Annotated in this window: 40 protein-coding genes and 1 pseudogene; 34 read left to right on the top strand and 7 right to left on the bottom strand. The window is 30.0% G+C overall.

Going from position 1 to position 45,565, the window contains the following annotated elements; translation table 11 throughout:
• From ACTG3V_RS09335 to ACTG3V_RS09305, 7 genes are all read left to right on the top strand, one after another.
• Positions 1-290 (top strand): hypothetical protein (locus ACTG3V_RS09335; RefSeq protein ID WP_439131896.1); only part of this gene is annotated, 290 nt, incomplete at its 5' end.
• Positions 291-377: 87 nt separating this feature from the next.
• A complete protein-coding gene (locus tag ACTG3V_RS09330) occupies positions 378-998 on the top strand; it encodes a hypothetical protein (protein ID WP_439131895.1) in 621 nt (206 codons plus the stop codon).
• A gap of 87 nt (positions 999-1,085) precedes the next feature.
• On the top strand, positions 1,086-3,881 hold the full coding sequence (locus tag ACTG3V_RS09325; RefSeq protein ID WP_439131894.1) for an esterase/lipase family protein: 2,796 nt from the start codon (positions 1,086-1,088) through the stop codon (positions 3,879-3,881).
• A 104-nt stretch (positions 3,882-3,985) separates the two neighbouring features.
• The gene (locus ACTG3V_RS09320; RefSeq protein WP_439131893.1) at positions 3,986-4,627 is read left to right on the top strand and encodes a DUF4159 domain-containing protein; all 642 of its coding nucleotides are present in this window, start codon (positions 3,986-3,988) and stop codon (positions 4,625-4,627) included.
• A 135-nt stretch (positions 4,628-4,762) separates the two neighbouring features.
• Complete coding sequence (locus ACTG3V_RS09315) at positions 4,763-5,668, top strand: bile acid:sodium symporter family protein (RefSeq protein WP_439131892.1); 906 nt, start codon at positions 4,763-4,765, stop codon at positions 5,666-5,668.
• 169 nt (positions 5,669-5,837) lie between these two features.
• Positions 5,838-6,899: a 1-acyl-sn-glycerol-3-phosphate acyltransferase gene (locus ACTG3V_RS09310; RefSeq protein ID WP_439131891.1), complete on the top strand. Its 1,062-nt coding sequence runs from the start codon at positions 5,838-5,840 to the stop codon at positions 6,897-6,899.
• 208 nt (positions 6,900-7,107) lie between these two features.
• Positions 7,108-7,791 (top strand): DUF6090 family protein, encoded by a 684-nt coding sequence (locus ACTG3V_RS09305; RefSeq protein WP_439131897.1) that lies wholly within the window; start codon positions 7,108-7,110, stop codon positions 7,789-7,791.
• Between the two features lie 403 nt (positions 7,792-8,194).
• Here ACTG3V_RS09305 and ACTG3V_RS09300 read toward each other — a convergent pair whose 3' ends face one another.
• The 4 genes from ACTG3V_RS09300 to ACTG3V_RS09285 all read right to left on the bottom strand — a co-directional run bounded on the left by ACTG3V_RS09300 (position 8,195) and on the right by ACTG3V_RS09285 (position 13,742).
• Positions 8,195-11,113, bottom strand: coding sequence for a glycoside hydrolase family 3 N-terminal domain-containing protein (locus tag ACTG3V_RS09300; protein WP_439131890.1), 2,919 nt, complete (start codon positions 11,111-11,113; stop codon positions 8,195-8,197).
• A gap of 192 nt (positions 11,114-11,305) precedes the next feature.
• The gene (locus tag ACTG3V_RS09295) at positions 11,306-11,791 is read right to left on the bottom strand and encodes an ABC transporter ATPase (protein WP_439131889.1); all 486 of its coding nucleotides are present in this window, start codon (positions 11,789-11,791) and stop codon (positions 11,306-11,308) included.
• 171 nt (positions 11,792-11,962) lie between these two features.
• Positions 11,963-12,793, bottom strand: a complete 831-nt coding sequence (locus ACTG3V_RS09290; protein ID WP_439131888.1) for an exonuclease domain-containing protein — start codon at positions 12,791-12,793, stop codon at positions 11,963-11,965.
• A gap of 94 nt (positions 12,794-12,887) precedes the next feature.
• Positions 12,888-13,742 (bottom strand): PPK2 family polyphosphate kinase, encoded by an 855-nt coding sequence (locus ACTG3V_RS09285; protein WP_439131887.1) that lies wholly within the window; start codon positions 13,740-13,742, stop codon positions 12,888-12,890.
• A gap of 166 nt (positions 13,743-13,908) precedes the next feature.
• On the opposite strand from ACTG3V_RS09285, the gene ACTG3V_RS09280 reads away from it, so the two are divergent.
• The 20 genes from ACTG3V_RS09280 to ACTG3V_RS09185 all read left to right on the top strand — a co-directional run bounded on the left by ACTG3V_RS09280 (position 13,909) and on the right by ACTG3V_RS09185 (position 34,477).
• The gene (locus ACTG3V_RS09280; RefSeq protein WP_439131886.1) at positions 13,909-14,715 is read left to right on the top strand and encodes a hypothetical protein; all 807 of its coding nucleotides are present in this window, start codon (positions 13,909-13,911) and stop codon (positions 14,713-14,715) included.
• Between the two features lie 14 nt (positions 14,716-14,729).
• A complete protein-coding gene (locus ACTG3V_RS09275; RefSeq protein ID WP_439131885.1) occupies positions 14,730-14,891 on the top strand; it encodes a hypothetical protein in 162 nt (53 codons plus the stop codon).
• Entirely contained in the window at positions 14,888-15,661 is a 774-nt protein-coding gene (locus tag ACTG3V_RS09270; RefSeq protein ID WP_439131884.1) for an SGNH/GDSL hydrolase family protein, read from the top strand. The genes ACTG3V_RS09275 and ACTG3V_RS09270 overlap by 4 nt, the downstream gene beginning before the upstream one ends.
• Complete coding sequence (locus ACTG3V_RS09265; protein ID WP_439131883.1) at positions 15,658-16,158, top strand: cupin domain-containing protein; 501 nt, start codon at positions 15,658-15,660, stop codon at positions 16,156-16,158. Before ACTG3V_RS09270 ends, ACTG3V_RS09265 begins: the two co-directional genes overlap by 4 nt.
• Before the next feature lie 173 nt (positions 16,159-16,331).
• Positions 16,332-18,164 (top strand): WS/DGAT/MGAT family O-acyltransferase, encoded by a 1,833-nt coding sequence (locus tag ACTG3V_RS09260; RefSeq protein ID WP_439131882.1) that lies wholly within the window; start codon positions 16,332-16,334, stop codon positions 18,162-18,164.
• The gene (locus tag ACTG3V_RS09255) at positions 18,164-19,105 is read left to right on the top strand and encodes an alpha/beta hydrolase (protein WP_439131881.1); all 942 of its coding nucleotides are present in this window, start codon (positions 18,164-18,166) and stop codon (positions 19,103-19,105) included. The genes ACTG3V_RS09260 and ACTG3V_RS09255 overlap by 1 nt, the downstream gene beginning before the upstream one ends.
• 3 nt (positions 19,106-19,108) lie before the next feature.
• Positions 19,109-20,269: an alpha/beta hydrolase gene (locus tag ACTG3V_RS09250; protein ID WP_439131880.1), complete on the top strand. Its 1,161-nt coding sequence runs from the start codon at positions 19,109-19,111 to the stop codon at positions 20,267-20,269.
• Positions 20,270-20,272: 3 nt separating this feature from the next.
• Positions 20,273-23,512 carry an HAD-IB family hydrolase gene (locus ACTG3V_RS09245; RefSeq protein WP_439131879.1) on the top strand — a complete coding sequence of 1,080 codons (3,240 nt, stop codon included), beginning with the start codon at positions 20,273-20,275 and terminating at the stop codon, positions 23,510-23,512.
• 83 nt (positions 23,513-23,595) lie between these two features.
• Positions 23,596-24,597 (top strand): NAD(P)H-dependent glycerol-3-phosphate dehydrogenase, encoded by a 1,002-nt coding sequence (locus ACTG3V_RS09240; protein WP_439131878.1) that lies wholly within the window; start codon positions 23,596-23,598, stop codon positions 24,595-24,597.
• Between the two features lie 11 nt (positions 24,598-24,608).
• Positions 24,609-25,121 carry a hypothetical protein gene (locus ACTG3V_RS09235; RefSeq protein WP_439131877.1) on the top strand — a complete coding sequence of 171 codons (513 nt, stop codon included), beginning with the start codon at positions 24,609-24,611 and terminating at the stop codon, positions 25,119-25,121.
• 74 nt (positions 25,122-25,195) lie between these two features.
• A complete protein-coding gene (locus ACTG3V_RS09230) occupies positions 25,196-25,999 on the top strand; it encodes a bacterial transcriptional activator domain-containing protein (RefSeq protein WP_439131876.1) in 804 nt (267 codons plus the stop codon).
• 275 nt (positions 26,000-26,274) lie between these two features.
• Entirely contained in the window at positions 26,275-27,114 is an 840-nt protein-coding gene (locus ACTG3V_RS09225) for a hypothetical protein (RefSeq protein ID WP_439131875.1), read from the top strand.
• A gap of 71 nt (positions 27,115-27,185) precedes the next feature.
• Entirely contained in the window at positions 27,186-27,476 is a 291-nt protein-coding gene (locus tag ACTG3V_RS09220) for a hypothetical protein (protein WP_439131874.1), read from the top strand.
• A 118-nt stretch (positions 27,477-27,594) separates the two neighbouring features.
• Positions 27,595-28,257, top strand: a complete 663-nt coding sequence (locus ACTG3V_RS09215) for a TetR family transcriptional regulator C-terminal domain-containing protein (RefSeq protein WP_439131873.1) — start codon at positions 27,595-27,597, stop codon at positions 28,255-28,257.
• 4 nt (positions 28,258-28,261) lie between these two features.
• Entirely contained in the window at positions 28,262-29,572 is a 1,311-nt protein-coding gene (locus ACTG3V_RS09210) for an ABC1 kinase family protein (protein WP_439131872.1), read from the top strand.
• Positions 29,573-29,621: 49 nt separating this feature from the next.
• Positions 29,622-30,227: a uridine kinase gene (gene udk, locus ACTG3V_RS09205; RefSeq protein WP_439131871.1), complete on the top strand. Its 606-nt coding sequence runs from the start codon at positions 29,622-29,624 to the stop codon at positions 30,225-30,227.
• Positions 30,228-30,238: 11 nt separating this feature from the next.
• Positions 30,239-30,556, top strand: a complete 318-nt coding sequence (locus ACTG3V_RS09200; protein ID WP_439131870.1) for an FtsB family cell division protein — start codon at positions 30,239-30,241, stop codon at positions 30,554-30,556.
• The gene (locus ACTG3V_RS09195; protein ID WP_439131869.1) at positions 30,556-31,902 is read left to right on the top strand and encodes a methylmalonyl-CoA mutase subunit beta; all 1,347 of its coding nucleotides are present in this window, start codon (positions 30,556-30,558) and stop codon (positions 31,900-31,902) included. The genes ACTG3V_RS09200 and ACTG3V_RS09195 overlap by 1 nt, the downstream gene beginning before the upstream one ends.
• Positions 31,895-33,958: a methylmalonyl-CoA mutase gene (scpA, locus tag ACTG3V_RS09190; RefSeq protein WP_439131868.1), complete on the top strand. Its 2,064-nt coding sequence runs from the start codon at positions 31,895-31,897 to the stop codon at positions 33,956-33,958. Before ACTG3V_RS09195 ends, scpA begins: the two co-directional genes overlap by 8 nt.
• A gap of 345 nt (positions 33,959-34,303) precedes the next feature.
• Positions 34,304-34,477 carry a hypothetical protein gene (locus ACTG3V_RS09185; RefSeq protein ID WP_439131867.1) on the top strand — a complete coding sequence of 58 codons (174 nt, stop codon included), beginning with the start codon at positions 34,304-34,306 and terminating at the stop codon, positions 34,475-34,477.
• Between the two features lie 65 nt (positions 34,478-34,542).
• Here ACTG3V_RS09185 and ACTG3V_RS09180 read toward each other — a convergent pair whose 3' ends face one another.
• On the bottom strand, positions 34,543-34,872 hold the full coding sequence (locus tag ACTG3V_RS09180) for a hypothetical protein (protein ID WP_439131866.1): 330 nt from the start codon (positions 34,870-34,872) through the stop codon (positions 34,543-34,545).
• A 168-nt stretch (positions 34,873-35,040) separates the two neighbouring features.
• Between ACTG3V_RS09180 and ACTG3V_RS09175 the strand changes: the two genes are divergently transcribed.
• The 4 genes from ACTG3V_RS09175 to ACTG3V_RS09160 all read left to right on the top strand — a co-directional run bounded on the left by ACTG3V_RS09175 (position 35,041) and on the right by ACTG3V_RS09160 (position 39,418).
• Complete coding sequence (locus tag ACTG3V_RS09175) at positions 35,041-36,558, top strand: GH3 family domain-containing protein (protein ID WP_439131865.1); 1,518 nt, start codon at positions 35,041-35,043, stop codon at positions 36,556-36,558.
• 119 nt (positions 36,559-36,677) lie between these two features.
• Positions 36,678-37,163, top strand: coding sequence for a DUF892 family protein (locus tag ACTG3V_RS09170; protein ID WP_439131864.1), 486 nt, complete (start codon positions 36,678-36,680; stop codon positions 37,161-37,163).
• Positions 37,164-37,322: 159 nt separating this feature from the next.
• Positions 37,323-38,585, top strand: a complete 1,263-nt coding sequence (locus tag ACTG3V_RS09165; RefSeq protein WP_439131863.1) for a putative DNA modification/repair radical SAM protein — start codon at positions 37,323-37,325, stop codon at positions 38,583-38,585.
• Positions 38,586-38,641: 56 nt separating this feature from the next.
• Complete coding sequence (locus ACTG3V_RS09160; RefSeq protein ID WP_439131862.1) at positions 38,642-39,418, top strand: TIGR03915 family putative DNA repair protein; 777 nt, start codon at positions 38,642-38,644, stop codon at positions 39,416-39,418.
• Here the strand turns inward: ACTG3V_RS09160 and ACTG3V_RS09155 are convergent.
• Positions 39,413-39,979, bottom strand: a complete 567-nt coding sequence (locus ACTG3V_RS09155) for a hypothetical protein (RefSeq protein WP_439131861.1) — start codon at positions 39,977-39,979, stop codon at positions 39,413-39,415. The genes ACTG3V_RS09160 and ACTG3V_RS09155 overlap by 6 nt on opposite strands.
• A gap of 110 nt (positions 39,980-40,089) precedes the next feature.
• On the opposite strand from ACTG3V_RS09155, the gene ccsA reads away from it, so the two are divergent.
• The 3 genes from ccsA to ACTG3V_RS09140 all read left to right on the top strand — a co-directional run bounded on the left by ccsA (position 40,090) and on the right by ACTG3V_RS09140 (position 44,454).
• A complete protein-coding gene (ccsA, locus tag ACTG3V_RS09150; RefSeq protein ID WP_439131860.1) occupies positions 40,090-43,293 on the top strand; it encodes a cytochrome c biogenesis protein CcsA in 3,204 nt (1,067 codons plus the stop codon).
• An 84-nt stretch (positions 43,294-43,377) separates the two neighbouring features.
• Positions 43,378-43,893, top strand: coding sequence for a DUF2892 domain-containing protein (locus ACTG3V_RS09145; RefSeq protein ID WP_439131859.1), 516 nt, complete (start codon positions 43,378-43,380; stop codon positions 43,891-43,893).
• Between the two features lie 108 nt (positions 43,894-44,001).
• On the top strand, positions 44,002-44,454 hold the full coding sequence (locus ACTG3V_RS09140) for a hypothetical protein (protein WP_439131858.1): 453 nt from the start codon (positions 44,002-44,004) through the stop codon (positions 44,452-44,454).
• A 44-nt stretch (positions 44,455-44,498) separates the two neighbouring features.
• Here ACTG3V_RS09140 and ACTG3V_RS09135 read toward each other — a convergent pair.
• Positions 44,499-45,565 (bottom strand): annotated as a pseudogene (locus ACTG3V_RS09135) (LysM peptidoglycan-binding domain-containing protein); the annotation flags it as partial.

Raw genomic sequence — 45,565 nt, 5'->3', positions numbered from 1 at the left:
AGTTTAAAAAACTTGAATCTTTTAAGATTAATGTTAATAAATTTAAATTAGATAATCCGAAAGTTTATAATGATTTTAATTCAATATTAAAATTAGAGAAAATAAGACGTAATCATAAAACATTAGGTATAGTTTTAACTTCGTTTTCTATGGTATCTACAACTTTAGGAATTATAGCATTTTCTCAAGGGAAAGGAGCAATTACCAACTCAATTGATGGAGCCTTTTTAGGAGCTGGAATTGTTTCAGGTGGTATTTCTATTCCTATATTTAGTTCATCTAAAAAATAAAAGAAAACATAGAGACCTATTAATTAGAAAGTATCAAATAAACTAAAAATATCTATAACAAAATTTAACCTTAAATTATTTATAAATATGAAAACATCAATTTTTAAAACAGTATTCTTTTTTTCACTAATAAATACTTTATTAAGTTGTAGTGAAAATGACAACGAAAAACAAACGTTTACACCAACATTACCAGCCATAACAAAAACAGGAGCAAATACCTTTGGTTGTTTTATGGATGGTAAACTCTTAACACCTCGTGATGGAAATGGTGGGATAAAAAGCACTAAAAAAGGGATAACATATTCGGTTTCACCAGATGATATTTCATATAATGAAATTTATATTGATGACTGGAAAAGTGAAAATGGTAGTTTGCTTAGATTTCACATAGCAGATTTAAAACAAAAAATGGAAAGTTCTTACATTATAAATAAAAGTAATTGTCAAAACGGATTCGACGCTAATGATAACGTCAACATTAATTGCAGAGTCTATGATGATATTGAGAAAATATATAAATGGTACTGCTCAACTGATAATGGAGGGAAATTAATTATAACTCGATATGATATTAATAATAGAATTGTTTCAGGTACATTTAATTGTAAAATGAAAAATAAAGACAATCCAAAAGATATTATTGAAATTACTGAAGGACGTTTTGATATAAAATGGGACACTTTAGATGAAACAATATTTCCATAAACAAAAAAAGGTGTTGCTGTAACAACACCCTAATAGTACTAATACATAAAACTCAAAAATTTTAATTAATTAACACATTTCAAAATTATGAAAAAATTATTACTTATTGTATGCTTTCTAATCGTAAGCATATCACTAAAAGCACAAGTTACAACAACTTTAGACACTATTAACAATGTAGATAAACTTATAAAACCTCTAAATAAAAGTACGTTTACAACAAATATTTTATATGACAGGGTTGTACCAATTGCCAACTTAACAGACTTTAACAGTACAGCAAACAATATTTCAGACCTAAAACATTTTGAGCAAGCGTTAAGTGAATTGTACAGAGCTTCTAAAAAATCAAAATTTAATACTATAGAAGTTGTAAGACAACAATATGCTTCTTTAGCATTAAAAAACAAGGTAGATATTGGTGTTATAAACTCACTATTTAATCAAGTAAATTATAATGACAATGATAATAGCAAAGGGGCATTGCAAATTACAAACAATGTATTGGTTCCAATTAATAATAAACCTATTTTTTTACAAAATGAAGTTTTAATTATTGCGCCACTTAAAGAATATGCTGTAGGACAAACCGTTTTTTATAATTTTAAAAATGCCTTAATTTTTGAAGAAACCACTAAAAAAATAGTAAAATTAACCGCTAATTTTGATTCTCAAAACACGCATACTATTATTAACAATGGGCAATTGGTAAAACAAAACGTTGGGGTTAATTATACTACAAGTGGTTATAAAACACTTACATTTACGGTAACTTATAATGATGGATCAAGCAAAACAACAAAAGGGAAATTGTATGTAACTGCAACCAATAACAATCTACAACATAAAGCCAATGATGGTATTGAAGAAGGTGGTATAAAAGCAACTATTCCTTTTACGGGTTATGAACCTGATGACGTACCCATTTTAGGGCAATTAGAATACCGTATATTTTATCATGGTACACCAGGTAATTATGAAAAAGTCTTAAAAAAACCAATTGTTATTATTGATGGTTTTGATCCTTTTGACACTCGAAAAATACAGGAATCTGATTACCCAAATGATGGAGAAGAATATCCTGATGCTATTGAAACTTTAATGAGTTATGAAAATGATAACAATGAAACTAAATATTTGATTCCAAAACTACGAGAATTAGGGTATGATGTAGTTATAGTAAACCACCCTGTTTATGAAGATATACCTTCTGGTAAAACCATAGATGGTGGTGCAGATTATATAGAGCGTAATGCAATGGCACATATTGCATTGTATCAATATTTAAATAATACTGCTTTTACTAATGGTAGCAGTGAGAAATTAACGATTATGGGGCCAAGTATGGGAGGTCAAATAAGTAGATATGCACTTGCTTATATGGAAGAACATAATTTAAACCACAATACAAAATTATGGGTAAGTATAGATAGCCCACACTTAGGTGCAAATATACCAATGGCAACACAGGCAAATTTATATTTTTTGGGTTATGTACATGGTAATCAAGAAGCAAAAGATAAATTTGATTTTCTATTAAATTCACCAACAGGTAAACAACAACTTATATTACAATTTTTAAATGACACAAGTTCTCCACAGTCCTTTTTTCAACGTTATCACACCAATCTAGAGAGTAATTTACCAAGTTTTAAAGGTTTTCCACAATTACCAAGAAATATTGCTATAGCTAATGGTTCTGCAAATAATTTTGTAAATACTCCAGGGAAAAAAGTACTAGATATTAGAGGTTTTGCTGATTTTCTTTGGTTTTCAGTAAAAGGATTTCAAAACGAACAATGGCTAATAAAAAACACTGGACAAACAAACAAAATATTTTTCGGAGAAGTTGATAAAGTTTTTAGCGGTTACTCTATGTCTTCAACATTTACAAATGCATTAATATATGGATCATTAGATGCTTTACAAGGTGGTACAGAAAATAGTCAAGGAGAAATTAAAGTAGAAGTTGAAAAAGAATTAAATGAGTTAGTAGATGATGGCACATTGGACAGAGTTCATATATACGAATTTATTCCTAATCATACGTTTATACCTACTGTAAGTTCTTTGGCTTTTAAAAATTCAAATTTCAACTGGGGCAATAATATAAATAGAGATCTAGTTTGTACAAACGAAATTCCTTTTGACACATATTATACTCCTGAAAATAATGAAAAACACGTCTCATTTACACAAAAAAGTATAGATTGGCTATTAGACGAACTTAACGGCGTTCAACAAAGCCCTAGAATAAATAAAAATCTAAATCAAGATAGTTTATTGGGTGATTTAGCAGTATGTAACAATAAAACAAATACCTATACTTTAGATATTCCAAATTCGTGTAGTGGGTTAACTGTAACTTGGAGTACATCTTCAAATATACAAATTCAGTCCTCCAACAATAATAGCATAACAGTTACTGCTATTGATGGTACAAATAGTGCATCAGGTTATATAAAAGCATATATACAAGAAAAAGATGTATACATAGATAAATTTGTTTGGGTTGGTATTCCTGGACCAAATTTTTTAAGTATTAGCATTTTAGGTAGCTATAATTTTTACGCAAATAATTGGACAAAATTAAAGGTAATACATCCAATACCTCCTTTAAGTTTAGTAGATAACGACCCTACTTATGGTTTAACCTACCAATGGTCTGTACCAAATAGTTTTACAAGAAATTTTAATGACACAAGTATAATAGATGTAAAACCTTTTAGTACAGGACAATTAAATATTGGTGTAAAAATGCAAAACCAATGTGGTTGCACAGATTATAAATATCAATTATTTAATGTTACCAATCAATATTCTGGCGGTTTTGGTGGCGGTTTTGGTGGTGGACCAGTTCTTACAATAGACCCAGGTAATTAAATTACCATAAATATTAACACAAAAACGTCATTAAATTTTAATGGCGTTTTTTTATACACAAAAGTTAAATTACTATCTTGCTATAAATTATTTTTCAGTAATTTATGAAGCAATTTACAATACTACTTTTATTCTTTCTTTTTTATCAAACAAACGCACAAGATGTAGCCATTTTAAAATACAATGGTGGTGGAGATTGGTATGCCAACCCAACTGCAATTCCTAATTTGGTTGATTTTACCAATAAAAATATTAAAACCAATATTTCTAAAAATCCGCAAACTGTAGCTATAAACAGTGAAGATATTTACAACTTTCCTATACTTTTTATGACAGGTCATGGTAATGTGTATTTTTCTGATGAAGAAGCTCAAAACCTTAGTAATTATTTAATTTCTGGCGGATTTCTTCATGTTTCTGATAATTATGGATTGGATAAATTTATCAGAAGAGAACTCAAAAAAGTATTTCCAAAATTAGAGTTTCAAGAAATTCCAAGCAATCATCCTATTTATAATCAAAGTTTTAAGTTTCCAAACGGAATACCAAAAATTCACGAACACGATAAAAAATCAGCCCAAGGTTTTGGATTGTTTTATCAAGGTAGATTAGTTGTGTTTTACGATTATGAAACCGATTTAAGTGATGGTTGGGAAGATCAAATCATACATAATAATCCAAGAGAAGTAAGAGAAAAAGCTTTAAAAATGGGTGCAAATATTATTGAATATGCGTTTACGAATTAATTTATAAAATTGATGCAAGACTTTTTTGATACAAGAATCAAGAAATTAGAAACCTTAATTTAAAATGCGAAACTTTGAACATTAAGCCATGAACCACCAACCAAAAACTAAAAACTAGCAACCAAAAACCACCATATGCAAAACGAAATAAATATTGACGCCATAAAAATAAACTTCGACTCAAGTGGTTTATGGGTGTTAAATATTGCCATTGCCATTATTATGTTTGGCGTGGCTTTAGCTATTACTGTAGATGATTTTAAACGTCTTTTTAAAAATCCTAAAATAGTTTTTGTTGGAGTTTTATCACAGTTTATTTTATTACCAGCACTTACTTTTTTGGCAATTCTATTTATAAAACCTCACCCAAGTTTTGCTTTAGGAATGATGATGATTGCAGCTTGTCCTGGAGGAAATGTATCGAACTTTTTTAGCAAAATGGCTGGTGGAAACGCAGCACTTTCTGTAAGTTTAACAGCTTTTGCAACCTTAATTTGCATTTTTATGACACCTTTTAATTTGCAATTTTGGGGCAGTTTATACGAACCAACCAACGAAATTTTAAAAACGGTAGAACTTAATTGGGTAGATTTATTAAAATTGGTTTCATTAATATTAGGTATTCCATTAATATGCGGAATGCTCATTAAACATTATCATTCAGAAATGGCAGGTAAGATTGAAAAGGTGTTAAAACCACTTTCTATGCTGGTTTTTATAGCTTTGATTTTTATAGCTTTTTCACAAAATTTAGATGTTTTTGTAAATCACATTCATCATGTATTGGCGCTAGTTGTTTTCCATAATATTTTTGCTTTTATTTTAGGTTTTTATACCGCGAAAAGTTTTAAGTTAAACAAAAAAGACTGCAAAACTATTGCTATGGAAACTGGTATACAAAATGGCGGTTTAGGTTTGTTGCTAATTTTTGGTTTTTTTGATGGCCTTGGAGGAATGGCTTTATTAGCTGCTTTTTGGGGAGTATGGGATGTATTTTCAGGGATGGCTTTGGCTACTTTTTGGGGTAGAAAAAAAAGTTGATTTCTATCATTTTAATAGGGATTACAAAATGATAGAAATCAACTTTTAAGAATAAATTAATATTGGGGGGACATATTAGATTTTTATACTTTCTTTGTTGCTATACATCAAAGGTAAATGATTAAATATCTATAGATTATGACTTTTGTCAGTTTTATAATTTAAGTTAATGTTTTTAGTTTTAAAAAAAATTTGGTATCAAAGTGTAAAGATTTTTATTAAAATTAGTTTGCACTTTTATGCAAACCAAATATTAATTTCTGGTAGAGAAAACATACCCAAAAAAGGGGCTGTTTTATTTGCTATAAATCATCCAAATGCATTGATGGACCCTTTATTTGTGACCGCTTTTAACCCAAGGGAAAATCATTTTTTGGTAAGGGCAGATGTATTTAAAAAACCTTTCATAAAAAAAGCACTAGCCTCTTTAAATTTAATGCCAATTTACAGAATTAGAGATGGTAGAAGTCAACTCGCTAACAACGAAGAAATTTTTGAAAAGTGTTTTAGCATTTTAAAACGTAAAGAAACTTTAATTATTTTTCCACAAGGTGGGCATTCTAGAGACAGAAATATAAAACCATTAAGCAAAGGTTTTACACGAATTGTTTTTGGGGCTTTAGAGCAAAATCCTGATGTAAACATTGCTGTGATCCCTGTAGGGATAACTTATCAAAATTCTTCGAATTACCCAAGTAAAGTTAACGTTCAATTTGGAAAAGTTATTGATTCTAGAAAAATATTTTCAGAAAACTCAAAACCTAAAGCCATAACTATTTTAAAAAATAAAGTTAGTAGTCAGTTAAAAAAACTAACTGTTCATATACCTGATGATGAAAACTACAAAACCATTTTAGATACTTTAAATAAAGCAAATGTAGATTTTACCAACATTGATCTCGTAAATAAAATGATAGCCGAAAACAACTATCCAAAACCCACTAAAAAACAAACCAACTTTTTAAAACCGCTGTTTTACATTATTTTACTCAATAGTTTTTTCCCTTATCTCATTTGGAAAAAAATGTCTAAAAACATTAATGAAATTGAATTTGTTGATACTATGAGATATGCAGTAAACGTAATTGCTTTTCCTGTTTTTTACTTGTTACAAGCCTTAATTCTCTATTTTTTCTTTGGTTGGAAAACAGCTTTAATGTATTGGTTTGTATCTTATTTTTTAGTTTTAATCTATACGAAATGTACTCCAACTAATTCCGAGGAGATTTAATTAAAAAAGAGATTTCCCTGTTGATTTTCTAAATAAAAAAGCGAACTTCGCTAACAATGGATAAAGAATTAAAACTTGGCATATCCAAAAAAAGTTGTGCTTCATTTTCAAAAACCACTAACCAATGATAAAATTCTTTAGAAAAATTCGCCAAAACTTACTAATAGAAAACAAAACCGGAAAGTATGTTAAATATGCAATTTGAGAAATTATACTTGTTGTAATTGGAATTTTAATTGCACTTTCAATCAATAATTGGAACGAAAAAAGAAAGATAAGAGATAGCGAAATAATTTATCTCAATAATATAAAAAGAGATTTACAACTTTCAATTACAGAAATGAATCAATTTATTGATACACATTATTCTCTAATTAATTCGGCTAATACAATATTAGAACATATTAATGGTAAATCTGTGGATGATTGGAATTCTATTAATAAACACCTTGTTGATATCTATACTTGGAAAAGTTTCTATTTAATTGACAACACATACCAAGAGCTAAAAAATTCAGGGAATTTTGCTATTATCTCAAATGACTCAATCAAAAATGATTTATTGAATTTAGATTTGCTTTATAAAAAGTTAAAACACACTGAAAACCACTGGAACAAAGTTGCTGAACAAACACTTTATCCAGGGAGTTATGAAAATCAAGATATAAGTTCTATGACAAGTAACTACCTATATCAGATGTCGAACGGAAAAATGGGAGTATTTGGGAATTTATCGAAAGAAACGTTTGGAGAGATATTTAAAGACCAAAAACAAAAGAATGGTTTCGCTTTAGCAATACTTGATTTTGGAGGGATGAATGGAACTTTGTTGAAAATGATTAAAAAATGTAAAAAACTTATATCATTAATTGACAATGAATTAACCAAATGAGAACTTAATTAAAAATAACGAACGCCCTACAATGGCTATAAATAATTACTTGTTCTCGTCTACTTCTGAAAATCCTGGAAGATTTTCAGTTTGGTGTGTACATGCAAAGTTAAGTGCTAAACCACTCAACTAAGCTTGTACAAAACCGTTAGCGAAGCAACACAAAAAAATTAATTTACTACAAAAAGCCAGCAAACAAGTCTAGCCCAGATTGAACGACCTGTTTGAGCTCTTTTTTTATGCTGAACTCTATTCAATGTCTGTTTTTGATAATGAAATTACTTTCTTTTAACGGTAAGATGCTGAAAATAAATTCAGCCAAAAAAAAGCGAGTAGTGAAAGCTGGAAAAAGCTTCAAAAAAAAAACAAGAATGAGGTACTGAAACAAATTCAACTTTAGCAACTAGTTTAAAACTGCATCTTGAATAATTTGCTGAATTTTAGTCCGAATATTCTCTTTTACCAAACCTCTATTTTCCATGGTAGGATATGTTCTGTTAGACAAAAACACATAAACAATTTCACTTTCAGGATCTGCCCAAGCATAAGTACCTGTAAATCCAGAATGTCCAAAACTTTCATCAGAAACACAACCACAAGTGGCTTCAACCTCTGGATCTAGTTGTGGTTTATCGAATCCCAAACCTCGTCTTACTTTTTTATCTTGGTAATAACGTTTGTTAAATTTATCTATGGTGTCTGAATTTAAATAACGTCTACCTCCATAAAAACCTTTTTGCAAATACATTTGCATTACCTTGGCTACATCATTAGCATTGGCAAACAAACCTGCATGACCTGCAACACCACCTAACATGGCTGCTCCCATATCGTGCACATACCCTTGTACAATTTGATGTCTAAAATAATTGTCTTTTTCTGAAGGTACAATCACAGATTTATCAAATTTTTGAAGGGGCAAATACGTCATTCTATTTGCGCCTAAAGAACTGTAAAATTTTTGATGCGTTAATATATCTAAACTACTACCGTATTTTTGCTCTAAAACTTCTTTAAACAAATAATAGCCTAAATCACTGTATTTATAGCCTTCTGTTTCTCGCTGAGCTACTTCTCGAATATATTTATAAATACTGTCTTTATAAGATTTTCTGATATATAAATCTTCAGCAACTTTTACATTAAACTTTCCTTTTCTTTTTGTGCTGTAATAATCTGGTAAATTTTTATGTGTAACACTATCTTGTGTTTTTAAATAAAACGGAATCCAAGCTGGTAATCTGCCATAATGAGATAAAATTGATTGCACAGAAAGCACTGCTTTATTCGTGTTTTCAAAACTTGGTAAAATATCTTTTAAAGTTGATGTTAGGCTTAGTTTTTTTTCTTCTTCAGCTTTCATGATTAAAGGTAGTGAAGCTAAAATCTTGGTAAGTGAAGCTAGATCGTAAATATCAGAGTTTTGAACAGGTCTTATTTTTTCTAAGGTGTGATATCCAAAACTTCTTTGATACACTACTTTACCACTTCTCGCTACTAAAACTTGAAAACCAGGTGCCATTTCTTCCTCTAAAATAGTTTTAGCAATGGTATCAATTATCGCTAGTTTTGTTGAAGACATTTTGGCTTCTTCTGGTATGGTATATTCTAACCTGCTTAAGCTATAGGTATCTATTCCAAAACCTTCTTTAAAATCGTCACCAATAGAAACTGGTAATTTTCCTTTTAATTTAAACGCTCCAAAAATTGCTTGTGCTGAAAGTTCTTGCGCTAATTTACTATTTTGATAAGACACCAAAATGGTTTCGATATTAGTAAAACTTTTAATTTGTAACAAACTATATGGGCTTGTAAACACATCTAAAACAACAGTATGGTTTCTAGCAATTTCTTGCAACCAAACCAACTCTTTTTGACTAAATTTATAAGGTTTCCAAGGGTGATTGTTTGATTTATGAAAACCAATAATTACATTATTGTAAGGCTTTAGTTTTTTAAGTAATCCAGCTAAATTATCATCAGCAATCTCATCTACTTTTGTATAATTTTTAAGCATTTTTAAAAAATGACTACCTGAATCATCACCCAATTTTACATAGGCTATTTTCTGGTAATCTAAATTGGCAATGGGTAGATTCTGTTTTGAATCTTTAATTAATGTTATGGAATTTTTTACCAATTTTCTATGCAACAATTCGTCATCTGTAGTATTTAAATCCTCTTGTAAATTTTCTAAAACAACTGGTTTGTAATTGTGTAAACCCATCCAATATTTTGCTTTTAAAATTTTACGAACCGAAAAATCTAAACGCTCTTCAGATAATGTTTTTAGCAATAAAGCTTGTTTTATAACACGCACACTTGCTGGTATATCTTGAGGAATTAACAATACATCATTACCTGCTTTAATTGCAGCCAAATTAATTTCTGCAGACGTAGCATAATTTGTTGCACCTTTCATATTTAACCCGTCAGTAATAATTAAACCCTGAAAACCCAATTCTTTTTGCAATAAATCTGTCACCACATTTTTAGACAATGAGGTTGGTAAATTGTTATTAGATTCTAAACTTGGTATGTTTAAATGTGCAGTCATAACACTACCAATACTGGCATCAAAAACTTTTCTGTATGGGTATAATTCAATAGAATCTAATCGTGCTTTATCAAAATCTAATAATGGAAGAGTATAATGTGAATCTGATGCTGTATCTCCATGTCCTGGAAAATGTTTTGCATTTGCCATTACTCCATATTTTTGCATTCCTTGGGTAAATGCAATGGCTTTTTGAGTTACATTTTCTTTACTTTCCCCAAAAGAACGATTTCCAATTATGGGATTTTCTGGGTTTACATTTACATCAACCACAGGTGCAAAATTAATATGAATCCCCAAACGTTTGCAGTGTTTCCCTAAATGCTCGCCAAATTGTTTTACCAGAGAATCGTTTTGTATGGCACCTAAAGTCATATTCCATGGAAATTTGTAGGTGTTTTGCAAACGCATATCTAAACCCCATTCACCATCAAAACCAATCATTAAAGGCAGTTTAGAAAGTGCTTGGTATTTGTTATTTAAAACAGCCTGTTTTTCTGGAGTTCCTTGCATAAAAATTAAGTTCCCAACATGATATTTGGTAATCATTTCAGTAATAAAATCTTCGTGTTTATCATCTAAATTAGAATAAGCTTGCACCATAAACAACTGCCCAATTTTTTCATCAACAGACATATGGGTTAAAACACTATCTACCCAAATTTCTTGCGCTTCAAAATCTCTAGTTTGTAAGGGGTCTATGGTTTGTGCATTTGTTGTTATGGTGAATACAACCAACATCAATAACAATAACTCTTTTTTCATTGTAAATTTTAAGTATTTTTTGGGCGTTTTAAAAGGCTTTCGCTACTCGCTTTTTTTAGGTTTATTCTCAATACAATTTTTCTTCCTTTGTCATAAAAATTACTCGAACAAACTCTTAAAAAAGAGCTCAAACAAATCGCTCAATCCTTAACGCAGCTAATTAAGTAGCGCTATGTATTTTTAAATCAATTGTTATACCAAAAAGCGTTTGTGCCAACTTTGTTTTGCGGGTACTTCCCAATTGTTTTCAAATTCTTCTTTGGTATTTACCATATTATTAAAAACAATGGTTTCTGCAGTAATTTTTTGTTCTTTAGCAAATCTTTGAAAATCGGCAAATTTAACAAGATTAATATGATTTTCATCTTTAAAAGTAACGTTCATTTTATTCATTAAATCAATATTTAATTCTTTTTCTAATTCTTGCACAAAACGTACAGAACTATCAATAGAACATCCAGAAACGTTATTAAAACTTTCATCTACAGCCAATACTAAAAATTGATTGTATTTAATGGTAAAAGATCCTTTTAAATTATCTCCATGCCTTGTCCATGAATTGATAAATTCAATTGCTTTTTCTGAAATAAATTGAACTTCTTTCTCTGTAAATTCTCTATCTGCTTGATAAATCCAAACTCTAGAATTATCGGGTAAATTATTATATTCTGTAAACATATTTTTGTTTTTGCAAGGTAGCATGCTCCCTTGTATTAAGGTTGTTGTATTTTTTTTATCAAATAGATTTCCTTTTAAGTTAATTCTTTACAAAAATTCGGTTGTTAAAATCAGTAAAAAAAAGTAGTTCTTTCATAATTTTAGCAAAAGAATACACTGCTATGTTATTTTTTACCTCAAATTAAACTTATGTTGCAAAGCTTGCAATTTTTCGGCATCTGTCATTCTAGGTTTCTTTGGCGCAGTCATTCTATCTTTTATCTCTTTCAACACTTTTTTAGTATATAAAGGAAAATCTGCATTCTGAATCCAATTGTGGTAACCAGGGTTTTCTTTTAAAACCTCTTCAACGGTTCTTCCTTTATATTTTCCGAAAGAAAAGATTTCTTGATCTTCATCATTCATTAAAATAAAACCTGCGAAATCTGCTCTTTTTCCATGTGTGGAAAATTCACTTAATTCGTCAACCGAATTTCCAATATCATCATATTTCTCAACTTGAGCCAACAAAATTTCGTAAGTTGCATTGGTATCTGCCTCTGCTCCATGCGCTCCTTCTAACTCTTTTCCACAATAAAACTGATAACCAGCTCCTAACGTACGTTGCTCTTTTTTATGAAAAATAACTTGTACATCAATTGCTTTTCTGTTTTTCATATCAAAGTCAATTCCTGCTCGCATTAATTCTTCAGCTAATAACGGAATGTCAAACCTGTTAGAATTAAATCCTGCCAAATCGCAACCCGCAATCATTTCGTTTACTTTTGGTGCTAGTTCTTTAAATGTTGGTTCAGTTACCACTTTTTCATTGGTAATTCCGTGAACATCTGTTGCTCCTTGTGGAATTTCGATTTCTGGATTTACCAGCCAAGTTTTACTTTCTTTATTTCCATTAGGAAAAACTTTTAGAATTGAAATTTCTACAATTCTGTCGTTTCCAATATTTACACCAGTAGTTTCTAAATCGAAAAATACAATCGGCTTTTTTAGTTCTAAATTCATTTTATTTTAGTTGTAAAATTGGCAGTTTTAAAAATTTAAAAGTTCAACATTAACTACTTTCAAACTTTGTACTTTGCAACTATTATACGTTTATTTATTCGTTATTCAATTGCGCCTTAAAATCGTCTAATTGTGCTAATAATTTAGAGGATAGTGTTGGTGCTTCAAAATGATACTTTTCTAATTCTTGTAACAAAATTTTGGCAAAGATAAGCCTTGCAGTTGGTTTATCATCAGCAGGAACCACAAACCATGGCGCATTTTCTTTAGATGTTTTATTCAACACCTCTTCATAACAAAACATATACTTATCCCAAAGTTTGCGCTCTTTTAAATCGCCAGCTGAAAATTTCCAGTTTTTCTCTGGCAAACGTAATCTTCTTAATAATCTATTTTTTTGTTCGTTTTTAGATAAGTTTAAGAAAAACTTCAAGACGATTGTTCCATTCGTTGCCAAATGATTTTCGAACTGATTGATTCTTTCCATTCGATCATGATAAAAAGCATCATCAATACCTTTCAAACTTTTTACAGCAGGAATATTTTCGCCAAAAATATAGTTAGGATGCACTCTTGTAACCAATACATTTTCGTAATGTGTTCTGTTAAAAATTCCTATTTTTCCTTTTGGTGGCAAAGCAATATAATGCCTCCACATAAAATCGTGCTTTAACTCTAATGCAGTTGGTACTTTAAAACTATGCACTTCTACTCCACTTGCATTTACATCTTTAAACACCTCTCTTATTAGGCTATCTTTGCCTGAAGTATCCATACCTTGCAAACAAATTAACAAGCCATATTTGCCTTCTGCATACATTGCACTTTGCAAATCACTAATTTTTTTTCTGATTTTTTTTAATGCTTTTTTGGCATCCTCTTCTACTTCTTTGGTCGCAAAATCGCTTAATTTTATAGTAGATGTTACTTTATATTTTTCTAAATTCATGAATTTACCAATTATTGTTTAAAGATAGAAAAAACGTTGATGATACTAAAAATTTTAGAGTAGCGATTTAGAAAGAATTCTAAAAAATCTTATTCCTAAAAATAATTTATTTATCCGTTTAAAATCGATAAATTAGCTGAGTGTGGACAGCTATAAAAGAGTAAAAATGAATTTTCGTTACTATATTGCATTTTTAGTGTTCGTTTTCTCTGCTTGTGATAAAGAAAAACAAAACCAAAAGAAATCATCAAATTTACAAGTTGATCATTTTAATATTTGGACAGAATCACCAAAATTAGCCAAGGAAAAATTAATTAACCTCGGGTTTATTGCGTTGCCAGATTCATTATCTAAAGTACATCATGGACAAGGTACTACAGGGCGCTATTTTTATTTTTTAAATAATTATTTGGAATTGATTTATGTAAATGATCAAAAAGAATTTGAGGAAAATAACGCCAAAAATAAAAATTTAGATTTTTCTGAAAGAGCTAACTTTAAAAATAATGGTGCATCTCCTTTTGGTATTGCTTTAAAAGTAAAAGATTACAACACTAATAAAATACCTTTTAAAAAAATAGCTTATCACCAAGATTGGATGACAAAAAACGCCAATATTTATGCTGCTAAGAGTTCTAAAAACAATCTTAAAGAACCTTCAGTTTTTGTGGTTTACCCAGAAATTGAATCAGATCAATTTGAAAGTTTAGCTGATTTACAAAAAATTCCAGAAGAATATTCTTTTTACAGAACATTATTTAAACATCCAAATGGTGCTAAAAAAGTAAGTCAAATTACAATTACATCACCTCAACTAGATACCTCAACACCAACCATAAAAGCATTAAATGGAATTGAAAATGTATTGATTAAAAAAGGATCAGAACATGTAATGGAGTTGTATTTTGATAAGAACTTTCAAAAAAAAATATTTGATTTACGTCCAGAGTTGCCATTGATAATTTATTTATGATAAATTTAAAACCTATGCCAAAAAAAGGAAAAGCAAAAAACACGGTTAATAAAGCTAAACACACCAAGTTAATGAATCGAAAAATCAATAAAGTTAAGCTAGAAAAACAACAAAATAAAGAACGACTAAAGGCCATCATAAAAAAAGCAAACGAATTTAAAAACAACGTATCTTGAGTTTAAAATATTACTTAGGTGCAATTCTTGCTGTGCCGCTTTTGCCTATTTTGTATTTTCAAGGAAAAAAAATACGCGAAGAAGTTCCCAAACTTCCAGAAGCAAAAAACCCTAGTGGATATATAAAAAAAGCTTCAGATAAAACTTTAAAAATATTAGCTATTGGCGAAAGTACTGTTGCTGGTGTTGGTGTAGATTTTCATGAAAATGGTTTTATTGGTGCACTTGCTCAAGAAATTTCATCACAAAAAAATATCTCTATTCTTTGGAGGGTGTATGCCAAAAGTGGTTACACAGCTAAATTAGTTCGTAAGAGAATTGTTCCAAAAATAGCAGAATCTAATGCAGATATTATTGTAATTGGTTTGGGTGGCAATGATGCTTTTGCTTTAAATTCTCCTGATTTGTGGATGCACCAAATTAACTTATTGGTTAAAACTTTGAAAAGAAAATTTCCAAAAACGCCTATTTACTTCACAAATATGCCTCCAATAAAAGAATTCCCAACATTTACGCGCATCATAAAATTTATAGTTGGTAATTTAGTAGAAATTTTTGGCACAAGGTTACAGAAAGGAATTGACAAAAAAAGAAATGTTTTCTACAATAGCGAACTAATTACTTTACAATCTTGGCAAGAAAAATATAATTTAAAGGGAGATGTTACTATTTTTTTTAGTGATGGCGTCCATCCTTCTAAAATAGCCTATCAAACTTGGGGAAAAGATATGGCAAATTTTATTATAAATACTGAAATTTTTAACGAATGAATGCACAAGAACTCATTGGCTTTTTCGATTTAAAGGCGCATCCTGAAGGTGGTTTTTTTAAAGAAACGTATAGAAGTAAAGGTGAAATTTTAGAGCAAAATTTACCAGAATATTTTGAAGGAAATAGAAACTATTGTACCAGTATATATTTTTTACTAACTTCGGATAAATTCTCTGCTTTTCATAAAATCAGTCAAGATGAAATATGGCATTTTTATAAGGGTACTGCATTAAGATTACATGTAATTTCTCCTTTAGGAGAGTATTCTAATGTTTTAATTGGCAATAATTTTACAAACGGAGAAATTCCTCAATTTACAGTACCTGCACATCACTATTTTGCAGCAGAAGTTTTACAAAAAGATTCCTTTTCATTTGTAGGTTGTACAGTGGCTCCAGGTTTCGATTTTAGAGATTTTGTGTTGCCAACGCGTGAAAATTTAACAACAGAGTTTCCAAAACATAGGGATGTTATTGCACGTTTTACCCATCAGTAAAACCCTCTAAAAACCTTGCAAAAAAGGCCTTATTTATTTTAATTGTAAACAAAAAAAATCAAATTTAGGAGCTAGAAAATGTAGTTAAAATTAATTATCTTGCAGAGTTGCAAAAATTTAGCATTAATTTTTGACAAATTCACAATTATAATTCAAAATAGTACTACAAATAAATGCCAAAAAAAATAATTCAAGATTTTTTAGAAAATGCTTTAGATGATTCGATACAACAAATCTCAGGTTCTGATGCCGGTTTTTTATATGCAGAATCACCATCAAGTCCTATGCATATTGCCACACTTACTGTTGTTGAGGGTTCTTTAGAATTTGAGGATTTTAAGGCAATTGTGGCTTCTAAACTTCATTTAATCCCAAAGTTTAGAAAACGCTTGTTAAATGTGCCCATGAATTTAGATTATCCATATTGGGTAGATGATCCAAATTTCGATATCGACTTGCACATTACAAGACAACGTTTACCAGAACCTAGCAACTGGAAAACCTTAAGAGAAACTACTTCTACTATTTTTAGTGGCCCTTTAGATTTACGAAGACCTTTATGGTCTATGACCTTTATTGAAGGTTTAGACGAGGTTTCTCAGGTACCAAAAGGTTCTGTCGCTATTGTTGCTAAAGTGCATCATGTTATGATTGATGGAAGCTCGGGTGTAGGAATTATGGGCTTGTTATTTGACAAAAATTTAGAAGATAAGGATAAACCAATTCCAAAACCGAAACCTTTTGAGGCAGATGAACTCCCTGATGAATTCAGTTTATTGGTTAAAAGTTCTCAAACCTTTTTTAAAGATCCTTTACGAATTCCAAAATTGTTTGGAGAAAGTGCGTTTTCCTTTATTAAAGGAAACATTAAAACACAGATTAGTGCAAAGAAATCAGTAAAAAATAAATTTTCAACACCAAATACCATTTTTAACAATTCTGTATCCCCTAAAAGAACTTGGGGTACAGCCATTTTATCTTTTGATAGAATTAACACACTTCGCAAACTTATGAATGTAAGTGTTAATGATATGATCTTGGCAATTTGTGCTGGTGGAATTCGTAAATATTTACAAGAAAAAGAAAAATTACCTATACAACCTCTAGTGGCTAATGTTCCTATTTCGATTCGTGTTAAAGGCGAAAAGCAAGAAATGAATAACCAAATTTCCAATATGTTAGTTCGTATTGCCACACACATAAAAGACCCTATTGAACGTTTAGAATACATTCAAGAACAAACCAATATGGGTAAAACTCGGCATAAAGCTGTAGGCGCAAAAGCCCTCGCTAAAATGGCAGATGCTGTACCTTTTGGTTTGGCTAATCTAGCTTCTGGTTTGTATAGCAAATACAATATTAAAGAGTTTCACAGACCCCCTTTTAACGTTACAATCACCAATGTTCCAGGGCCACAAATGCCTTTATATTTAAGAGGTCATAAAATTTTATCTATATTCGGATTAACACCCGTTTTAGATGGTTTTGGGTTGATAATAGCTGCATTTAGCTACAATGGTTTGGTTTCTTTAACAACAACTTCGGATGCGAAAACAATGCCAGATGCTGATAAATTTTCAAGATATATTCGTGAATCTGCCAATGAATTGGAAGAGATTATTTTATCCAAAGGAAAACAAAAAGAAACTACTAAAGTTAAAAAATCTAAAAGCACTCCGTTTTTCACGGCATTTAAAAAGTTTTTAAATGCTGATGACAATTTGAAAGCAGCACATATTGGGATTTATGATTTTGAATTGTTTTTAGGTGATGACTTCGTAAATTATCAAGTAACCATCTCTGAAAAAACAGTTTCTGTTAGAAAGAAAAAAGCTTCAAAACCACTCGTTTCAATTGCTATCGATGACGAAAATTTAATCAATCTTTATAAAAAGAAATTATTGTTAAAAGAGGTAATGATTCAAAGTAGGTTAAAATTAACAGGGACAAAAAAGAATACTGATAAATTTTACAAATTATTGGCCACCTTTTTAGCGCAAAAGTAATGAGTTGTTATAAGAACACATATACTTCTTTTGACGGAGAACAAATTTTCTATTACAATTGGAAGATTGAAGAAGAGAATGACATAAAAGGTGTTGTTCAGATTTCACACGGAGTTGGTGAACATGCAGGTAGGTACAAATGGTTTGCTAAAAAATTGATAAAACAAGGTTATGAAGTCTATGCTAACGATCATAGAATTCATGGAAAATCGGCAAAAAGTAGCGACTATTTGGGTTTTTATGATGGCGAAGATTATTTTGCTGATGCAGTTTTAGACATGCACAAACTCACAGAAATCATCAAAAAAGAGCATCCAAATAAAAAAATAATTTTGTTCGGACATAGTATGGGTTCTTTATTAAGTAGGCAATATATCACTGAATTTGATGATGATGTAAACATCTTGATTTTATCAGGAACTGCAAGTTTTATGAAAGGTTTAGGCTCATTTGGAATGATGAGTGCAAAATTTTTAAGCAAACTAAATGGCAAACATAGAAGTAATGAATTGTTAAAAAACCTTTTTTTCAATCAATTCAATAAGAAATTTAAACCCAATAGAACTAAAGTAGATTGGATTAGTAGTGATGAAAAACAAGTTGATAAATTTGAAGCAGACCCTTTACGAATTGAAGATTTTTCATTAAGTGTTTTTTTAGACATTTTAAAAGGAAGCAAAAAAATAAGCAAATTTGAAACCTTTGAAAATACTCCAAAAGAAATTCCTATATATCTATTTTCTGGAGGCAAGGATCCTGTTGGAGAAATGGGAAAAGGTGTAAAAAAAGTAGCTAAAAATTATAAAAAAGCAGGCGTTCAAAACGTTACATTAAAATTGTATAAAGGAGGAAGACACGAAATGTTAAATGAAGTGAACAGAAAAGAGGTTTTACAAGATTTATTAAACTGGTTAAACAACCAAATTGAAGCCAAAAATTAAAATATGGAGAGTAATAAAATAGTATATACATCATTTTCTAAATTGGCAGTTGCTATTGCAGTTTCGCAAGGTGCTTCCTTGCCAAAAGCAAAAAAGTTAATTATCAAGAGTTTTGAAAGACATCCTTTTCATAAAGAAGTTTCTAAAATCATAAAAAAAGTAAAACTTAATAAAGAAAACCTGAACATTTTAAGCAATAACTGTATTTCAATTTGTGAAGATTTTGGGCCAGACAGAGATTACATCACATTAGTGTTATTACTAGAAAAAATCTATAAAATTGAAGAATTCGAAGCTGTAGAAAAAGATACTATTTTAAATATTATCCATAAGTTTAAAGCTGCAATCGAAAGAATTAATGCCAATATTCCTGCTCCTCCTCTATACAATGTAATTTTAGAAACGCGTGCTATTGCAGAATGGACCTCTATGTTTTGGCTATATCCTTTTATCCCAAAACACAAAAGTAATCGTGAAAAACCTGTGTTGTTAATGCCTCCTTATTTAGGAAATGACAATTCAACTACATTTGTAAGAAAATATTTAAAATCTTTAGGGTTTAAAACCTATAAATGGGAATTGGGCGTGAATATGATCAATTCAAAATCACTCCCAAAACTAATTGAAAAATTAGACGAAATCTTCGAGAAACATCAGGAAAAAGTAAGTCTTGTTGGCTGGAGTGGTGGTGGAATTTTCGCCAAAATAATCGCAAATCGATTTCCTGATAAAGTAGCACAACTCATTACAATAGGTTCTCCTGTTTGGGGTGTGAAAAATATGAAAACGCCAATTATCCAAACTTTAGAGTTTATAAGAGGTGCAAAATTAAGAGAGCGTAATGAAAAATTTATCAAAGAATTAGAAGAAATTCCGAACCTACCTATAACTTGTGTATACACCAAAACCGATGGCTTAATTCCCTGGAAAAACTGTATGGAAGCCGAAACCTATAGAGATGATATAAAAAATGTTGAAGTTTTTGGAAGCCATTGTGGATTGGGCGCAAATGCAACAGTACTTTTAACTGTGGCAAATGCATTAAACGCAAATATTGAACTAAACACCAAAAAATCCATTATTCAAAAAGTAGAAACACTATTCTTTCCAAGTTTTTGGCAAAAAAAAGGGGTATCAAAATTTACAAATCTTATTTTTAGTTAGATGATGAAATATACTTTAAAAAATATCGTAAATCATCCTAAATTTAAAGAAAAACTCGTTGCTATTGCTAAAGAAGAAGCCATAGAGCTTGATGAAGTAAAACAAAAAGGAGAAGAATATATTAACGAGTTGTATTCGCAACAGCATCCCATAGCCAACATGTTATCTGTAAAAGGGTTTCAGTTTATGATGTCTAAAGCATATAATAATAAGATTGATATTGATCGTCAAGAAATTAAAAAATTGATGAAATTAATGCGACAACATTCAGTTGCATTTATTTTAACACATAAAACATATTTAGATACTGTTGTTCTAGTAACCACTTTAGCACGTTATGGAATGCCAATTCCGTATACGTTTGGAGGCATCAATTTGGCTTTTCCTGGTTTTAAACAATTGGGTAAAAATTCTGGATTAATTTTTATAAGAAGAAGTTTTAAAGAAAACCAAATTTATAAAGCTGCTTTACAACATTACATTTCTTGTATGATTGAAAATGGTGATCATTTAACTTGGAATATAGAAGGTACTCGCTCTAGAACAGGAAAAATTGTATATCCACAAATGGGTATTTTAAAGTACATTATGGAAGGTGAACAGCAAAGCACCAGAAAAATAAAATATGTACCTGTTTCTATTGTTTACGATTTAATTCCTGACGTAAAACAAATGACTGAAGAAGGCAAAGGAAAAGAAAAGAAATCGGAAGATGTAAAAGCCTTTGTACAATACTTTAAAAAATTGGGCAATGAATATGGAAAAGCAGCCATTAGATTTGGTGAACCTGTAGACGCAAGTGCGCATCATAATGCCATAATTCCTGATATTGAAGAAGATAGTTATTCTGATAAAAATACGCTACCACGTTTTGCTTTTGAGTTGATTCATAAAGCCAATATGATTACACCTGTAACTACGGTTTCATTGGTTTGTAATGTATTACTGAACAATTTTGCGCTTACCAAAAGTGAAATTGAATTCAGTGTTATTAAATTGATGAATTATATTGATCAACGTAAAAATGATGTACTCATAGAGCGTGGAAAAAGTATTGGTGCTTCTGTACAAAAGGCATTGAATTTATTAAAAAGCTCTGGTATTGTTCAGAAAAACAAAGCAGGTTACAAAACAAAATATACATTAAACGCTTCAGAATTTTTACCAGCTACATATTATGCAAATATGGCTGCTGCTCATTTGTACCATAGAGCTTTTATAGAAATGGCTTTGGTAAAAATTAAAGATGAAAAAGAAAATAGAATCGTATCTTTTTGGGAAGAAATTATGCGTTTACGCAACTTGTTTAAATTTGAGTTTTTTTACACCAACAAACCAAAATTTAGCTCAGAAATTGAAGCGGAATTACATTTATTTGATAAAAATTGGAGAAATATTATCAATGACCCTGAAAGTGATATTGAAAGTTTATTGGCAAAACAAGAATTATTTGTCTCTAAAGGCCTATTACTCATATACCTTGAAGCCAATAAAGTAGTTTGTAAAACGTTACAATCTTGGGACTTAGAAGATGATTTTTCTGAATCTGAGTTTATAGAACTCTGTTTATTTAAAGGCAAAGAATTACATTGGAAAAATAAAATTAGCAGATTAGATAGCGTTTCTAAACCATTTTTAATTAGTGCTTTACGCTTAGCTAAAAATAGTAAATTAATTCCGGAAAATAACACAATCGATTTTAAACGATTAGATATTTGGATGGATTTGTTAGATAATTTAACCCAAAGAATCTACTTTTTACAAAAGCTAGAATCTGAAAGTATAAAAAAATCAAAACAAAAAAATGAAGAAAACGAAAAAGTGCCTGGAGCTGAAATTGAAAGTATTACTGAAGACGTTTTAGATGAAGAAGAAGGGCCACATATTGCTGCTTTTTTCGATTTAGATAGAACCCTAATCAATGATTTTTCTGCAAAACAATTTGTAAAATCCAGGTTTTTAAGTGGCAAATCTACACCTAAAGAGGTTCTTTCTCAATTTATTACACTAATTGCCTATGCTAGTGGTAATCGAGATTTTGAAATATTAACTAAAATATCAGCCTTAGGTGTTAAAGGCATCAAAGAAAAACAGTTTACAGATTTAGGAAAAGAAATTTTTGATGAGCACTTATTTTCTACTATTTATCCAGAATCAAGAACTTTAATAAAATCGCATTTAGAAAAAGGGCATAAAGTAGTTATTATTTCTGCTGCAACACGTTATCAAGTAAAACCTATAGCTGATGAGTTAGGTATCAAAGAAATCTATTGCACAGAAATGGAAATAAAAAAAGGAAAGTTTACCGGAATTATTTCTGAAATGTGTTGGTCTGAAGGAAAAGCAAGAGCAGGCAGAAAGTTCGCAAAAGCGAATAATATCGATTTATCAAAAAGTTTTTTTTACACAGATAGTATAGACGATTATCCTCTGTTAGAAATTGTGGGAAAACCGATTGCGACAAATCCGGATAATAAGTTATCGCAACTTGCTTTTGAAAACGATTGGAAAATTCTTCGTTTTAAAGTCAATACAAAAAAACCATTAGTTAATGGGGTCAGAACAGGTTTGGCTGCTGCTAGTTTATATCCATCAGCATTAAAAGGATTGCTCAAAGCCGCATTTTCAATGTCTCAAAAAGAAGGCATCAATACTACTATAGAAAGTATTGGAGATTTAGGAACCAAACTTGCTGGCTTAGACATTAATGTAAAAAATAAACACAATTTGGTAGATCATAGGCCAGCTGTGTTTTGTTTTAATCATCAATCATCGGCAGATTTTTTTATCATTCTAAAATTATTAAAAAAAGATGTCACTGGTATTGCAAAAAAAGAATTAGAACTCACTCCTTTTGGACCAATATTTAAAGCAATGGGAGCCATTTTTATTGATAGATCTAACAAAAAGAAAGCTTTAGATTCTATGAAAAATGCTGCTGAAGTACTTAAAAACGGAACTTCTGTAGCCATTGCTCCTGAAGGTACTAGAAGTGGTAGTAAAGAATTAGGAAAATTTAAAAAAGGTGCTTTTCATTTGGCTATAAAAGCGGGTGTACCCATTGTGCCAATCGTAATAAAAAATGCATATATGGCAATGCCAAAAGGAAGCAAAATCTTTAAACCAACACATATTGAAGTGGTGGTTTTAGACCCTGTAGATACTTCTGAGTGGAAACCAAAACATATAGATAGCTATATTGAAAAAGTACGTAATTTGTATATAAAAGAATTAGAAAATTAATGAAATTTGACGCTTCAAAAACGTTTTTTTGAAGTTTCTTATAAAATATAATTCCTAAAAAAAAAGGAATCTAAAAACTATTTATGAAACTACAAGTAGGCTTATTAGGTGGTGGTTCTTGGGGCACAACAGTAGCTTCTTTAACTGCAAAAAATACAGACACTATTATTTGGGCTAGAGATCAAAATACGGTGGATGAGATTAATGAACATCATACAAATCAAAAATATTTACCAGATGCTAAACTTACCAAAAACCTTGTAGCATCGAACTCCATAAAAGAAACTGTAGAGAATGCAGACGTTATTGTTTTAGGGGTTCCGTCTCAAAATATGCGTCAAGTTTTAGAGGAAGCAAAACCACATATTAGACCTTGGGTACCGATTATCAATTTGGCAAAAGGACTTGAATTGACCACAAAAATGCGGATGACAGAAATTATTAAAGAAATTATGCCTGGTCATCCAGCAGGAGTTTTAACAGGACCTAATTTGGCAAAAGAAATCCATTTTGGAAGTGCTGCAGCTGCTGTTATTGCTATGGTTGATAAAACTATTGCCTCTAAATTACAAACCATATTTAGTTCTGGGTTATTTAGAGTTTACACAAATACCGATGTTGTTGGTTGTGAATTAGGTGGCGCCTTAAAGAACATAATAGCAATTGCAACAGGAATGAGTGATGGTACAAATGCAGGAGATAATACGCGTGCAGCAATCATAACAAGAGGCTTGGCAGAACTTACTCGATTAGGAACAGCCATGGGAGGCAAGCAAAGAACCTTTTATGGACTAGCAGGAATGGGTGATTTGGTTGCGACTTGCTCTTCTTCAAAAAGTAGAAACTACCATGTTGGTTTTCAATTAGGTAGAGGCAAAAGCTTAAATCAAATTATTAATGAAATGAGTGAAGTTGCAGAAGGGGTAAAAACGGTAAAAGCGGTAATGGAATTGGCTAAAGAATATAAAGTTGATATGCCTATTTCTAAAGAAATTTACAAGATTTTATATAAAGGTAATACCGTAAATGATGCCTTTAAAGGTTTATTAAAATATGAAGTAGGCTCTGAAAAAGAACCAGGTTAAAAGTAAAAAAAATGATAAAAAAACAAGACCAAAACGCTTCTTTTATGGTGCGTTTTAATCAGCAAATTTTTGAAGAACATGGTGACGCTAAAATACAATGGCGTGGAAAAATTACACACGTTCAAGATGGAGATGAAAAACGGTTTTCAGATTTTAATGATGCATTAACGTTTATGCAAAATAAATTAGCGGAATTAACTGAGCAAGCCACCAAACATGAACCCTCAGAAAAACAAGAAAGTATTTTAGACAAAAGTTTATCGATGTGGAAAACCATTAAAGATGTTGGGCCAAAGGTAATTCGTGAAACCATCAAAGATCCTAAAAAGCAATTTTCGCACTTACAAGATGAAATTCAAGATAAAATCACAGTAATTGGTGGTGAAATTTACGAAAAAGCCCAAGTTGATGAGTGGAGAAACGCTTCACGATCTGATTTGAATAAAATTCAAAATCAGATAGAAAGTCTAGCTTACCAAATCCAAAAACTGACGACTAAAGTTGATAATATCAATAAAACATAAGGTTTCACAGCCCAAAACTTTTCAGGTTTTAAAAACCTGAAAGGTATAACTAAATTGAAAACGCTACTTTATTTATGTTAAGCCTACTCCAACAATTAAAAGAACTTGATAATTTCCAAAAAAATGCAATTATTCGCATAGAAACTCTTGGGAATTTTTGCGCTTGGAGACATCAACAAAAAATAGACCATAAAGAATGGGGACGTGATAAAACCGTTCAACTTTTGCAATATCTAATTTCTTACAGACAAAGAAACGCGCTTCATAAAGAAAAAATTATGGATCATCTTTGGGAAGATTGGAACGATCGTGACTTTAAAGTGGCTTTACATGGAATTAACAAAGTGTTAGAGCCTAACAGACCTTCAAGAACTGACTCTATTTACATTATTAGACAAGGCGTAAGTTATCAAATCGATTTGGATAAAGTTTGGATTGATGTAGAAGCCTTAGAAAAATACATCATTATTGGCAATAAAAGTTTTGGTAAGGATAACAAAATTGCAAAACGAGCTTACCAAAATGCTATTGATTTGTACAAGGGGTCTTATTTACCCAACAGAATTTATGAAGATTGGGCATCCGAAGAAAGAGAAAAATCGCAACTCTTAATTTTAAGTGCTTACATTACATTAGCAGAAATTTTGATTGATGAAAACCCTTTAGAAAGTATTCGGTTAGCACAAAACGTATTGAATATAGATAAAGCTTGGGAAGATGCTTACAGAATACAAATGCAAGCATACATTAAAAAAGGCAACAGACCACAAGCAATTAAAACTTATATGAAATGTGAAGTTGTGTTAGAAGAAGAATATGGCATTTCTCCTTTGCCAGAGACTAAAAAATTATTGAAAGAAATTGAGTCAATTCAATAAAAAAAATGACAATACTTCCACAAATTATTACAGATTATTCTAAAAAAATTACTTCAAAATAAGAATAAAACTTTCAAATTGTTGTAAATAAAAAATATTGTCAATTTCTCAAAACATAATTGGCAACTCGTTTGTAACTCCCATAAACTAAATTTGTATCAAATTAAAAAATTACTAAGATAAACTTAGATATTTTTAACACAAACTAGACTGTAACTCATCTGTAACTAAGAGACTTTATATTTGTAATGTCAAAAATAAAAAAGAAATAAATCATGGCAACAAAAAAAAACAAGAATCAAGATAAATTAGGTAAAGCAAAAGCAATCGTTAAAAAAATAAATGGCGATTTAATTGAAGCTTCTTTCAACGCTATAGAAACCACTGTCAAAACCGGTGAAAAATGGCAAAAATTAACAGCAAAATTGGTCAAAAAAGCAGAACCACTAACCAAAAAACAAATTAATATGGTTGTGGAAACTGCAGAATCTATCAAAGGTCAGTTAGATAATAGTACTGAGCGCCTAAAAACATTAGTTGGGTATGATCCAAAAATGTTTGAAGATGCAAAAAAGATGGTTAAAAAAAATCCTTTGGTAGAAAAAGCCGAGGAAATGAAAGATAAAGTAGAAAAAGAAGTTGCTAAGAATAAATTGGTGAAGAAAGCCGAAAAAATGTCGGATAAACTAAAGAAAAATATTGCTGACACTATTGATGAAGTTAAAGAAAAAATTGAAGACTATACTGAAGATGCTTTAAACACAGTCAACGAAAAATTAGAAAAAAGCAAACCTACTAAGTCAAAAAAAACCTCCAAGAAAAAAGTAGTTAAAAAAGAGATCGCTGTAGAAGAAATAATCGTTGTAGAAAAAGTTGATGAGATAAACGATTTAAAAGTAATTAAAGGTATAGGCCCTGTTTTAGAAAAATCTTTAAACGAATTAAATGTAACTGCCTACAGCCAAATTGCAAAGATGACCATTAAGAACATGACAAAATTATTAACAGATGCAGGCATTAATGCTAAAATATACGATTTATCTGGTTGGAAAGCTCAAGCTAAACTAGCGCTAAAAGGCGATATGGAAGCTGTTAAAAATTGGGAAAGAAAATAATAAGAATCGTTGATTAAAATGACATCATTTTTTGAAATAAAATTGAATTTACAATATTAAAAAGTAAAGTTATGACAACTAAAAAAAACAGAAAAACAGATTTCAGCAAAAAGGTTGAAAAAGCAATGAAAGATGTAAAAGTAAAGGCTACAAAAGTAAATGATTATGCGCTAAATACTACAGAAGAAGTAGTAACTGATACTATAGAAATTGCCAATCAGTGGCAAAAAGTTACTGAAAAAGCATTAAAAGGTGGTGTTCAATTGTTAGAAAATCAGCAAAATATTATGTTTGATGCCTTAGAAACATACAAAAATCACTTTGTAAAAGGTAGAAAAAGATTTCGTGAAATTTTTGCTTAAAACCTTTACATAAAAATTAAAAAACCAAGTTAAATTTTAACTTGGTTTTTTGTTTTATAAAACTCTTTTTGTCTTTAAACAATAAAAGGTTTCGTATTTTTGCTATATATATTTTTTTATGACAAAAAAGAAAAAAATCTCTAAATTAGATATCCTTACGTTGTACATGGATTTGGTTGTAGAAACTAAAATGAGACCAGATGATGTAGATAGTTTTTGTGAAGATGTACAGTTAGATACTGACGTTTTCTACGAACATTTTAAATCGTTAAAAAAAGTAGAAAAAACTATTTTTAACGAACTATTTAACAACTCTTTAGAAGTTTTAAATGAAAGTGAAGAGTTTCTTTCTTTTGATGGCAAAAACAAACTCATCAGTTTATACTTTACTTTTTTTGAAAATTTAAACTTAAATAGAACGTATGTAGAAGTTGTTTTAAAAGGATGTAAAAATCAATTAAAATCACACAAAACATTTTCTACATTAAAGAAAAGTTTTATTCAATTTGTAGATAATTTAGGTTTAAACGAAAGTATTTTACCTATAGACGGTTTAGAAAAATTTCAATCAAATCTTATTAGCCAATCTGCTTGGATTCAGTTGTTAATTACCATTAAATTTTGGTTAGAAGACACCTCAGAATCCTTTGAAAAAACAGATATTTTTATCGAGAAATCAATCAATACTAGCTTCGAATTAATAGAAAACAAATTCCTGAAAAATATTTTTGACCTAGGGAAATTTGTATACAAAGAAAAATTCCAAAAAAAAGCGGATTAAACTTATGAAAAAAGCCAGTAAAATTCCGATTACAAAAATTCAAAGAGCCTCTAAACTCGTAAAAACAGGTGCAAAAGTTGGTGTAAATTACTTAAAATATTATGGTAATAAAATCACTGAATCTGAGCAAGAAGCAAGAGAAAAACTGAATAAAGAAAATGCAGAAGACATTTATGACAGTTTAAAGGATATGAAAGGAAGTCCTTTAAAAGTAGCACAAATGTTAAGCATGGAAAAAAGTATTTTACCAAGAGCTTATGTAGAAAAATTTTCTTTAGCTCAATTTTCAGTACCTCCACTCTCTGAAGCTTTAGTATTAAAAACATTCAAGAAAAGCTTTGGTAAATTTCCATCTGAGATTTACGATAAGTTTAATGTACAAGCTTATAATGCAGCAAGTATTGGGCAAGTTCATAAAGCCGAAAAAGATGGTAAAAAATTAGCGGTTAAAATTCAATATCCAGGCGTTTCAGACAGTATTAAATCAGATTTAGCCATGTTAAAACCATTCGTTATTAGAATGTTTAACATGAAAGGCAAAACGTCTGACGAATATTTCTTTGAAGTACAAGACAAATTATTAGAAGAAACAGATTATATCTTAGAGGTTCAACAAAGTAAAGAAATCGTAAATGCTTGTAAAAATATTAATCATCTTACTTTCCCTAATTATTATTCGGATTTATCGTCGAAACAAATCATAACAATGGATTGGATGGATGGTATTCATTTATCTGAATTTACGAATAAAAATACCAACCAAAAAATGGCGAACCAAATTGGGCAAGCCTTATGGGATTTTTATATGTTTCAAATACATATATTAAAAAAAGTACATGCAGACCCACATCCTGGAAACTTTTTGGTATCTGATAAAGGAGAATTAATAGCCTTAGATTTTGGCTGTATGAAAACCATACCTTTAGACTTTTACAATCCATATTTTGTGCTAGCCAGAAAAGAAACTTTGGTTGATGAAGCTCTTTTTGTAGAAAAAATGTTTGATTTAGACATTTTAAGAAAAGAAGATCCTAAAGAAGAATTTGAGTTTTTTAAAGCTATGTTTCACGAAATGTTATCCATTTTTACGCAACCTTTTCACGTAGAAGAATTTGATTTTTCTGATGCTGAATTTTTCGGTAAAATTTCAGAATTTGGAGAGCGATATTCAAAAAATGTAGAATTGCGTTCTTACAATGCAAGCAGAGGCTCAAAGCACTTTATTTACATGAATAGAACCTTTTTTGGGTTATATAATTTAATGTTCGATTTAAAAGCGCAAGGTATTAAAATCACTAATTTTATGAATTTGTAAAATCTTTACTACTTTCGTAAAGTAAAAAAGATCAAATCAATCAAAAGTTATGCTAATTATAGGAATTGCAGGTGGTACTGGAAGTGGAAAAACTACAGTTGTCAATCAAATTGTAAAACAATTACCTACTGATGAAGTTTGTGTCATTTCACAAGACTCATATTACAAAGCTACCGACAATTTATCTTACGAAGAACGCACAAAAATCAATTTCGACCACCCAAGAGCTATTGATTTTGAGTTGTTAATTAAACATTTAAAAGAACTTAAAAAAGGAAAAACAATACATCAGCCAATCTATTCTTTTGTAACGCATAATAGAACGAAAGATAGCTTAAAAACTCATCCACGAAAAGTGGTTATTGTAGAAGGTATTTTAATTTTTAATAATGAAGAATTAAGAGATTTATTTGATATCAAAATTTTTGTACATGCTGAAACTGATGAACGTTTAATTAGACGATTAAAAAGAGATGTAGCAGAAAGAGGTAGAGATGTAAATGAAGTATTAACTCGTTATCAAACCACATTAAAACCTATGCATCAACAGTTTATAGAACCCACTAAAAATTTTGCTGATATAATTATACCTAATGACAGGCACAATACTGTAGCCATAGATATTGTAAGAAGTGTAATAAACGAACGATTGTAAACAATCTCTGAATGAGCTTTTTTAAAGATTTAAAAAATAATTTTATATTTAAATTAATTACGAATGTTTTTGTAATTATTTTAATTCCCTTTATTGTATGGATGCTTTTTTTTGATGAAAACTCGTATCTAGTACATCGTAAATTTGACAAAGAAATTGAAGATTTAGAAAGTACCATTTCATTCTACAAATCTAAAATTGAAAAAGATAAAGAAACCATTAAAAAACTCGAAGATTCTTTAGAGTTAGAGCGTTTTGCAAGAGAAAAATATTTAATGAAAAAAGAAAACGAAGACATTTATATTATTGAATTTGATACCATAAAATAATGAATAATTTTCTATTTGATGAGTTTGATGCAGTTTCACCAGCAGCTTGGAAACAAAAAATTCAAGTAGATTTAAAAGGTGCAGATTACAATGAAACCTTACTTTGGAAAACTGATGAAGGTATAACTGTAAAACCTTTTTACACCAAGGAGGATAGAAAAAACATACCAATTCCAACCTCCAAATCCAGCTTCAATATTTGTCAAATTATATTTATCGATGATGAAAAAATAGCGAATTCACTAGCCCTTAATGCTTTACAAAGAGGCGCAAATACCATAAAATTTAAAGCCTCAAAACCATTTAACCCAAAATCACTTCTTAAAGGATTTCCAGGGAAAACTCTTTTGTATTTTCAGCTTAGCTTTTTAGATGTAGCTTTTCAAATTGAATTAGCTGAGTTTTGTGATTCAGAAAACACCTACATTCAAACAGACATTATTGGCAATTTAGCAGAAAATGGCAATTGGTTTAGCAACTTAAAAGAAGACCATAATCAATTAGAAAAAATTGTAAAAAACTCAAACAACTGTATTGCTGTTACTGCAGATTTATATCAGAATGCAGGAGCAAATTGCACACAACAACTGGCCTATACTTTAGCACATGCCAATGAATATTTAAATCACTTTGGTAAAGAAGTGGCTTCTAAAATTTCATTTAATTTTGCTGTTGGTAGCAATTACTTTTTTGAAATTGCAAAATTAAGAGCCTTTCGAATTTTATGGGAATCATTATTAAGTGAGTATGAAGTTGAACATAAAGAAGCTCATATTTTTACCCAACCTAGTTTACGCAACAAAACATTGTATGATTACAATGTAAATATGCTGCGAACAACATCAGAATGTATGAGTGCTATTTTAGGTGGTTCAAATACAATTTCTAATGTTTCTTATGATGAAATTTATCATAAATCAAATGAATTTGGAGAACGAATTGCTCGAAATCAATTGTTAATTTTACGAGATGAAAGTTACTTAGAAGGAGCTCAAAACTTTGCTGATGGCGCTTATTATATTGAAGCTATTACAAATCAATTGGCAGAAAATGCACTAAGCATTTTTAAACAAATTGAAAAAAGTGGAGGATTTTTACATCAACTGAAAAAAGGAGTCATCCAAAGAAAAATAAAAGAATCTGCTGCAAAAGAAGAAGAAAAATTTAATTTGAATGAAATTGTTTTATTAGGTACAAATTTACAAGTAAATGCAGCCGATAAAATGAAACAAAACCTTGAATTATATCCTTTTGTAAAACAAAGAAATATTAAAACATTAATCACTCCAATTGTTAGAAAACGACTTTCTGAAACAGTTGAAAAAACACGTTTAGACAATGAGTAGAAAAGATGTTTCCAAGATAAAAATAGCTAATAGCCAAAATCTAACCGCCAACAGCTTTAACCACGAAGATTTCATAGCTGGAATTGCCCCAAATTTAAGAGGCCCATATGCTACAATGTATGTTCGTAGACCTTGGACCATAAGACAATATGCAGGCTTTTCTACTGCAGAAGAAAGTAATGCTTTTTATAGAAGAAATTTAGAAGCAGGTCAAAAAGGGTTATCTGTAGCTTTTGATTTAGCTACACACAGAGGTTATGATTCCGATCATGAACGTGTACAAGGTGATGTTGGTAAAGCTGGTGTTGCCATAGATTCTGTAGAAGACATGAAGGTGTTGTTCAATCAAATTCCTTTGGATAAAATGTCGGTCTCAATGACCATGAATGGGGCTGTTTTACCCATTTTAGCATTTTATATTGTTGCTGCAGAAGACCAAGGAGTCACTCCAAATTTATTATCTGGAACCATACAAAATGATATTTTAAAGGAGTTTATGGTACGTAATACGTACATTTATCCTCCTGCTCCATCCATGAAAATTATTTCAGATATTTTTGAGTATGCCAGTAAAAATATGCCGAAATTCAATTCGATTTCTATTTCTGGATATCACATGCAAGAAGCTGGAGCCACAGCAGAAATTGAATTGGCATACACATTAGCAGATGGTTTAGAATACATCAAAAAAGGCTTAGAAGCAGGTATGGATATTGATGCTTTTGCTCCAAGATTATCCTTTTTTTGGGCAATTGGTATGAATCATTTTACAGAAATTGCAAAGTTAAGAGCAGCAAGAATGTTATGGGCAAAAATTGTAAAACAATTCAATCCAAAAAACCCAAAATCTTTAGCATTAAGAACACATTGTCAAACTAGTGGTTGGTCTTTAACAGAGCAAGATCCTTTTAACAATGTAGCTAGAACAACTATAGAAGCTATGGCTGCTGCATTTGGTGGTACACAAAGTTTACACACCAATGCTTTAGATGAAGCTATTGCTTTACCTACCGATTTTTCTGCAAGAATTGCAAGAAACACACAGATTTACCTGCAAGAAGAAACTCAGGTTACCAAAACTGTAGACCCCTGGGCTGGAAGTTATCACGTTGAACAATTGACAGAAAGTATTGCCAACAAAGCTTGGGAACTCATTCAGGAAGTGGAAGATTTAGGAGGTATGACCAAAGCCATTGAAAAGGGAATTCCGAAGTTAAGAATTGAAGAAGCTGCTGCTAAAAAGCAAGCAAAAATTGATAGTGGTCAAGATGTAATTGTTGGTGTAAACAAATACAAATTAAAACAAGAAGATCCTTTGCATATCTTAGAGGTAGATAATGAAGCTGTTCGTAATTCACAGATTCAAAGATTACATGATTTAAAGATTAAAAGAAATCAGAAAGAAGTTGAAAAATGTTTGCTACATTTAACCAATGCTGCAAAATCTGGTAAAGAAAATTTATTAGACTTGGCTGTTAAAGCTGCAAGAAATAGAGCTACTTTAGGTGAAATTTCTGATGCTTTAGAAACAATTTTTGGCAGACATAAAGCTGTAACTAAAACCATTTCTGGGGTGTATAGTAAAGAAATTAAAGACGATAAATTATTTAAAAAAGCAACTGAATTAGCTGATAAATTTGCAGCATTAGAAGGTAGAAGGCCAAGAATTATGATTGCCAAATTAGGGCAAGATGGTCATGATAGAGGTGCAAAAGTAGTGGCTACAGGATATGCAGATTTAGGTTTTGATGTAGATATTGGTCCATTGTTTCAAACACCACAAGAAGCTACCAAACAAGCTGTTGAGAATGATGTACATATTTTAGGAATTTCTTCGTTAGCTGCTGGTCATAAAACCTTAGTACCTCAAGTAATTGCTGAACTTAAAAAATACGGTCGAGAAGATATTATGGTTATTGTAGGTGGTGTAATACCTGCACAAGATTATCAATATTTATTTGATGCTGGTGCTGTTGGTGTTTTTGGTCCAGGTACAAGAATTGCACAAGCTGCTATTGATTTGATTACCATTTTGATTGATAGTGTTGTAGAGTAGTTTAAAACAATCTTCCTAATTTATTATTAAGAGGAAAGGTTAAATCAATAAACTCAAAGTTTAAATTGCTTGACTTTCTTAAGGGCTCAATCATTTTCCTCAGAGACTTCCTATCCTTTGTGATATAAGCATCAATTTTTCGATTCTGTAGCTATTTACTAAATTTAATGTTAATACCACCAAATGTAACATAAACAAAAACCTTAGCGAATCTATAAAAAATTATGTCCTTAAAGATAAAAACGAGTCGCTACATTTTTCAGTATATTTGAGTAAACAACTCAACAATGAAAAACTCTACTTTAAAAAAGTATAATAGGCAATAGCTCTTAAAAAAATCAATATATGAAAAAAGTAACGTATTATTTATTAATGAGTTTAGGTGCTTTAGCCATAATTGCTGGTATTTACCAAATGTTTAGTGGAAAAAATCTAAGTATTTATTATTACAGTATTTTAATTGGTATAGTACTAATGGGTACCACTTACTTTAACCATCATGAAAAAAATAAAAAATAATTCTTTAAATGATTTGATGTAAAGTGAAAAGTATCATTTTTATACGACAAAAAACCACATTATATTTAATTTAAAATATTTTCAGAATTAGATACATTTTCTTGTGGTATTTCATTAAAAAACTCAGCTGCCTCTGTATCTGCAACAGAACCATAAGAGGCTAAAAATGTGCCTTTAATTTCATTTCCTATTTTGATGATGTATAAAATTGACATATCAGCAGGGTTGCTCATCCCCTCAAATCTATGTTCAGCAACAATATGAATTTCCTTTGGTGAATATTCAAGCTTACTGATTACATCTATTAATGTATTATTTTCAATTCTAAAGTTATCTACATAACCTTTGGCTTGATATTTTTTTATCAATTCTAAAACATTTGGTGTATTTCTCATAATTTTTAATTTCCTTATAAAATAAAAAAAACTGGTTAAAGAAACAAATACTATACATAAAAATGATGCCTAAAGATTTTAAAAACTAATGAAATGCATTAACTTTTATTGTAATAAGGTTAATGAACATTGAGTAAAATAAGCATCTTTACATAAAAACCAACAATTATGAATATTTTAGGAAACCTTATAAAAGGAGTCATTAATGTAGCTGACTCACTTTCAACAGAAACAAACCATATTGAAGCACAACAAAAAGTTTTAAAAAAGCTTTTAGAAACCGCAAAAGAAACTCAATTTGGTAAAAAGTATCATTTTAAAAACATTTTACTAAAAGACAATTTTCATCAGTTTTTTGCCAAAGAAGTTCCCTATTTTGATTATCATAAAATCAATAAAAAATGGTGGAGTAAATTACATCAAGGAGAAACCAATGTAACTTGGCCAGGTTCACCTTCTTATTTTGCATTAAGTTCTGGAACCACAGGTAAAACAAGCAAAAAAATTCCTGTAACAGACGCTATGATTGATGCTATTAAAAGCTCTGGAACTAAACAAATTTTGTCTTTAAATAATTTTGATTTACCAGCAGATTTTTTTGAAAAAGAAATTATGATGTTGGGAAGCTCAACAGATTTGCAAGAAAACAACAACCATTTAGAGGGAGAAATTAGCGGAATTAGCGCTAGCAATATTCCTTTTTGGTTTAAAGGTTATTATAAACCTGGCGAAAATATCGCCAAAATTGACGATTGGGACGAACGTGTTTTGCATATTGCTAAAAATGCAAAAAATTGGGATATTGGTGCTTTAAGCGGAATTCCTGCTTGGATAGAATTGATGCTTAAAGAAGTCATAAAATACCACAATTTAAACAATATCCATGAAATTTGGCCAAACTTAAAAGTATATACTTCTGGTGGTGTTGCTTTTGGGCCTTATGAAAAAAGTTTTAAAGCACTTTTGGGAAAACCAGTTACAGTTATTGATACCTACCTGGCTTCTGAAGGTTACATAGCAACACAAATAAGACCAGAAACGGATGCCATGCAATTAAATACAGATAATGGAATTTATTTTGAATTTGTACCTATGCATCCAGATTATATAAAACCTGATGGTTCTTTAAAGAAAAACGCACCTTCAATTTCCATAAAAGATGTTGAGCCAGAGAAAGATTATATTTTAATTATCAGTACAGTTTCTGGAGCTTGGCGTTACTTAATTGGTGATACCATAAAATTCACCAACGTTGAAAAAGCAGAAATAAAAATTACTGGAAGAACCAAATTCTTTTTAAATACTGTGGGCTCACAATTATCAGTTAATAAAATGGATGATGCTATCAAACATTTAGAAGAAAAATTCTCTACCAAAATCTCTGAATACACCATTTGTGCAAAACGATTTGATGATGGCGAGTTTTATCATTCTTGGTACTTGGGTACAGATGTAAACGCCAATGAAACTGAAGTGGCACAAGCCTTAGATGATTCACTAAAGAAAGCCAATAAAAATTACAAAGTTGCAAGAAGTAAGGCTTTAAAGGGAGTAAAAGTAAAGATTATTCCTGTAGAGAAGTTTTATGATTGGAATGATCAAAACAAGAAAAAAGGAGGGCAAGTAAAAATGGAACGTGTTATGAAAGAAAAGAAATTTAAAAAGTGGGAAGCTTTTGTAAATTAATTTCAAGGTTTTTATAACAACAAATTTTAGCAAACAAACAAATAATTACATTATTATAGCACATAAAATGCAAGTTATAAAGTTATATTGAAGTAATATTAATTTAAAAAAATCTAATAATGAACACTTTAAGAGACTTATTTAAACATGAAATACACGATTTATATTCAGCTGAAAAACAATTAACAAATGCTTTTCCAAATATGATAAATGCCACAACAGATGATACTTTAAAAATCTTCCTAAAAAAATATTCAGAAAAAATTTCTGATCATTATGAAATGATTCAATCTATTTGTGATGAACTAAATTCTAACCCAAGAAACACAAAATGTCAAGCTATGGAAGGCTTAATTAACGAATGCGAAGGAATGTTAAGTCATGATGCAAATAAAGAAGTTATGGATGCCGCAATTATTGCTAGAGTTCAAAGAATAATGCATTACGAAATTTCTGGTTATGGCACAGCAGTTCGGTTTGCAAAAGAAATTGGCGAAAATGCTGCTGCAGAAAAGCTACAAGAAATTTTAAATTATAAATATGTTGTAGATAAAAGTTTAGGGCAAATGGCAGAAAAAAGAATTAATGAAGAAGCTTTAGCCTAGTATTTACAAAAGTAATTCTAAAACCGATTCTACAGCTGAATCGGTTTTTTTGTTGAAAAGAATTATAAATAATGTCAATTTCATGCGTTTAATTTATTAATTTGAATTTTTGTTTTTGACGAATCACTACTAAATTAAAACAATAAATACCAACAACTTATGTCATTTGAACGCACTTTAGAGAAACTTAAAATTTTAGCAGATGCTGCTAAATACGATGTTTCTTGTTCGTCAAGTGGCAGTAAGCGAAACAACAAAAATAAAGGTTTAGGAAATGCATCAGCAATGGGCATTTGCCATTCCTATACAGAAGATGGTAGATGTGTTTCACTATTAAAGATTTTATTAACCAATCATTGTATTTTCGATTGTGCCTATTGTGTTACCAGAAAAAGTAACGATGTTAAAAGAGCAGCCTTTCAAGTGCAAGAAGTAGTTGATTTAACCATCAATTTTTATCGTAGAAATTATATTGAAGGCTTATTTTTAAGCTCTGGTATTTTTAAAAATGCAGATTTTACTATGGAACGTTTGGTCGCTGTTGCCAAAAAATTACGTGTGGAAGAGAATTTTAATGGTTACATCCATTTAAAATCCATTCCAGGAGCTTCAGATGAATTGATGCGCGAAGCTGGTTTGTATGCTGATCGATTAAGTGTAAACATAGAAATCCCCACTAAATCTGGACTGCAATTATTAGCGCCAGATAAAAATTTTGAAGATTTTATCAAACCTATGGATAAGGTCAAAAATGAAATTATACAATATAAAGCCGAAAAGAAAATTATAAAAAGTACTCCAAAATATGCACCTGCAGGTCAAAGCACGCAAATGATAGTGGGTGCAAGTGGCGAAAATGATTTTCAAATTCTAAAAACTGCAGAACATTATTACAAAAACTTTCATTTAAAAAGAGTCTATTACTCTGGTTATGTACCCATTTCTTTTGATGATAGATTACCAAAAATTGGTAGTGAAGTACCCATGTTACGTGAAAACAGATTGTATCAATCAGATTGGTTAACACGATTTTATGGTTTTCAAACTAATGAAATTGTGAACTTAAATCATCAAAATTTAGATTTAGATATCGATCCAAAGTTGAGTTGGGCTTTACGCAATTTACATGAGTTTCCAATAGATGTAAACAAAGCCAGCAAACGAATGTTAGCAAGAATTCCTGGTGTAGGCATGAAATCTGTGGGCAAAATCTTAATGGCTAGAAAATACAGAAGATTAAATTGGGATCACCTTAAAAAAATAGGGATTGCATTCAACAGAGCACAATATTTTATAGTTTGTGATAGTCCATTATTTGAAAGAAGAGATTTAACAGCGACTCAATTAAAAGGACTAATTTTACAAAACTCAAAAAGCAAATACGAGAAAATATTAAGTCCGCAATTAAATTTGTTTGAATAATAAAGTGCAAAATACCTTTCCGGTTTTTAAAACCTAAAAGGTCTGAAAAGAATAAAATGCAAGAAAAAACACTAATCTACGATGGTACTTTTGAAGGATTCTTATCCTGTGTTTTTTTTGTTTTTGAATACAAAGTCAAAAACGCAACTATTCAAAATGAATTTGTAAAACAAAGCGGATTATTTTCTGAAAATGAAAAAATTATTACAGATTTTATAAAGGCAGACAGAGTTTGGAAAGGCATAAAAAGTAAAACTTCTACACGTACCTCTGCCAAAATATATTACGCTTTCTTAAGTGAACAAGAAAGTGTGGAAAATATGTTATTAAATTACATTCAATATATTTTTAAACACCAAAAAAGAGTAGATACTGATTTTACGCATCCAAGTATTTTAAAAGTAACACAAATTGCCAAAAATGTGAGTAGAGAAAAACACAGAATGGAAGCTTTTGTACGTTTTAAATTAACAAAAGACAACATTTACTTTGCTAATATTGCGCCTGATTTTAATGTACTGCCTTTAATTGCAAAACATTTTAAAAGTAGGTATGCAGATCAAAAATGGGTAATTTTCGACATCAAAAGAAATTACGGATTATTTTATGATTTACAGACTCTAGAGTTCGTTAACATGAGTTTTCCTAGTAATTTCGATTTTACAAAAACCGATACAAATTATTTTACTGATGAAGAGTTGAAATTTCAAAAACTTTGGAAAGATTACTTTGAAAGCACTAACATTAAAGAACGAAAAAATATGAAATTACATATCAACCATATTCCCAAACGATATTGGAAATATTTAAGCGAAAAACAACCGAATTTATAGTAAAGCTTCTTTCATCTTATCGCGCTCTTTAACCAAAAACATTATTTCTTCAGGAGATAAATAATAACGCTTCATTCTATTTTTATAAACTTCAGAAATATCTGCATGGTTTAATATAAAGTTTTTTGTTTTTAAAATATAATCTTCCATATTATGTTCAATTGCAAAACGATCTGCAACTCTCTCTGCTTCTACAATATGATTTTCTGAAAATAAGTATTTAATTCCGAACCAAATTAAATTCCATCTATTTCGATTTTGATAATCCATAATATGCCCCAACTCATGACCAATCCAACCAATAAAAATATCATTAGGAATGTCTAAAGTTGAGAATTTTTTATCCGATATTTTAAATTTATCACTTATTAATATTAAAAATTTCCGTTCTTTTTTAGGTTTAAAAAAGCTATCAAAAGTAGGTCTTGCCTGCATTGTAGATTTTTTAATGTTTTTCTTGATTTTAAATTCTATATGAACATCGTTCAACTCTGGATAATGAGCCAATGCGAATTCAACTCTATATTTTATAGGTTTGGGTATAATGTGTTTCTTTTGCATATATTTTGTGTAATTTTTAACTATTCTTAATACAGAAATATAATGGAAACCATCCTTAAATTTGTGCTTTTATACTTAAATTTGTTGCTCTTTTAAAAGTACTTTTTTTGATGAAAAATTTTCTTAATTTTCTATATTCTACGCGCTTAATGGCTGTTTTGTTTTTTCTATTTGCAATTGCAATGGGCGTTGCTACCTTTATAGAAAACGACTTTGGTACCCAAACCTCTAAAGCGCTTGTGTATAATTCTTGGTGGTTTGAAACTATTATGATTTTCTTTATTATCAATTTTTTTGGTAATATTTTTAGATACAAATTATTGAGAAAAGAAAAATGGCCTGTGCTTATGTTTCACTTGGCATTTTTATTTATCATTATTGGGGCTGGAGTTACTAGATACATTGGTTATGAAGGCATTATGTTAATTGATGAAGGTGAAACAACCAATACCTTTTTATCTGAAACTACTTATGTAAATGTTATTGTTGATAATAATGAAGTACAAAAAACAAAGCACGAACCAATTTTATTGAGTGCTTGGGGTGCTAATTCATGGAGTTTTTCAGATGATTTTAAAGGAAAAAATTATGAGGTTAATTTAGTTGATTATATTCCTTGGGCAGAAGAGAAATTTACTGAAAGTGATACTGGAGATGAATATTTATTTCTTGTGGAATCTTCAAGTGGAAACAGACATGAACATCTTATAAAATCTGGTACAGTTCAAAATATTCATAATATTTTAGTGGGGTATAATAATGCTGATAACAATGCGTCTATCAACATTTTTAAAAGAAATGATTCTTTAAAAATTAGCACAAAATCTGATGGTATGTATCAGGTTATGGCAACTATGAACAAAGGAACCATAAAAAAAGATAGTGTTCAAGATTTTAAGTTAAGAGCCTTGTATAATGTTGCTGGTTTGCCTTTTGTTGTGCCTCAATATCCATCAAAAGGAAAAATGGAAGTAATTCGTGGCCCAAAAGATGACAAAAAATTAGATGTAATTGTTTTGGATGTTAAAACAGAAAACGAAACCAAAAGAGTTTCACTTTCGGGAGGTAAATTTAATAACGATAATGCAAAAGAATTTTCTGTTGATGGGTTAAATTTTAGAATGTGGTATGGTGCCAAAATTTTAAAAGCGCCTTTTAGTATTAAATTAAATGATTTTCAATTAGAGAAATATCCAGGTTCAGAGAGCGCAGCTTCTTATGCTAGTGAAGTTACTGTAATTGATAAAGATGAAAAATTTGATTATCGTATTTTTATGAATCATATTTTAGACCATAAAGGATATAAATTTTTCCAGTCTAGTTACGATTTATCTGGCGAAAGAGAACAAACGCATTTGTCTGTAAACCATGATTGGTGGGGAACTTTTATTACTTATTTAGGATACTCACTTTTATACACAGGTATGATTACGATTTTCTTTGCAAAATATACACGTTTTGATAGTTTAAAAAATTCACTAAAAAAGATTCGTGAAAAGAAAAAAACGCTATCAATGATAACGTTATTACTTGCAAGTAGTTTTCTTTTTGCTCAAGAACATGATCACGACCATAGTGATCCTAATCATACTCATGAACCTGCACAAACAACAAATACTGCAGCACCACACCCAGCTTTACCTGTTACAAGAGTTGGTAATCAACAGATAGATTCTATACTAAAAGCAAATTTAGTTGCAGCTGAGCACGCAGAAAGTTTTAGTAAATTAATTATTCAAGATGCTGGAGGTAGAATGAAACCAGCACATACCTTTGCATCAGAATTAGTGCGTAAAGTTGCACAAACAGAAAATTTTAATGATATGAAACCTAGCCAGGTTTTACTATCAATTATAGAAAACCCAAGACTTTGGTATGAAGTACCAATGATTTATTTAGAAAAAGGAAATCTAGAAATTAGAAATCAATTAGGTGTTGCTGATACCATTAAATATGCACGTTTATCCGATTTTTTTACTGCTCGTGGAGAATACAGAATTAAAAAACAAATTGAAGAAGCACAGAAAAAAAAGATTCAAAATAAATTTGAGCAAGATATTATAAAAATAGATAGACGATTAGGCTTGCTTTACAATGCAATTGGAGGTGGTATTTTAAAAATTTACCCAATACCAAATGATGAAAATAACAAATGGGTTTCACAGCCTGAAACCACAACCACAAAAGGTTTTAGAGATCAGGATACCGTTTTTGTACAAAAATCGCTGCCACTTTATGTGCAGTTGTTACAAACTGCCAAAAAAACAGGAGATTACTCTAAAGCAAATCAGGTTTTAGACGGTATTAAAAAATATCAAAAGAAATTTGGTGCAGCAGTTTATCCATCTGACAAAAAAATCGAGGTAGAGATTGCCTACAACAAATTTAGTGTTTTTAAGAAATTGGTTCGTTATTATGGTTTAGCCAGTTTATTTTTATTAGTTTTTGTAATTTCTCAAATATTTAGTGATAAGAAATGGCTAAATATAGCCGTGAAATTTGCCATTGCCATAGTTGTTGCTTTATTTGTTTTACACACAGCTGGTTTAATTGCAAGATGGTATATTAGTGGAAATGCTCCTTGGAGTAACGCCTACGAATCTATAATTTATGTAGCCTGGACAACCATGTTATTTGGATTGTATTTAGGTAAAAAATCTGCATTAACCATCACAGCTACTACTTTTGTAGCTTCAATTATTTTATTTGTAGCCAACATGAATTGGCTTGATCCTGAAATTGCTAATTTACAACCAGTATTAAATTCTTGGTGGTTATTGGTACATGTTTCTATTATTGTGGCCAGTTATGGGCCTTTAACTTTAGGTATGATTTTAGGAGTATTCTCTCTCTTTTTAATTTTATTTACCAACAAGAACAATAAAAAGAAAATGGATCTTAATATTAAAGAAATTACCATAATTAATGAAATGGCAGTTACTGTTGGTTTAGTAATGTTAACCATTGGAAACTTTTTAGGTGGTATGTGGGCTAACGAAAGCTGGGGAAGATATTGGGGTTGGGATCCTAAAGAAACTTGGGCATTAATTTCTATTATGATTTATGCTTTTGTACTTCATATGCGTTTGATTCCTGGTTTACGAGGAAAATACACCTTTAACTTATGGACCATTATTGCATACGCCTCTATTATGATGACCTATTTTGGAGTTAACTTTTATTTGGCTGGTTTACATTCATATGCTAGTGGAGATCGCGTAATTACACCATCTTCGGTATATTATTCTATTGGTTTTGTTGCAGTTTTAGGAACATTATCTTGGTTTAAATACAAGAAATACTATAAAAAATAAAAGTATTGGTATAAGGATTTAAAAACCATGTAGGTATTTATACAAAGAAAATGTATTTTTGCGCATCAATAAAAAAATAGAACAATGTTCAATAAAAATATAAAATTAATTTTAGCAGGTTTATTAACAGTTTGGGCAATTTATGAATTTAGTCAAGTAAATATTATGAATGGTATTTCCATTATATTATTAGCTGGTATTTTTGTGTTATTGTATTTTAAAAATGAATTTATTTTATTAGCTTTTCTTCAATTACGTAAACAAAACTTTCCTGCTGCTCAAAAATGGTTGGGTTATATTAAAAACCCTGAAGCTGCTTTGATAACAAAGCAACAAGGATATTATAATTATTTACACGGAATTATGTTGAGCCAAACCAATATAACTCAAGCTGAAAAATTTCTACGCAAAGCGGTTCGTTTAGGCTTATCTATGGATCATGATTTGGCAATGGCCAAATTACAATTAGCAGGTATTGCAATGACAAAAAGACGCAAGCGTGAAGCTACTAATTTAATGGCAGAAGCTAAAAAATTAGATAAACACGGAATGTTAAAAGAACAAATGCAAATGATGAAACAACAGATGAAAAAAATCTAAGTTTTACTCTTTTCTCTTAAATTTTATAAATTTTAAAAATCCGCTTAATGCGGATTTTTTTTGTTAATGCTTTATCTTATTCTTTTTTTAAATTTAAATACTCAACAAATGAAAAAAATTATTTTAATGCTACTTTTTATTTTAATGAGTTGTTCTATAAAAACAGATTTTTTTATAGTTAATAACAGCACTAAAATGATTACTATTGAATATGAATTTAAAGAAATAGCTAATTATGGTGGGTTTATTTCTAACCCAGAAATAATGGAACTCAATTGGTTATCGAAACTAAAAAAAGTTCAAAATTCAGAACTGAGTATAGATTTGAATAAAAAATTTGTAATTTGTAGTTTACAAAGTGGACAATTTATTAAAATAGGTTGGATTGGAAATTATAGTCCTAAATCTGAATATAAAAGAAACTTATTATCTGAAAACCTTAAAAAATTAAAAATAACTACAAATGGAAACCATATTAAAGTAATTACCCAAAAAGATAGTATTGCTAAATTATTTAAGCGTGTGAATTCTAAACGATATGAAATTAAAATAGTTGAATAAAATCTTAGTTTCTAAAAACCAAAATCTTACAACCAATACTGCAATTACTTTAAGCGAGTTAATGTTAAATCTTCATTGTACTGTACAATAAATAAGCCTTTATTTTCTGAAATATATGCACTATTTCTATAATCGAATTTAGTTTCGATACGTCTTGAAACTCCTGCATCTAAAGTAGATTTTAAATCATTTCCGGATGCTAATCTCATTAAAATATCATAAGTAATATCAAAACCTTTAATAGCATAAAAAGATGGCAATGCGTTATTTTTTTCTTGATATTGTTTACTAAATAATTGTGCGTTCTGGGAGTTTTCATCAATAAACTCATCGCTTACATAAGTAAAGCCAATTTTAGCCAATTTGGTATTGTCAATTTTATCATAAACACGCCCTTTATCGAAGGTAAATACTTTTGCAGTAGTTTCTTCAGGCAAACTAATCATACTGTTAATAACATCATTTACAATAAGTAAATCATCAGTTGTAATAATTACCCAATTTTTTTCATTAGGTTTTAATAATTCTAAAAACCGAGTCTTGGCAATATAACCTTCTTCTGGCTGTAAAATATGAACGCTAGCAGTTGTATTAATGGTTAAATTAGATTGCATAGACTTACTGGTTTCAATTGCATTTGCATCATTATCACTAACAATTATAATATTGCCCTTTTGAAGTATATTTTGATTTACAATTGAATCTGTAAAAAGGGTATCAATTCTGTTAAACTTGTTAATAATATACCTTTCTAACTCTTCTCTGAATACTTTTTTCTCTGGTGATGTTTTTATGATATTAGATGCTGTAAAATTAGCTTGATCACTAGAATATACAGGATAAACTACAGGAATACTTACTTGAGATGCTAAAGTGGTCACTTCTTCTGAATACAAAGGACCAATGACTACATCATTATCATTCAAATTATTTTGAGCAATAATATTATTAATTTCATTTGATCTTCTATCACCAGTATCAAAAGCAGAAAACTGTATTTTTGCGCCTTGATTTCTCAAAGAATCTACAGCCATTTCTGCCCCTAAATAAAAATCGGTAGCAATATTTACCAAAGTTGAGTTATTTGCAAAAATTTCTTTTAGCAAAAGTG

It is taken from the genome of Polaribacter sp., assembly GCF_965660385.1.
Classification (GTDB): domain Bacteria; phylum Bacteroidota; class Bacteroidia; order Flavobacteriales; family Flavobacteriaceae; genus Polaribacter.
This window is presented reverse-complemented; position numbering and strand designations above follow the sequence as displayed.

What these genes read in the sequence shown, in the direction of transcription:
- ACTG3V_RS09330 (WP_439131895.1), top strand. Translation starts at nt 378, where the DNA reads ATGAAAACATCAATTTTTAAAACAGTATTCTTTTTTTCACTAATAAAT.
- ACTG3V_RS09325 (WP_439131894.1), top strand. Translation starts at nt 1,086, where the DNA reads ATGAAAAAATTATTACTTATTGTATGCTTTCTAATCGTAAGCATATCA.
- ACTG3V_RS09320 (WP_439131893.1), top strand. Translation starts at nt 3,986, where the DNA reads ATGAAGCAATTTACAATACTACTTTTATTCTTTCTTTTTTATCAAACA.
- ACTG3V_RS09315 (WP_439131892.1), top strand. Translation starts at nt 4,763, where the DNA reads ATGCAAAACGAAATAAATATTGACGCCATAAAAATAAACTTCGACTCA.
- ACTG3V_RS09310 (WP_439131891.1), top strand. Translation starts at nt 5,838, where the DNA reads ATGTTTTTAGTTTTAAAAAAAATTTGGTATCAAAGTGTAAAGATTTTT.
- ACTG3V_RS09300 (WP_439131890.1), bottom strand. Translation starts at nt 11,113, where the DNA reads ATGAAAAAAGAGTTATTGTTATTGATGTTGGTTGTATTCACCATAACA.
- ACTG3V_RS09295 (WP_439131889.1), bottom strand. Translation starts at nt 11,791, where the DNA reads ATGTTTACAGAATATAATAATTTACCCGATAATTCTAGAGTTTGGATT.
- ACTG3V_RS09290 (WP_439131888.1), bottom strand. Translation starts at nt 12,793, where the DNA reads ATGAATTTAGAACTAAAAAAGCCGATTGTATTTTTCGATTTAGAAACT.
- ACTG3V_RS09285 (WP_439131887.1), bottom strand. Translation starts at nt 13,742, where the DNA reads ATGAATTTAGAAAAATATAAAGTAACATCTACTATAAAATTAAGCGAT.
- ACTG3V_RS09280 (WP_439131886.1), top strand. Translation starts at nt 13,909, where the DNA reads ATGAATTTTCGTTACTATATTGCATTTTTAGTGTTCGTTTTCTCTGCT.
- ACTG3V_RS09275 (WP_439131885.1), top strand. Translation starts at nt 14,730, where the DNA reads ATGCCAAAAAAAGGAAAAGCAAAAAACACGGTTAATAAAGCTAAACAC.
- ACTG3V_RS09265 (WP_439131883.1), top strand. Translation starts at nt 15,658, where the DNA reads ATGAATGCACAAGAACTCATTGGCTTTTTCGATTTAAAGGCGCATCCT.
- ACTG3V_RS09260 (WP_439131882.1), top strand. Translation starts at nt 16,332, where the DNA reads ATGCCAAAAAAAATAATTCAAGATTTTTTAGAAAATGCTTTAGATGAT.
- ACTG3V_RS09255 (WP_439131881.1), top strand. Translation starts at nt 18,164, where the DNA reads ATGAGTTGTTATAAGAACACATATACTTCTTTTGACGGAGAACAAATT.
- ACTG3V_RS09250 (WP_439131880.1), top strand. Translation starts at nt 19,109, where the DNA reads ATGGAGAGTAATAAAATAGTATATACATCATTTTCTAAATTGGCAGTT.
- ACTG3V_RS09245 (WP_439131879.1), top strand. Translation starts at nt 20,273, where the DNA reads ATGAAATATACTTTAAAAAATATCGTAAATCATCCTAAATTTAAAGAA.
- ACTG3V_RS09240 (WP_439131878.1), top strand. Translation starts at nt 23,596, where the DNA reads ATGAAACTACAAGTAGGCTTATTAGGTGGTGGTTCTTGGGGCACAACA.
- ACTG3V_RS09235 (WP_439131877.1), top strand. Translation starts at nt 24,609, where the DNA reads ATGATAAAAAAACAAGACCAAAACGCTTCTTTTATGGTGCGTTTTAAT.
- ACTG3V_RS09230 (WP_439131876.1), top strand. Translation starts at nt 25,196, where the DNA reads ATGTTAAGCCTACTCCAACAATTAAAAGAACTTGATAATTTCCAAAAA.
- ACTG3V_RS09225 (WP_439131875.1), top strand. Translation starts at nt 26,275, where the DNA reads ATGGCAACAAAAAAAAACAAGAATCAAGATAAATTAGGTAAAGCAAAA.
- ACTG3V_RS09220 (WP_439131874.1), top strand. Translation starts at nt 27,186, where the DNA reads ATGACAACTAAAAAAAACAGAAAAACAGATTTCAGCAAAAAGGTTGAA.
- ACTG3V_RS09215 (WP_439131873.1), top strand. Translation starts at nt 27,595, where the DNA reads ATGACAAAAAAGAAAAAAATCTCTAAATTAGATATCCTTACGTTGTAC.
- ACTG3V_RS09210 (WP_439131872.1), top strand. Translation starts at nt 28,262, where the DNA reads ATGAAAAAAGCCAGTAAAATTCCGATTACAAAAATTCAAAGAGCCTCT.
- udk (WP_439131871.1), top strand. Translation starts at nt 29,622, where the DNA reads ATGCTAATTATAGGAATTGCAGGTGGTACTGGAAGTGGAAAAACTACA.
- ACTG3V_RS09200 (WP_439131870.1), top strand. Translation starts at nt 30,239, where the DNA reads ATGAGCTTTTTTAAAGATTTAAAAAATAATTTTATATTTAAATTAATT.
- ACTG3V_RS09195 (WP_439131869.1), top strand. Translation starts at nt 30,556, where the DNA reads ATGAATAATTTTCTATTTGATGAGTTTGATGCAGTTTCACCAGCAGCT.
- scpA (WP_439131868.1), top strand. Translation starts at nt 31,895, where the DNA reads ATGAGTAGAAAAGATGTTTCCAAGATAAAAATAGCTAATAGCCAAAAT.
- ACTG3V_RS09185 (WP_439131867.1), top strand. Translation starts at nt 34,304, where the DNA reads ATGAAAAAAGTAACGTATTATTTATTAATGAGTTTAGGTGCTTTAGCC.
- ACTG3V_RS09180 (WP_439131866.1), bottom strand. Translation starts at nt 34,872, where the DNA reads ATGAGAAATACACCAAATGTTTTAGAATTGATAAAAAAATATCAAGCC.
- ACTG3V_RS09175 (WP_439131865.1), top strand. Translation starts at nt 35,041, where the DNA reads ATGAATATTTTAGGAAACCTTATAAAAGGAGTCATTAATGTAGCTGAC.
- ACTG3V_RS09170 (WP_439131864.1), top strand. Translation starts at nt 36,678, where the DNA reads ATGAACACTTTAAGAGACTTATTTAAACATGAAATACACGATTTATAT.
- ACTG3V_RS09165 (WP_439131863.1), top strand. Translation starts at nt 37,323, where the DNA reads ATGTCATTTGAACGCACTTTAGAGAAACTTAAAATTTTAGCAGATGCT.
- ACTG3V_RS09160 (WP_439131862.1), top strand. Translation starts at nt 38,642, where the DNA reads ATGCAAGAAAAAACACTAATCTACGATGGTACTTTTGAAGGATTCTTA.
- ACTG3V_RS09155 (WP_439131861.1), bottom strand. Translation starts at nt 39,979, where the DNA reads ATGCAAAAGAAACACATTATACCCAAACCTATAAAATATAGAGTTGAA.
- ccsA (WP_439131860.1), top strand. Translation starts at nt 40,090, where the DNA reads ATGAAAAATTTTCTTAATTTTCTATATTCTACGCGCTTAATGGCTGTT.
- ACTG3V_RS09145 (WP_439131859.1), top strand. Translation starts at nt 43,378, where the DNA reads ATGTTCAATAAAAATATAAAATTAATTTTAGCAGGTTTATTAACAGTT.
- ACTG3V_RS09140 (WP_439131858.1), top strand. Translation starts at nt 44,002, where the DNA reads ATGAAAAAAATTATTTTAATGCTACTTTTTATTTTAATGAGTTGTTCT.